55 protein-coding genes, 1 tRNA gene and 2 pseudogenes (1 of these 58 running past the window's edge) are annotated in these 57,671 nt (G+C 36.7%); 12 read left to right on the forward strand and 46 right to left on the reverse strand.

The annotated features are described in order from the left end of the window. From FD16_RS13110 to recX, 19 genes and pseudogenes are all read right to left on the reverse strand, one after another. The coding region (locus FD16_RS13110; RefSeq protein WP_235804809.1) for a DUF6056 family protein at window positions 1-325 on the reverse strand (325 nt) is incomplete at its 3' end. A gap of 999 nt (window positions 326-1,324) precedes the next feature. Continuing rightward, a complete protein-coding gene (locus FD16_RS13115; RefSeq protein ID WP_010621732.1) occupies window positions 1,325-1,576 on the reverse strand; it encodes a helix-turn-helix domain-containing protein in 252 nt (83 codons plus the stop codon). An 86-nt stretch (window positions 1,577-1,662) separates the two neighbouring features. Further along, window positions 1,663-2,580: a glycosyltransferase family 2 protein gene (locus FD16_RS00950; protein WP_010621731.1), complete on the reverse strand. Its 918-nt coding sequence runs from the start codon at window positions 2,578-2,580 to the stop codon at window positions 1,663-1,665. A 15-nt stretch (window positions 2,581-2,595) separates the two neighbouring features. Further along, window positions 2,596-2,982: a glycerol-3-phosphate cytidylyltransferase gene (tagD, locus tag FD16_RS00955; protein WP_010621730.1), complete on the reverse strand. Its 387-nt coding sequence runs from the start codon at window positions 2,980-2,982 to the stop codon at window positions 2,596-2,598. Continuing rightward, window positions 2,975-4,021, reverse strand: coding sequence for a glycosyltransferase (locus tag FD16_RS00960; RefSeq protein WP_056938514.1), 1,047 nt, complete (start codon window positions 4,019-4,021; stop codon window positions 2,975-2,977). Before FD16_RS00960 ends, tagD begins: the two co-directional genes overlap by 8 nt. Then, complete coding sequence (locus tag FD16_RS00965) at window positions 4,018-5,196, reverse strand: CDP-glycerol--glycerophosphate glycerophosphotransferase (protein WP_010621727.1); 1,179 nt, start codon at window positions 5,194-5,196, stop codon at window positions 4,018-4,020. The genes FD16_RS00960 and FD16_RS00965 overlap by 4 nt, the downstream gene beginning before the upstream one ends. Window positions 5,197-5,208: 12 nt before the next feature. Then, window positions 5,209-6,633, reverse strand: coding sequence for a flippase (locus FD16_RS00970; RefSeq protein ID WP_010621726.1), 1,425 nt, complete (start codon window positions 6,631-6,633; stop codon window positions 5,209-5,211). A gap of 2 nt (window positions 6,634-6,635) precedes the next feature. Continuing rightward, on the reverse strand, window positions 6,636-7,757 hold the full coding sequence (gene glf, locus FD16_RS00975; protein WP_010621725.1) for a UDP-galactopyranose mutase: 1,122 nt from the start codon (window positions 7,755-7,757) through the stop codon (window positions 6,636-6,638). A gap of 5 nt (window positions 7,758-7,762) precedes the next feature. Then, a complete protein-coding gene (locus FD16_RS00980) occupies window positions 7,763-8,770 on the reverse strand; it encodes a glycosyltransferase family 2 protein (protein ID WP_010621724.1) in 1,008 nt (335 codons plus the stop codon). 22 nt (window positions 8,771-8,792) lie between these two features. Continuing rightward, window positions 8,793-9,560 (reverse strand): DUF4422 domain-containing protein, encoded by a 768-nt coding sequence (locus tag FD16_RS00985; protein WP_010621723.1) that lies wholly within the window; start codon window positions 9,558-9,560, stop codon window positions 8,793-8,795. A 23-nt stretch (window positions 9,561-9,583) separates the two neighbouring features. Next, entirely contained in the window at window positions 9,584-10,240 is a 657-nt protein-coding gene (locus FD16_RS00990) for a YveK family protein (protein WP_010621722.1), read from the reverse strand. Then, window positions 10,233-11,444: a hypothetical protein gene (locus FD16_RS00995; protein WP_056938515.1), complete on the reverse strand. Its 1,212-nt coding sequence runs from the start codon at window positions 11,442-11,444 to the stop codon at window positions 10,233-10,235. Before FD16_RS00995 ends, FD16_RS00990 begins: the two co-directional genes overlap by 8 nt. Window positions 11,445-11,447: 3 nt before the next feature. Then, window positions 11,448-12,095 carry a sugar transferase gene (locus tag FD16_RS01000; RefSeq protein ID WP_420835640.1) on the reverse strand — a complete coding sequence of 216 codons (648 nt, stop codon included), beginning with the start codon at window positions 12,093-12,095 and terminating at the stop codon, window positions 11,448-11,450. 144 nt (window positions 12,096-12,239) lie between these two features. Further along, window positions 12,240-13,202 (reverse strand): glycosyltransferase family 2 protein, encoded by a 963-nt coding sequence (locus FD16_RS01005; RefSeq protein ID WP_010621718.1) that lies wholly within the window; start codon window positions 13,200-13,202, stop codon window positions 12,240-12,242. Then, window positions 13,195-15,138: a DUF6020 family protein gene (locus FD16_RS01010; RefSeq protein WP_056938516.1), complete on the reverse strand. Its 1,944-nt coding sequence runs from the start codon at window positions 15,136-15,138 to the stop codon at window positions 13,195-13,197. Before FD16_RS01010 ends, FD16_RS01005 begins: the two co-directional genes overlap by 8 nt. 554 nt (window positions 15,139-15,692) lie before the next feature. Further along, window positions 15,693-15,984 (reverse strand): annotated as a pseudogene (locus FD16_RS13315) (sugar transferase); the annotation flags it as partial. Between the two features lie 249 nt (window positions 15,985-16,233). Then, on the reverse strand, window positions 16,234-17,166 hold the full coding sequence (locus FD16_RS01015) for a glycosyltransferase family 2 protein (RefSeq protein ID WP_010621715.1): 933 nt from the start codon (window positions 17,164-17,166) through the stop codon (window positions 16,234-16,236). Between the two features lie 88 nt (window positions 17,167-17,254). Beyond that, a complete protein-coding gene (locus tag FD16_RS01020) occupies window positions 17,255-18,595 on the reverse strand; it encodes a glycosyltransferase family protein (protein WP_155804335.1) in 1,341 nt (446 codons plus the stop codon). Window positions 18,596-18,997: 402 nt separating this feature from the next. Beyond that, window positions 18,998-19,786, reverse strand: a complete 789-nt coding sequence (gene recX / locus FD16_RS01025) for a recombination regulator RecX (protein WP_010621713.1) — start codon at window positions 19,784-19,786, stop codon at window positions 18,998-19,000. 195 nt (window positions 19,787-19,981) lie between these two features. Here recX and FD16_RS01030 point away from each other — a divergent pair, with 195 nt between their 5' ends. After that, the gene (locus FD16_RS01030) at window positions 19,982-20,188 is read left to right on the forward strand and encodes a DUF1659 domain-containing protein (RefSeq protein WP_010621712.1); all 207 of its coding nucleotides are present in this window, start codon (window positions 19,982-19,984) and stop codon (window positions 20,186-20,188) included. Window positions 20,189-20,217: 29 nt separating this feature from the next. Further along, window positions 20,218-20,451 (forward strand): DUF2922 domain-containing protein, encoded by a 234-nt coding sequence (locus FD16_RS01035; protein WP_010621711.1) that lies wholly within the window; start codon window positions 20,218-20,220, stop codon window positions 20,449-20,451. A 45-nt stretch (window positions 20,452-20,496) separates the two neighbouring features. On the opposite strand, the gene FD16_RS01040 is transcribed toward FD16_RS01035, so the two are convergent. Both FD16_RS01040 and map read right to left on the reverse strand, forming a co-directional pair. Beyond that, window positions 20,497-21,381: a YihY/virulence factor BrkB family protein gene (locus FD16_RS01040; RefSeq protein ID WP_010621710.1), complete on the reverse strand. Its 885-nt coding sequence runs from the start codon at window positions 21,379-21,381 to the stop codon at window positions 20,497-20,499. 18 nt (window positions 21,382-21,399) lie between these two features. Beyond that, a complete protein-coding gene (gene map, locus FD16_RS01045; RefSeq protein ID WP_010621709.1) occupies window positions 21,400-22,182 on the reverse strand; it encodes a type I methionyl aminopeptidase in 783 nt (260 codons plus the stop codon). Between the two features lie 153 nt (window positions 22,183-22,335). Between map and FD16_RS01050 the strand changes: the two genes are divergently transcribed. The 4 genes from FD16_RS01050 to FD16_RS01065 all read left to right on the forward strand — a co-directional run bounded on the left by FD16_RS01050 (window position 22,336) and on the right by FD16_RS01065 (window position 25,028). After that, window positions 22,336-22,785 (forward strand): flavodoxin, encoded by a 450-nt coding sequence (locus tag FD16_RS01050; RefSeq protein ID WP_010621708.1) that lies wholly within the window; start codon window positions 22,336-22,338, stop codon window positions 22,783-22,785. Between the two features lie 11 nt (window positions 22,786-22,796). Beyond that, on the forward strand, window positions 22,797-23,204 hold the full coding sequence (locus FD16_RS01055; protein WP_029508330.1) for a GtrA family protein: 408 nt from the start codon (window positions 22,797-22,799) through the stop codon (window positions 23,202-23,204). 302 nt (window positions 23,205-23,506) lie between these two features. Continuing rightward, window positions 23,507-23,881, forward strand: coding sequence for a helix-turn-helix transcriptional regulator (locus FD16_RS01060; protein ID WP_010621706.1), 375 nt, complete (start codon window positions 23,507-23,509; stop codon window positions 23,879-23,881). A 145-nt stretch (window positions 23,882-24,026) separates the two neighbouring features. Further along, complete coding sequence (locus FD16_RS01065) at window positions 24,027-25,028, forward strand: DNA/RNA non-specific endonuclease (protein WP_010621705.1); 1,002 nt, start codon at window positions 24,027-24,029, stop codon at window positions 25,026-25,028. A gap of 47 nt (window positions 25,029-25,075) precedes the next feature. On the opposite strand, the gene FD16_RS12700 is transcribed toward FD16_RS01065, so the two are convergent. Further along, window positions 25,076-25,237 carry a hypothetical protein gene (locus tag FD16_RS12700; protein WP_155804334.1) on the reverse strand — a complete coding sequence of 54 codons (162 nt, stop codon included), beginning with the start codon at window positions 25,235-25,237 and terminating at the stop codon, window positions 25,076-25,078. A 152-nt stretch (window positions 25,238-25,389) separates the two neighbouring features. Between FD16_RS12700 and FD16_RS01070 the strand changes: the two genes are divergently transcribed. After that, window positions 25,390-26,139, forward strand: coding sequence for a potassium channel family protein (locus tag FD16_RS01070; RefSeq protein ID WP_010621704.1), 750 nt, complete (start codon window positions 25,390-25,392; stop codon window positions 26,137-26,139). 173 nt (window positions 26,140-26,312) lie between these two features. Here the strand turns inward: FD16_RS01070 and FD16_RS13120 are convergent, their stop codons facing one another. Continuing rightward, the gene (locus FD16_RS13120) at window positions 26,313-26,480 is read right to left on the reverse strand and encodes a hypothetical protein (protein ID WP_010621703.1); all 168 of its coding nucleotides are present in this window, start codon (window positions 26,478-26,480) and stop codon (window positions 26,313-26,315) included. Further along, entirely contained in the window at window positions 26,477-28,315 is a 1,839-nt protein-coding gene (locus FD16_RS01075; protein WP_010621702.1) for a cation:proton antiporter, read from the reverse strand. The genes FD16_RS13120 and FD16_RS01075 overlap by 4 nt, the downstream gene beginning before the upstream one ends. Window positions 28,316-28,612: 297 nt before the next feature. On the opposite strand from FD16_RS01075, the gene FD16_RS01080 reads away from it, so the two are divergent. Further along, on the forward strand, window positions 28,613-29,194 hold the full coding sequence (locus FD16_RS01080) for a DUF4352 domain-containing protein (protein WP_010621701.1): 582 nt from the start codon (window positions 28,613-28,615) through the stop codon (window positions 29,192-29,194). 97 nt (window positions 29,195-29,291) lie between these two features. On the opposite strand, the gene FD16_RS01085 is transcribed toward FD16_RS01080, so the two are convergent. The 3 genes from FD16_RS01085 to FD16_RS01095 all read right to left on the reverse strand — a co-directional run bounded on the left by FD16_RS01085 (window position 29,292) and on the right by FD16_RS01095 (window position 31,787). After that, window positions 29,292-29,364 (reverse strand) — tRNA-Arg (locus FD16_RS01085). A gap of 56 nt (window positions 29,365-29,420) precedes the next feature. Continuing rightward, window positions 29,421-30,773, reverse strand: coding sequence for a DEAD/DEAH box helicase (locus FD16_RS01090; protein ID WP_010621700.1), 1,353 nt, complete (start codon window positions 30,771-30,773; stop codon window positions 29,421-29,423). Between the two features lie 15 nt (window positions 30,774-30,788). Beyond that, complete coding sequence (locus FD16_RS01095; RefSeq protein WP_010621699.1) at window positions 30,789-31,787, reverse strand: Gfo/Idh/MocA family protein; 999 nt, start codon at window positions 31,785-31,787, stop codon at window positions 30,789-30,791. A 174-nt stretch (window positions 31,788-31,961) separates the two neighbouring features. Between FD16_RS01095 and FD16_RS01100 the strand changes: the two genes are divergently transcribed. Continuing rightward, entirely contained in the window at window positions 31,962-32,339 is a 378-nt protein-coding gene (locus FD16_RS01100) for a DUF4828 domain-containing protein (RefSeq protein WP_010621698.1), read from the forward strand. Between the two features lie 91 nt (window positions 32,340-32,430). On the opposite strand, the gene FD16_RS01105 is transcribed toward FD16_RS01100, so the two are convergent. Further along, complete coding sequence (locus FD16_RS01105; protein ID WP_010621697.1) at window positions 32,431-33,207, reverse strand: GH25 family lysozyme; 777 nt, start codon at window positions 33,205-33,207, stop codon at window positions 32,431-32,433. A gap of 88 nt (window positions 33,208-33,295) precedes the next feature. Beyond that, a complete protein-coding gene (locus FD16_RS01110) occupies window positions 33,296-34,138 on the reverse strand; it encodes a MurR/RpiR family transcriptional regulator (protein ID WP_010621696.1) in 843 nt (280 codons plus the stop codon). A 183-nt stretch (window positions 34,139-34,321) separates the two neighbouring features. Here FD16_RS01110 and gntK point away from each other — a divergent pair, with 183 nt between their 5' ends. From gntK to FD16_RS01125, 3 genes are all read left to right on the forward strand, one after another. Continuing rightward, complete coding sequence (gene gntK / locus FD16_RS01115; protein WP_010621695.1) at window positions 34,322-35,869, forward strand: gluconokinase; 1,548 nt, start codon at window positions 34,322-34,324, stop codon at window positions 35,867-35,869. 210 nt (window positions 35,870-36,079) lie between these two features. Continuing rightward, the gene (locus tag FD16_RS01120; RefSeq protein ID WP_010621694.1) at window positions 36,080-36,649 is read left to right on the forward strand and encodes an LOG family protein; all 570 of its coding nucleotides are present in this window, start codon (window positions 36,080-36,082) and stop codon (window positions 36,647-36,649) included. 20 nt (window positions 36,650-36,669) lie between these two features. Then, window positions 36,670-37,125 (forward strand): hypothetical protein, encoded by a 456-nt coding sequence (locus FD16_RS01125; protein WP_010621693.1) that lies wholly within the window; start codon window positions 36,670-36,672, stop codon window positions 37,123-37,125. 52 nt (window positions 37,126-37,177) lie between these two features. Here FD16_RS01125 and FD16_RS01130 read toward each other — a convergent pair whose 3' ends face one another. From FD16_RS01130 to nagE, 17 genes and pseudogenes are all read right to left on the reverse strand, one after another. Continuing rightward, a complete protein-coding gene (locus tag FD16_RS01130; protein WP_010621692.1) occupies window positions 37,178-38,683 on the reverse strand; it encodes a glutamate--cysteine ligase in 1,506 nt (501 codons plus the stop codon). Between the two features lie 148 nt (window positions 38,684-38,831). Beyond that, window positions 38,832-39,452: a hydrolase gene (locus FD16_RS01135; protein WP_010621691.1), complete on the reverse strand. Its 621-nt coding sequence runs from the start codon at window positions 39,450-39,452 to the stop codon at window positions 38,832-38,834. A gap of 20 nt (window positions 39,453-39,472) precedes the next feature. Beyond that, entirely contained in the window at window positions 39,473-40,255 is a 783-nt protein-coding gene (locus FD16_RS01140; protein WP_010621690.1) for an alpha/beta hydrolase, read from the reverse strand. Window positions 40,256-40,339: 84 nt separating this feature from the next. After that, on the reverse strand, window positions 40,340-41,530 hold the full coding sequence (locus FD16_RS01145; RefSeq protein ID WP_010621689.1) for an acyltransferase: 1,191 nt from the start codon (window positions 41,528-41,530) through the stop codon (window positions 40,340-40,342). 228 nt (window positions 41,531-41,758) lie between these two features. Further along, window positions 41,759-42,004 (reverse strand): YdeI/OmpD-associated family protein, encoded by a 246-nt coding sequence (locus FD16_RS01150; protein WP_010621688.1) that lies wholly within the window; start codon window positions 42,002-42,004, stop codon window positions 41,759-41,761. Window positions 42,005-42,018: 14 nt separating this feature from the next. Beyond that, window positions 42,019-43,383, reverse strand: coding sequence for a 23S rRNA (uracil(1939)-C(5))-methyltransferase RlmD (rlmD, locus tag FD16_RS01155; RefSeq protein WP_010621687.1), 1,365 nt, complete (start codon window positions 43,381-43,383; stop codon window positions 42,019-42,021). Between the two features lie 126 nt (window positions 43,384-43,509). Beyond that, complete coding sequence (locus FD16_RS01160) at window positions 43,510-44,535, reverse strand: diacylglycerol kinase (RefSeq protein ID WP_010621686.1); 1,026 nt, start codon at window positions 44,533-44,535, stop codon at window positions 43,510-43,512. Window positions 44,536-44,556: 21 nt separating this feature from the next. Then, entirely contained in the window at window positions 44,557-45,984 is a 1,428-nt protein-coding gene (gatB, locus tag FD16_RS01165) for an Asp-tRNA(Asn)/Glu-tRNA(Gln) amidotransferase subunit GatB (protein WP_010621685.1), read from the reverse strand. Further along, window positions 45,984-47,453 (reverse strand): Asp-tRNA(Asn)/Glu-tRNA(Gln) amidotransferase subunit GatA, encoded by a 1,470-nt coding sequence (gene gatA, locus FD16_RS01170; RefSeq protein ID WP_010621684.1) that lies wholly within the window; start codon window positions 47,451-47,453, stop codon window positions 45,984-45,986. The genes gatB and gatA overlap by 1 nt, the downstream gene beginning before the upstream one ends. Beyond that, complete coding sequence (gatC, locus tag FD16_RS01175; protein ID WP_010621683.1) at window positions 47,453-47,764, reverse strand: Asp-tRNA(Asn)/Glu-tRNA(Gln) amidotransferase subunit GatC; 312 nt, start codon at window positions 47,762-47,764, stop codon at window positions 47,453-47,455. Before gatC ends, gatA begins: the two co-directional genes overlap by 1 nt. Window positions 47,765-48,095: 331 nt before the next feature. Continuing rightward, window positions 48,096-49,190 carry a CamS family sex pheromone protein gene (locus FD16_RS01180; protein WP_050899265.1) on the reverse strand — a complete coding sequence of 365 codons (1,095 nt, stop codon included), beginning with the start codon at window positions 49,188-49,190 and terminating at the stop codon, window positions 48,096-48,098. 32 nt (window positions 49,191-49,222) lie between these two features. Beyond that, a complete protein-coding gene (gene ligA / locus FD16_RS01185) occupies window positions 49,223-51,259 on the reverse strand; it encodes an NAD-dependent DNA ligase LigA (protein ID WP_010621681.1) in 2,037 nt (678 codons plus the stop codon). Between the two features lie 314 nt (window positions 51,260-51,573). Next, complete coding sequence (gene pcrA / locus FD16_RS01190) at window positions 51,574-53,832, reverse strand: DNA helicase PcrA (protein WP_010621680.1); 2,259 nt, start codon at window positions 53,830-53,832, stop codon at window positions 51,574-51,576. A 292-nt stretch (window positions 53,833-54,124) separates the two neighbouring features. Then, window positions 54,125-55,285, reverse strand: a complete 1,161-nt coding sequence (locus FD16_RS01195; protein WP_010621679.1) for an ATP-grasp domain-containing protein — start codon at window positions 55,283-55,285, stop codon at window positions 54,125-54,127. Window positions 55,286-55,305: 20 nt separating this feature from the next. Next, the gene (locus FD16_RS01200; RefSeq protein ID WP_010621678.1) at window positions 55,306-55,881 is read right to left on the reverse strand and encodes a xanthine phosphoribosyltransferase; all 576 of its coding nucleotides are present in this window, start codon (window positions 55,879-55,881) and stop codon (window positions 55,306-55,308) included. Between the two features lie 20 nt (window positions 55,882-55,901). Further along, the gene (locus tag FD16_RS01205) at window positions 55,902-56,522 is read right to left on the reverse strand and encodes a glycoside hydrolase family 73 protein (protein WP_010621677.1); all 621 of its coding nucleotides are present in this window, start codon (window positions 56,520-56,522) and stop codon (window positions 55,902-55,904) included. A 165-nt stretch (window positions 56,523-56,687) separates the two neighbouring features. Next, window positions 56,688-57,671 (reverse strand): annotated as a pseudogene (nagE, locus tag FD16_RS01210) (N-acetylglucosamine-specific PTS transporter subunit IIBC) (it continues 1,016 nt past the right edge of the window).

Genomic DNA, 57,671 nt, shown 5'->3' on the forward strand with positions numbered 1-57,671 from the left:
TGTTGCACTTAACTTGACAATTGAGGAAAATTAAATATGTTAATAATACAAAAACAAACGAATTTAATATGGCCTCTAAAGGTAACGGAATATTAACCAATATTCGAAAAATAGTTTGTCCTAAAAATCTACCATTATAATTAAAATAATCATTTACACCACTTTTAATAATTTTTACAAATGACATACCTGTCATTGATTCATCATCATTCCAAAGTGGCGTAAAATAATTCCATATGGTCATAAATATAAAAACAAATGACATTATTATAAAAATCAACTTGTTCTTTAGAACTAGTATAACTCTATCTTTTTTTCTAACCATTGTATTCCTTTAACCTGCCTTGTTTTTCTTTAATAATTTCACTATTAAAATAAAAAATAATACCTATCAATCGTACGATTTAAACCTATATGATACTTCCAACACTATTTCAAACTAATTAACTACACTAACTTTTTATAACTTTTATTGTACTAATTTTTATAATTACAATAATAGGGAAATAAAAAATAATTCCCGAATTGTCAAACCAAGTGTAACAACCATGAAGAAACTGACTAAGAGCCTATAGAAATTTTAATAAGCTCAGCAACAGAAGCATAGTTCAGCACCTTTCAGTGCTTTTGGTTTAGTGCAGCTCGAAAATTATTGATGGTATTTCCAGAAAATTCACGGAGTTATTTTTCCTTAGGAATGATTCTCTAATCAAATCATTTAAGCTCCCGTTACTACCTTTTTTCAAGGAGAATATGGATATGCAAAGAAGACTTTGGGCCCTTATTTAGAAGCTTAAACTCCGAATCGTTGTCAAAGGTAATCGTCCTGAAGATGGAATTATCCTTAACGATTATGTTTTGTAGGTACTTTAAACAAGTATCCGCATGATAATTGGGTATCTTAGCAATGATTTCATAGTGACTTTGTAGCTCCATCAGGGGTTATTAGCGCTGGTTCATTATAAATTCTCTTACTCTTAACTAAATCACCTTCCCAACCTCTAAAATGAGGGGTGATCTTCAATTGAAAATACCGTAATTGGTTTGTTTTTAAGTGAGTGACAGTGTCTATTACTCTTTACATAACGTCACAATTTGACTGATAATTAATATTATAATATTCATCTTTTCTTGATCAATATAGCGATACACCGTTAGTGTAGACGGGTACGGCTCGCTAGGATGTTTCTTTTTGAACACGTGAATGAAACCGACACTTTCAATTCAAGGACGTTTTTTAACTCTTTAGTTAGCGTGGATAAGATAACCAGTAGCGACTAAAAAGGCCTTTAGAATGACGATTTAATCGTAGATGTTCATAGAACTAACTTTTATCAGCATAATAGTAATGTACAAAAAGGTAGTCATGATTGCATTGTTGAACAATTCCACGCTTTGCTTCACGTAAAATTGTACTAATTCTTCGATGTAGTCGACTCAAAATATCATCTTTAGACATGCTATCGATTAGATAGATCTCAATTTCACCACGTTTTTCGGGAGTTAGTTGTTGGTAATGATTTACAGTGCTCGATTTAGTTTGGGTAATGAAGACATTCTTTTTTGGTTTCGTCACTTAAAGTTTAGACCTTCATAGCTTATCTTTTTAAGTTTTAATTTGTTGTACTTAGATTTTAAATCGGGGAATTCAAAATAACTCTTTTAGAACACGTTATTCGATTTTCTTCCATTTTGTTCTAAGTCATATTCTTCAATAACTGGATGAAACACTATAGCCGCACTAAAACCCATAACTAAATACTTAAGTCGTAATATTTTATGATCTGACTTAAGTAATATTCTTATAATGCCTTTGAAAACAGTGTTGAAATATTTAATTAATCCTCTCCAACCCCAAAACTGTCTGTAATTATATAATCTATTACGATACTCATAATAATACCTTGGAATTCTGTTCACATCATCTCTTACAATATCAGTAAATTTATTAGAATTACATTTGTGTAAAACTCTGCTACTTGGAACGAAATAACAATTAAATGCCTCAGAAACCCTTCTGGCAAAGTTTACATCATCACCCCAAATAAAAAAATCTTTTATGGGATAACCAAATTCTTTTACCGCATCAGCACTAACTAACATGGAAACAAAAGTCCCATCAACAATCTTAAATAAGTTTGAATCAATATTATTCAACCAATTTTCCGAATCTAACGTTGGCCTATTCATATTTGCCGGAGTTCCATCTTTCCAGTATACATAACTTGAAAGAAATCCATAATCACCATCAAGTGTACTCGTTGCCTTAACTAATTCTTTAAGCGCATCTTCATCAGGGATTGTGTCATCGTCCATTATCCATAAATGGTCGGCATTTAGCTTCATAGCTTCTTTAAATCCTCTATTAAATCCACCTGCTCCACCCAAATTTTCGCTCAAAAAGACTGGTTTTATTACTGAGTCGCTTAACGCAGACAAATATTCCTTGGTGCCATCGCTACTATTGTTATCAACAACTACAATAGCATCAAGTTTGTAACTTTGATTTTTTATTGCTTTGAGACACTCCTTCAGCAAAGCTAACCTATTATTTGTCACGACAACTGCTACTGTGTTCATCAAAATGGTCCTCCATTAGTTATGTAAATCATTTTTTATTTTTGTAGTTGAAATTCCAGTGGTACGTGGAAGATAAACAACTTTACAATATTCTTTTAAAAAGTCAAACTTTCCTGTCCAGTCATCACCCATGACGAACACATCAATATTAAACTTTTTAACATCTTCAATTTTTTGATCCCAATTTGTTTCAGGAATGACCTTATCAACATATTTAATAGATTCCAAGATATATTTTCTGTCATCAAATGAAGTGTACGCTTTTTTACCCTTTACAGCGTTAAACTCATCTGAAGATAGACCAACAATCAAATTATCTCCAAAAGATGCGGCTCTTTCTAAAAGTCTTATATGACCTTTATGTAATAAATCAAATGTACCGTACGTTATAACGTTAGTCATCTTTAATTTCCCCCGTCTCTTCTTGAATAATTGATTCCGCTTTTTCTATGGCCGTTTTAGTAAAATATCCTTTTTTCAACTTCTGAGACATACTTAAACAACTTTGAACCATCTTTAAATAATCTGAATCGGAAACTTGAGAAACTGTCTCGTCAAGATTGTCTAACGTATCAACCAAAATACCTAGATTATTGTCTCTGATTAAAGGAGCTAATGCTGCGTCTTTCCACAGAATTACAGGTAATCCAGAGCTTAAATACAATGATACTTTATGAGGATTATTATATAACTGATATAAACCCATTGGTCCTGCCATTTTTGTTGCAGAATCACCGTCCCATACTAATCCATATCCTTCAATAAACATTCTTGGCAGCACATCTGGATCAAAAGAACCATTGTATTTAAAATTATTCGGTAATATTTTATTTTTATCTATATTTCCAAAAAGATTTATTTTACTATTTTCATTTACTTTTATTTCGTACAAAAATTTTGACTTAGTTAAATTACCAGCAAAATTAAAAACAGCGGTATTTTTTTTATTTTTTGAAATATTCTGTTCATGAAAATAATCAAATATTCCTAAATTTACAACGGGTTTTCTTAATCCATTTTTCTCAAGTAAATCGGTCATACTTTGGTTTGAAGAAATCACAACATCATACGAATTTAACTGTTCAACAACCTCAGCAAGTGATGGAAATTTATCATCATTAAAACGTAAATAGTCAATGTCATGAATGAGAGTTATCAATCTTGCACCCTTTTTATGAAGATACTCAATCATTTTTCTTTCAAATCTTCGACCCATGTAAGTGGGGTATTGAATAAAAATATAATCATTTTTATCTACATTCTTAAACTTTTTTCTCAAAATATAATTAGTTGACAAAAGTCTCTTAAATTTATTATCAATTTGGAATAGCTCTACATCTTGATACATTAGCTCTTTTGCAAACCTTAGAACATCCGATTTTGCTTTGCTTAACGCATTTCTATGTTTTTCCATTGAAACTTCAATAATATATTTTTTCATTTGTTAACCCGTTCCAAAATAAATTTTTTTAAGTATGCTGAATTTTCATCAAAGTGTTCATTAATTTTTTTGTTTAACAAACTCGTTTTTTTAATTTCATTTTTAACGTCAGAATCAAATAATATATTTAAAAATTTAGTTTCATTGACGGCATATGAAATATCTAAATCTCGTGGGTCAAGATAAAACCCTCTCTGCTTCATATATTCATCAATGTCATACATGAATAAAATGATTCTTTTATTAGGTAATAATGCGTAGTCAAAAATCAAACTAGAATAATCGCTGACTAGTACATCTGTAACCATAAAAAGATCATTTAGATCCGGGTAGCTTGATACATCAATTATTTTATCTTGAATTCCGTCATAACTCAAATCCTCAATAAAATAATGTCCGCGAACCATAAAATTAAATTTGCGACACACTTTTTCTACAAGATCACTACTAAAAGGAAAGTCAAACGTATTCGCGTTTTTGCTATTTTGATATTCTCTAAAAGTTGGAGCATACATTAACGTTGGTTTTTCAGGATCTAGTCCAATTTTTTTCATTAAAATATTTTTCTTGTCCTGCATGCCGTGAAGATTAAGCAATTCATCATTTCTCGGTAGACCTAATATTTTTATATTTTTCGAATTTGGAAAAATATTTGAAAAAATCCGCTTATCATACACTCCCGAACAATAAAGTAAGTCAAATTCAACTTTACTAAACCAATTTTTTACTAAAAATTCTAGGTTACCCTCATCTGGCCCAAGATGTTTCAAAGGTATCCCATGCCAAGTGTTTATATACACATGTTTTTTATGATTAAAAGTAACCAATCTTTCTATGGATGTATTTGAGACCCAATATTTTGATTCTAATAAAACAAGCCAAAATTTAAAAGTATCTATTTTTATTTTTTCATTTTCGGGAATATATGCAAATTCACTAACATCATCAACACCCCAAAAAAACGAGAAATCAGAAAACCTAGGATCTGCCTTCAATTGCTTATAAATTGTGTATGGGCTATCGCTGACCTGCCTACCAGAGTAACTTGTAAATATAATCTGCTTAGAATTAACTCTCACAAATAGCTTTAAAACTGAAATTATTATTTTAAAAACTGACAAGTACATATAACCCAATAACTGACTGTGTTTAATAATGTTTTTTATTTTTTGCATGTTAATACCCGACTATATTTTCCTTTTTAATAGATTATTCATTTGATGAAGTATTGGTGCCTTTAACATAATCAGACCAGCTGCATAAATGACAAATCCTAGTGCAATTTGGACACCAAAATTAACGATAGAGGCCTTCATCATACTATTTAGTCTATCAACAACAATGAACATTATAAAGCCAGCCACCACATACTTCCAAATTCCGGTAAATAATTGTCTTCTACGAATCGTATTCCTTATACAATATATTTGAACAGCTGTTACCGTGAACTCAGAAATAACCGTAGAAAGTGCCGCTCCATTTGCACCATATGTTTCAATTAAGAATAAGTTAGTTATAACGTTAACAACCGCCCCAATTGAGACCGAAGCCGTGTACTCGCTTACCCTATTAACTGGCATCAAGTATTGCGTACCCGTTACATTACTCCAGGCAATAAAGACAATTACCGGTGCCTCAATGAACATTATTTTCGCAGATCCTGCAAATTGATCTCCCAAAAACCAAGGCGCAAATTTTGTTGAAATGGCTGCTAAACCAAACATCATTGGTACTGAAAGAGAAGTAACAAAATCAAAAGAATTATACAGACTTTGTCTTATTCCTTTCACATCTCCATCAGCAAATTTATGGGCAATATGAGGTAGCATAACAGAACCAGTAGCTGTAACTATCGCCAAGACAAGTTTTGTAATCTTATCAGCATAATCAAACTCTCCGACCGAAACAGTTGTCGAAAATCGACCAAGCATAATTCTATTAACCACAAGATAGACCTGAGTGGTAATTGTCGGTATAAATAATAGTAGTGAAGGGTAAAAATGTTTAAAAGGCCGCAGTATAGATATTTTAACAAGATTAACACTTTCCTTCAGGTAGGGCCATAACGTTAGATTCCCTAAGACCTGAGAAATACCTAAAAGAAAAATGTATTTTCCTAAATCATCCTGTCCCTTAACAAGAGTGAAAATCAAGGCTATTGATACAAGCTTTATCATCATATTTCTCAATACTGTCTTTTTAAAGTCTTCCATTCCCATAAAATACCAAGAAACATCTAGACCACCAGCTATAATAAACAGCGACTGTATTAAAAAATAATGCCTGTATGCATGGCTCAATTCAAACATAAAAAACAAAAAGATTACATACGCAAACGCAATTGTTATTGCTTGCAAAATTTCTATTTCCCAAAAGATTTTTGACCTTTTTTTCTTATCATCGCGATTATATGCAATCTCTCGATTACCATAAAGAGCTATTCCCATTTGCCCCAACAACAGAAAAAAGGTAACCCATGAGTTGGTATATGAATTTATACCAACACCATGCGCACCCAAAACTCGAGCTACATAGGGAACAGTTATTAAAGGAGCTAATAAAACTAGAACCTGGTAGCCCATATTATAAATATAGTTTTTAACAACTTTCATTTCTACTTCTCACTAAATTCCTGCGAAACAACTGTCAGTGCAGCATGAATAACTTGATGCATATCATAATAGCGATACTGTCCCAAACGTCCACCAAAAATAACATTCGGTACTTCGTCAGCTAATTTTCTATACTCTTTATATAACTTATCATTCTCACTGTTATTCACAGGGTAATATGGCTCGTCCCCACGATGCCATTCCTGTGGATACTCACGAGTTATGATTGTTTTATTTTTATCACCTTTGCCAAACTCAAAATGTTTGTGCTCAATAACTCTTGTGTAAGGTGTCTGTGCGTCAGTATAGTTCACAACCGCATTCCCTTGATAATTATCAATATCCAATTCTTCAGTTTCAAACTTTAAGCTTCTATATTGTAGTTCTCCAAGCTTATATTCAAAAAATTGATCTATCATACCAGTGAACACAATTTTTGGATATGTGGCGACATACTCATCCTTTTTCTCAAAAAAATCTGTATTTGTTTCAACAGAAATTAATTCACTAGATAGCATTTTTTCAACAATTTGTGTGTATCCACCAATTGGAATGCCCTGATAAATATCGTTAAAATAATTATTATCGTATGTCAGTCTTACAGGAAGTCTCCGAATGATGAAGGCTGGGAGGTCGGTGGCTGCTTGCCCCCATTGTTTCTCCGTATATCCCTTAACTAATTTTTCGTAAATATCTCTGCCTATCAATGATATAGCTTGCTCTTCCAAATTTTGTGGTTTTTTCCCATTCATTTCCATACGTTGAGACTCGATCTTTTTTTCAGCTTCAGCAGGAGTCACTACCCCCCACATTTTGTTAAAAGTATTCATATTGAATGGCATATTATAAATTTCACCATGATAATTTGCTACTGGACTATTAGTATATCGATTAAACTCAGCAAACTGATTAACATAATCCCAAATATCCTTATTACTTGTGTGAAAAATATGTGCGCCGTATTGGTGAACTTGTATACCATCGACTTCTTTCGTATATATGTTACCTGCAATATGATCACGTTTTTCGATTACTTTTACTTTTTTGCCCCTCTTGGCTGCTTCATATGCGAAGGTTGCTCCAAATAATCCAGATCCAACAACAAGATAATCATAGTGTTCCATTACAATTACACCTTCACTTTTCTTTTTTTTAGGAAATATAAAATATTCAGTATTCTTATTAAGCCAAGCTTGGCACAAACTAATTTAACTAATTCAATTTTACTCAAAAACCTACATGCCAGTATATCATTTACAGATACTTTATAAAAATTAAATTCTTTACTAATTAAAGATTTTTTTTGCCCAGTCGAGTACGGCGAATTATCTCTAAAATCATTCATAATAACTCCACTCAAGTTATGTATTTTAAAGTAATTCAACGTGTCGTTTGTCACATTACTAGACCATTTATAAACATTCGCAACTTCAACAATTTTATCATACTCTAAACGCAATACTTGGGATCTATCCGAAGAGAACTTCTTATAAAGCGACCCAACGGAATCCAAATTATACATATATAATGATTCCTTCAATGCACAGATTGAGGGATTCTTTAATATTACATCAAGATTGAACAAAAAATCTTCTCCCAAACTAGTATTTTCAAAGGAATTATGTTTGAGCAAAGATTTTCTATATAGTTTATTATAAACAACGGATATTAGTCCATCTCGTAAGAGTCGTGCCATGTCATTACCAGCAACTAGCGTTCCTATGCTACCACCAGGAACGCTACTTTTTATAACGTTACCTTTAACAATACTGTCGTACCCAAAGATAACTGTATCGCAGTTAAATTTTTCAATGGCGCTAACCGCTTCGCTAAGTAAATTCGTTTTACAAATATCATCACTATCCAAGAAAAATATAAACTCACCTTGACTTAAGTTAAGTCCAAAGTTTCTAGTATCTGAAACGCCCGAGTTCTTCTTATAAAAGTAATTTATTCGGTCATCTTTCTTAACAAAATCACTTATGATACCACTGCTATTATCTGTTGAACCATCGTCAATACATAATAGCTGCCAATCTTTAAATTTCTGATGTAGCACACTATTAATCGTATAAATGAGGGTATCTTCGGAATTGTACACCGGCATTATAATGCTTACGAGTGGACTATAACTCATATATATCTCCTATAAAGTTAACTTATTTTTCTGGTTTTTTAAACATTCTTAAAACAAACGAAAGCCCTTTTTTAATCCATTGCTGACTTTCCATGTGTACAAAATATACTTCCTTATAAGAATAGCCGGTATAATCTAGCCAAACGTCCAACAATAATTCACTTATAAATCCATATACTCTCTTTTCGTAGACGGAATAATCACTTATATTGGTTCTCTTTTCTACTAAATTAAGAACGTCAAACATCCATGAACAATATTCGTCGAATTTATCATATCTCATGATAAACATATTAAACATATGTGCAGAAGTTCGTTTCATAATGCGGTCATACGATTTTAAATAATCAGGATACATTTCTTTTATAACATCTCTAGTTTCATCTAAGGGTTCTCTGTGATGGGCATGTATATAATGATCATAATTAGATTGAATATAATATTTTCTTTTTTGGGGAACAATTATATCAGTCTGATCAAACAAATTTTCTACTTGCTCTTTTGTTAAAGCAAGATCAATTTCTTTCTTTCTATTCAAGCTAAGGTAACGCCTATAATGGTCTAACCCAATAGCATCAGCGGATAGATTTTTCCATGCCCAATAAATGGCTGTCAATTCATTATAAGACCCATTTTTTATTGAAATATTTTGACCTGTATCGTCACCGGTATATCCCTCAAATGTAACTCCTGGGTGTAATGCTTTACCGACAAAAACAGGAACGTACAAATTGGTGTCCTTAGGCATTTCATACTCTTTATGTGCCGCAACTAGTATCTTAATGTCCATTATGTTATATACCTCAAAAAAATTTATTTTTCTTTTTCGTTATCGTTATCTAACTTAATAGTTTCACGCCAAAATATCCAGATAAATGCAGCTAGGAATCCTATAGCTATGCCAAGAAGTCCGTATTTCTTTGCAGACGGTCCAGTGGTGGAATGAGTTGTGTCTTTATTGGCTGCGGACATTACATTTATCGTCCCTACATCATTCAACATTTTTGGTAATCTATCTTTGATAGCAATTGCAGTTGAATTTGCAACCGCTACGGCCTTATCACTAGAACCAGACTTGGCAGATACATTTAATACAACGGTCTGCGGATCAGATGTAATATCCAGCATAGATTTTATATCACTGGCCGACATTTTATATCCATAATTCTTTTTGATAATCTTTTTTGCCTGTTTTGCAATACTCGTATCATCAGAAACTTTTGCATATGTCTCCATCATTTGCATATCCGAAGCCAATGATGTACTCCCGTTATCTGTGTTTTCTAGGGCTTTCTTATCAGTATAGTTATGATATATCGTAATTTCTCTTTTTGCTGTATATTCAGTACTCTGCTTATGCTTCGCGTATCCTCCAAAAAGTAGGCCAAATACTAACATTGCTCCAATTATTATCAATAAATTTTTCCAAATTAGTCTAAAAATATCTGAAATTCTGTATGAGTTACTCATTTGTGTTTCCTACTTTCCTGGTTTTTATATATCTATTAAAAATTGAATAAGCTGCAATGTAAAACGGATTGTACGCAATCTCTAACATATGTTGATCAATCAAACAACTTAACGATATTAGAAATAGTATACCAACGAAAACGTAGTCTTTCATAGCCGTTGCCTGATACGCCATAATAGCAACTACTGCTATCACACTGATAAAAACAACAACACCATATATTAACAATAGTCTAACAAACGATGAATCAAGCATAAAATATTGATGTAATCCTCCACCAGCATTAAAATTTTTATATCCCGAGCTTCCTCCCCAACCATGTTCTTTTATTCTTTGTCCAATTAATGGTATTCCATATTTCATATATCCTAAATGGCTTAATGAAATTCTGGAGGAAATTAGTCTGTTAAGAATTGCAAATATGCTTTCGTTTTTAAAGAAAATAGTTGAAAAAATTGCAAAATAGGCAAAAATACCTGTAGCGGGCCATATGGTATCAGCAATAGACAGACCACTACCACCATCTTTAAAAGCATATTTACTGCAGATTAAATTAACTGGGATAACTAGAAATATAAGTACGCTATCCAATCTTGCGTCTGTTAGCACATAAATGAGTATTCCTATCAAAAAAATGAAAATATAGCTACCTGTTCTAATTTGCCCTTTTTTAATGTACAAATAGGAAAGAACTAAGTAAAATACATGCGAAGCAAAATCGGTTGGATATAGAATGCCAAATGATTCTCTAATTTTATCTCCACGAACATATACTAAATTTTTTATGACATGTAGCTCAGCAAGTGCTATCACGACAACAAGCATTACTAGTCCAACAACAAAATAAGTTTTTATTATCTCATCAAAATCTATATCACTCGCCGACACTAAAAATGCGCCAGTATAAAAGGCCAATGGTGAACTTGATTTCATCCAAGACAACCCAAAAAATAGCAGAACAAATCCGGTAAACAATATTTGTTCAAAACTGTAAGATGTAAAGAATGCTAATTTTAAAAATAGTAGTGCAATAGCCAGATACGCACAATAATTTAAAAGATGTATCGAAAAATACGCTGGCGTTATCATAGACGTTTTCAAGAAGGCAGACACTAAATAAATTATGAATGCCGTTATATAAATAGTTTGACCATTGATTTTGACATCGCTCATACTATTTTTAATTCTACTAATAATTACCATTGATCAATAAGCTCCATTTGGTTTTACCATTACCCACACAGTTTCAAACATAATTTTAATGTCCAAAAATGTTGACCGATGAGTTATATAATTCAAATCTAATTTTACCATTTCATCAAAATCAACATCATTTCGTCCTCCAACTTGCCATAGGCCAGTGCATCCTGGCTTAACAAGTAGTCGCTGCTTATCATAGTCACTATATTTTTCGACTTCGTGCACCAATGGAGGTCTTGGTCCAACCAAGCTCATAGAACCAGTCACAACGTTTACCAATTGAGGTAATTCATCCAAACTATATTTTCTAATAATTCGTCCAACTTTAGTAATTCTTGGATCGCTTTTTAGTTTGAACATCGCACCATCTATTTCATTCTTTTCTTCCAGTTCTTTCAAAAGCTGGTCAGCGTTTGTAACCATTGATCTAAATTTGAACATTCTAAACTTTCGTCCACTTTTTCCAACTCTAATCTGTGAGTAAAAAATAGGTCCTCTAGGATCATCAATTTTTATGCACAACGCCACAACCAAAAAAAGGGGGCTTAATATTATTAGGCCTGCGATTGATGCAATAACATCAATTAAACGTTTTAAAAATATATAAATGTATTGTTTTTTTAATTTAGCCACATCAATATTCAACACTGACATCCTCATGATACATATTATTGTTAAGTGAATTTTTGCGTAAATGATGCTTACATGCACCATAATATTGTACATTTTTCATAATAATTTTCACATAGAAACTTAAAAAACTTAACTTTTAAATAATCACTTCAGAAAATTAATTAACTACTTTTTGAATAATTTATCATATGAGTTTGAAACCACTTGTAATCTGAATTCAAATTCACGCTCTTCTTTTTTTAAAATCGCATCTAAAATTAAGCCACTAAAATATGATATAACTGATATCAACAGCAAAAAGCCACAAGAAATTAACGTTGGAATTTTTTCAACTAATCCTGTTTTCATGAACGGAAGCCATACATTTGGTATAAACAACGCAATAGAAATTACAATTCCGATAATTGACAAAAGTGAAAAAAATTGTAATGGTCTGTAATTCCTAAAAAGTGAAATAATTTTCTTTAAAACTTTTATACCATCACTATAGGTGTTCAACTTAGACGTACTACCCTCAGGTCTATCCTGATAGTCGATAACTTGATTTTCAATTAACATATTATTTTCAATTGCAACTATGCTCATTTCTGTTTCTATTTCAAAACCTTTTGAAAGTACAGCAAACGTTTTAACAAATCTATAACTAAATGCTCGATATCCCGTCATAACATCCTTAATATTGCTATGAAAAATACTATTAATGCAGAATCGTACAAGTGAATTACCAAAATTATGAAACAACCGCTTATTTTCAGAAAAATAGCTTGAGGATAGTCTATCACCAACAACCATATCTGTTCGTCTATATAAAACACTACGAATCATATTAGGTATTGATTTAGTTGAATAGGTATCATCTCCATCAATTAGCACATAACACTTTGCATTAATATCCTGAAACATTTGCCTTACGACATTCCCTTTTCCTTGTTGATAAACGTGGCCTACAATAGCACCAGCATTTAACGATTCTTCAACCGTATTGTCGGTAGAATTATTATCATATACAAAAACGGTCACTTGTTGATCTATATCACTTGTCGCATTTTTACAGTCCTTCACGACTTTTCCAATTGTCAGTCCTTCGTTGTAACACGGTATTAAAATTGCAACATCTGTATTACTCAATTATATGTTCTCCATTCTTTTTCTTAAAATCATTCAGTATAAACGTCACATAAACAGGTAGTACTGCTAATCCCATAATTGCATACCTTGAATATCCGTTTACAGAAGATAATGTTGGTACCGCAGCCAACAACAATAATGGAAAGATAGCAACCAAATTAGAATATCTGCGTTTTACAAGTACCAGTAAGACTAAAATCAGCGCCACCCAAACGGGAACTCCAGTATTAATCAAAATAAGTAAAGGTGGAAAGCTCAACACTGCTGCTACAAAATTCGTGACAGTATTTCTATATTTAAAACTAAATATATAGTGATACTGATGATACCATTTTGGCTGAATTAGTTTAGAAGAATTCACATAATTAAAACTTGTGAATAAGGAATCAGTCTTGCTTCTTGATACCAAGAATGGGTTTAAATATCCACTGTTGGCTTGTATATATAACGACAAATACTGAACAGGATGTTTTATACCTAGTTTTAGCCATAATTTTATAAACATTGACGTGTGTTCCCTAACGGTGCTATTACTTCTTAATAAAAGTCTGCCACTTTTAACATCTCTAATCTCACTATTTTTTCTCAAAAAAGTGTCAACTGGATACAGAGATTTTAAATTATCTCCAACATTTACACTGTAATTTCTTTTTATTTTTTTTACTGCCATAATATTATTTAGAGCATCAACATCTTGCTTATCAAAATATGATTTGTGCGTTATATACAAGTAAGCAACTTGTCGCATCGGAATGGTAAGTGCCTCTCCAGAGGACCCAGGTATCACATTACTAGCTGGCAAAATTATTTTTTGCCACGAAACGTACGAACAAAAGATCATCAAAAAAACTGCACTAACTGCCACAACCTTTTTTCTAAATCTAAATGCTGTATACACCAACAAAACTAATAAACTTACAAGCACAACATAGCCACCATCATTTCTGAACATCATCATAAAAAAGGCCGAGCAAAGCAAATTTATAATTGATAAAATATCAAGCTTGTTTTTTTGTGGTAATGAAACAAAAATTTTGACATAACTTAGACTGTACCAAGCACAGAATGCAAAGAAAAGTGAACTTTTATCAATTGTTTGAGAATACAAAGCAAAAATTGGACTAGAAAATAGTACCAACGTTACTATGCCAACAATTTTTCCAGCGAAAGAAAAAGCATACTTTACTACTTTACTATATATTAATGCTGTCACAATCACCTGGATGAATACGATACTAAAAACTCCAAAATTCGTACCACCTATTTTTTTACCTGCACTGAAAATGTAGCCAAATATTAGTGTTACAAACCATGGGTGATGATTTGTTTTAGGATACGTAAAATTCAATTCTGCAACGTGAAGTTTAAAAAACTCTGAAAATTGTCTAAAAGCGTCAAAAGAAATCGTTCCAGGCATAAACCATACTATTTGCAAGCACCAAACAACAATTATGAATATAAATATCTTCAAAGTAGATATTTTTATATCCTGTATATTAAAATAAATTCTAAGATAATTGTAAAGAATTTTTAACACATTACTGAAAACTATGCCAAAACCAATAAAATAAATTAAAGACAACATAATATTTATTTTACCATCTGTTAAATACTTGGTTCCTTGAATAAATACAGAACTTTCAATTGAAGTAAATGCATTCACAGTTGTAAGTATCAAAGATAGAATATATCCAAAAAGAATGAATAACCACGAATTTATTTGGTTCGTTAATTTGTTATTGCAGTAAATGATAATTCCAACTAATAATATAGAAACTAATACCATTCCTTCATTTGGATTAATTCTACCTTCAATCGCATTTACGCCACTAACATACTTTGGTGGAAAGGTTATCATAAATGCCATCAGAACAAATATCCACCCAATACACCTCATCATTAATCTAAAATGCATATTATTAAGCGATTTAGTCATAAATCAAACTCCTAACGATTCACAAATTTTTATAAAAATAACGACATAATATAAAACTGTGCAATTAAAATTCCGTAAGTTAAGCTTAAACAAAATTATGTATTCAATATAGCAAAAACGTTGTCCCAAAAATATCACACTAGTTCTTTATACTCAATAAAACGCAGCTACTATTGTATCAGACATAACTGATATTATTAATTGTCTTAATTTAAAAATATGTAAATAGATAAAAAATAAGATCAAGTAGCTCAAAAATTACATATTTTTTTCACAGCTTTTGTGACGATACAAATACCCACTGATAATACCAAAATAGACTGATAAAAATACAAATATAAAGTTATATAGTACGCCACCAAAAAGACATCCATAATGTTGCCAAAAACCTCAAACAAAATAGCCCTACACTTAATCACATAAACACATCATATTAGTTTAACAACCAAATTCAAAAACTTCCTACAAATGTGCATAGCAATTCTATTTCTTTAATAATATAAATCGGTCTATTTTTCCAATATATTTTCCGATACTAACGGTGTCCTAGGCTAAACAAGACCCATTGATCCAGCTACTACATTTACCAGTTGCGGCAATTCATCTAAGCTATACTTACGAATAATTCTACCAATTTTAGTTATTCTGTGATCACTTTTAATTTTAAACATAGCGCCAGTAATTTCTTTCTATTCTCTAAGTCTTTAAGTAGCTCATCAGCATTAGAAACTATTGATCTGAATTTGAACATTCCAAACTTTCTGACACCTTTTCCAACTCTTGTTTGAGAGTAGAATACGAGCCCTGGGGATCCTCAACTTTTATCAGTATAGCTAGCACCAAAAAAAAGAGGACTTATATAGTATTAAGACAAAACTACAACAATAATATCAATTAACTGCTTAACGAATATATGCATGTTGTTTTTTTAATTTTAGTTCATCAATTTCTAACGTTACGGTCCCATTACAAAAATCGGTTTTAATCCACTTACAAATAAAGCACCAACACATTATACATTTTTATACTAACCTTAGAAACAAATACAACAAATCTTTAAAATTAACACTAAAAATCCTGATTTTTTCAAAACAACTATTTCTTTTCGCGAACTACATATATAGGACGGTCCTTACTCTGTAAATATATTTTGCCAATGTATTTACCGACAATTCCTAAGCACAAAAGCTCCAGTCCACCGATCATTAAAATAATGCAAACCAGTGACGCCCAACCTGAGACACTACTATTTGGAACTACAATAGCTCTGACAACAATAAAAACTAGAAAACAAATGGAAAATAGAAATGATAAAAAGCCCGTCCAAGAAGCTATAGAAAGCGGAAATTCAGAAAAATCTGTTATGCCATCTATTGAATACTTCAATAATTTCCAGAAAGACCAGCTAGTATTTCCTGCAACTCTTTCAACATTTTTATACTCAATATACTTTGTCTTAAAACCAACCCAGCTGAATATTCCCTTAGAAAACCGATTATATTCTTTAAGCGAAATTATTGAGTCAACCATTTGCCTGGTCATCATTCTGTAGTCCCTAGCACCATTCACAATATTCGTGCTAGAAATTCGGTTAATTAATTTATAAAACATATTGGCAAAAAATGAACGAATAACTGGCTCACCATTTCTACTAGTTCTTCTTGTACCAACACAATCATAATCTTCGTTCTTAATTGTATTTAACATAGTGGGCAACAATTCTGGTGGATCTTGTAAGTCAACATCCATTACCACTACAAAGTCACCAGTGGATGAATTCAACCCAGCTAAAAGTGCAGCTTCTTTACCGAAATTTCTAGAAAACGAAATATAGTGCACTTTATTTTCATTTTCGCTGTGTAATTTTTTTAATTCGTCTAATGTTCCATCACTTGACCCATCATCAATAAACCAGTAGTCTCGGTCAATCTTATTCATTTGATTAAATACTTTTTCAACTGTGGGATAAAAGATCGGAACAGTCTCTTGTTCGTTGAAGCAGGGTACTATGACTGATATTTTTTCCACTATTTATCAATCCTTTCGTTATACATTTTCTCTACATAACCTTTTTTTTAATTATATGAGAAATTTAAAAAAAATAAAAAAAGCACTGTCAATTACGATGCATGACTTTTATTGACAAAACTACTTTAGTAAAGATTAATATCCACAAAAGTATAGGAATCGCAATTAAAACATAAAAAAATCTACTAGGAATATATTTCACGACAATAGAATTTACCCCTCTTTTGCCATTAATTATCGGTGTGTCTCGATAACTTGTGCGAGATGAAACGGCTTTTCCATTGTCAAAAACAATAGTATTACTGTACTTCAAAACAGGAATATCGATTTTTGAATCATGTTTTAGCCTAACTGCGTACATAATTCCATTAGACATAGGAGAAGGAGTGATTTTCTTACGCCGGTTTCCATCAATAATTACAATGTGTTTTTGTATGCTTTTAGCATATTTGAACGCCTTGTTAGGATAATAGTCAGTTTCTCCATTTTTAACACTGTAACCAAATTGATAATTATAATTACTATTATTTAACTGCACACTTATAGGAATTTGTTTAAGGCCAACTGTATTCTTTTTTAAATAGCTTTTCTGTACAACACTATTTTCCTTCACTTGATTCTGTACAGCCCCAAAATAACTAATAAAGCATACAATCATCACTAATAAAGCCAAGCACTTTGTAAAATAAGATGTCAACCAATATTCAGCAGTCATTATCTTAGATCCTATAATCGCCAAAAATAGACAAGCATATGACAAATATCTCCACGGAAGTTGAATAACCCCAAAAACTGAATTACTAATTAACATCCATGGAAAAATGGATGTCGAAAAAATGCATGCAAAAATTGCCGATATATACATAATTTTATCAACAAAATTAAATTTATTAAATAAAATCCAACCTGTTAATAAAATAATTAGCAATACTATTCCAATACTCATACCTGAGGAACTATTTGCTAAAGATTGCTGCACAAAGTCTGATGCACTTTCAAGAATTAGGACCCCAGAACGAGGGCCCTCTATGTTATGTCCAATATAATCTGTCAAAAAAGGAAATATTATTCCTAAGCTTAAACCAAACGTTAAAAAAATAGCTTTTAACAGGTTTTTAAAAATTTTAAAGGTAATCTTTTTTCTAAATAACTGTATTAAAACGAAAATCGTCAAGAACTGTACTGTAATAAATACGCTTAAAATATGACTGTATACAATTAATGACATGCCAATTGAAAGCATAATCCAATCATGGTTTTTAGTATAAAAAATTTTATAAATTCCAAAAAATGCCAATGGCAAAAAAGTTGACGCAATAAATTCACCTAAAACATACCCTGTAACACCTAAATATATTCTTCGTGCTGACAGGGTATACAAAAGTGCAAATATAATCGCACGCCTATCACTTTTTGAAGTATCTTTCATACACAAATAAGCTATAATTAAAGTCAAAAAATTGAAACACGTGTACCAAACATAATATGATGAAATTGGACTAAACACGAATCTTAAAAATGCCCAAGGATACAAAAATATTGTTGGATAAAATAGAAATGACGCAACTCCAGTCGAATTGAATGTTGAACTTGCAATAAACGTGAATATATTATGTCTTTTTAAATTCAAAAATATTTCTTGTACTCTTGAAGCATGAAATGACCAATCACTAAAAGCAGTCATTCTATGTACATGCCACAATGGGTATGTTAATGCAATCGATAACAATAAAAAAAATACCAAAATGAGTATTTTCCTTAATACATTATTTTTTAGATATTTTTTTTGAAAATACTCCATATAAATTATTTCTCCCACATAAAATATGCCTTATCTACCATCCATCCACTTCTGAATCTCATCAAAAGAAAATCCCTTACCAACCAAACTCCTCTTAGTCCGCATAACCCGTTCACGATCATCATACCGCCGATTACGCTCCCAAATCTTACGAGCTTGTTCATTTAGGTTATTCCACTGTTCTTCAGGATCTTCTTCAACTTCAAGTGAATCTAAAACCTGAGTAATCATATCACTATCAAAGCCCTTAGTCATCATTGACTGACGAACTTTCTGCTTACGTAACCGTGATGGTGTTTTGTGATAATGCTTCAATTGCTTTTCTGCTAGCTTCGTTGCATTTTCCAACATTCTATCTGACTCATAGTTCACTAGGGCGTTATCAATTATATTTTCGCCAATTTTTTTCAAACGTAACTGTTGGCGGATAACACTTGGACCTTTGTCAGAAGTCAACATGACCGTCCTTACATAACTATCAGCATAGTTTTGATCATCAATAAAATGATTCTCACGCAACATCCCCATCACCACCGGAATCTTATCCGTCGGAATTTCCAGATCTTTGAGTTTCTGCACAACTTCGCTTTCAGCTCGTAACTGGTGAGATATGTAATCAAGTGCGCGACTATAAGCTTTCGCCACATCGTCAGCATCTATTAATTGACGTTCCAGCTGATCATCAACTTCCATCCCCCTAACCAGACGGAATCGAATCAACACGTTCTCAGCCACACCAAACGCATACTGATTATCTAAGTAAATATTGTAACGACCTTGACGTTTCTGAGCTTCAATTTTAGTGATTTTTTTGGTCATAACCACCGTTTCCTTTACAAATACTGATTTTAATTATATCTTATCTACCTTGTAAAAGCACTGCGACATCAAGTCTTAGTCAAATTAATTTAAAAGATTTCAAATTTGTGCTTAACTTTTGCAATCTCATTTCGTTTATATATGTGTAAGCAGCGGCCGCGACTTACCAAAAATAAACTAAGGGAGTTATTACTAATGATTAAAACTTTTTCAGACGCTAAGTTGCAATTGATGATGGTCGGTGAAGGTCACCAGAAAGGCATAGCACGAACATTCAGTCATTTGGCACAAGATGCTAAGGAAGAAAACATTCAACAACTCGGTGAATTACTGCAAAGCATTTCCGCAGATACTTTCGACTGCACAATTGTCACAACATCATACCAACTCGATACTAAGTAATCGGTCAACAATAGAAAGGGAGTATATTTATGAAGGCATTATCACTATCATTTAAAGGAAGTTTAGGTAAAACTCATTCTCTCAAGCTTAATTACGCTAACAATAACCTGGACGCGGATACCGTTAAGGCGGCCATGAATCAGATGGCAACACTTAACTTATTTAGCAAGGATGGCGAGAACTTGTACGCTAAGCCCGTATCGGCTAAATATGTTGAAACTACTGAAACGCCATTATTCACTGCACCAAAAGAAACAGTCTAACTAAATTTGCCCGTCCGCCTCAAATTTGGGGTAGACGGGCATTTTTTAATGATGCATTCGCTTAAGCATCTCAGTAATTGGATGACGTTTTTCTTCAATCGTTCCAAACAGTGTCTGCAACGTTGCATTAAGTGTTGCCCCGATCATAATAATCATGCCTGATAAATCCAACCACAACATCATAACAATGAAAATCCCAATCGTTTTGTATGACATGACTGTCCGAGCAAACAAATGCGTATACAACGAAAAGACTTGCGAAAGCAACATCCATAAGATGGTCGAAAGCAGTGACCCCCAAATTACATAACGAAGTCTAACCTTGGCGTTAGGTACAAAGTAATATAGCAAACATAGCAGAATGAAAATACCACCGAACGTTACCGGCCATTTTACTGATGACACAAGATGAATCAGGCTCATATCAATAGAATAATAATGGCGAAGCTCACGTAAAATCATTTCACCAATACTAAAGAAAATGATCAAGACAGCCATAATCATGATAACGACAACCATCCAGACAAATGAAACCATCCTATTCACAATTGCATTTTGATCTTCGCCAACACCATATGCATGATTAACACTTCGTTGAAATGCTGCCACGGCTTGACTAGTAGACCATAATGTCACCAACGCACCAATTGACAATAATCCGCCGCTCCCATTTTTTAAGAAATCTAAGATCAAGGGCCGAATAAATGAGTAAATCGATGCTGGCATCGCCGTTTGTAAGTAGCTCAGCACGGTACTGGCGTTTAATCCCACCAAAGGCAAAATATTCCCCACCACGATAACCGCTGGAAAAATTGACAGCAGTGAGTAGTAAGCAAGCACGGTCGCGGAAGTAGATACTTGAGCCATGCCATAATGTCTAAAAAAGGTCTTAAAAAATAATGTGACCTTATTAAAGGCTGCTTGACGCATAGTTATTTCCTCACTTGTCTATAGGTACTTAGCATCAAATTCAGGATCCTGTGAAGTCAAAATTTTTGGTCCATCTTTGGTGATCGCTAATGTATGTTCATACTGACAGCTAAGTCCACCATCTGCAGTTCTTGCCAACCATCCACTTGGATCACTAGTATCAGCTTTCCAAGTACCTGTATTGATCATTGGTTCAACAGTAATCGTCATACCTTCTTTTAATCTCAAGCCATGGCCCGCTTCACCATAATGTGGTACTTGGGGATCTTCGTGCATTGTAGGCCCAATGCCATGACCAATGAACTCACGGACATCTCCGTAACCATTCTGATTTTCAGTATAGTCTTGGATTGCAGCTCCAATATCACCAATTCGATTACCGATCACACATTGATCGATTCCTAAGTACAGCGATTTTTTCGTAACATCCATCAACTTTTTGACTTCATCACTAGGTGTGCCAACGGCATAACTCCAGCATGAATCACTAAAACCACCATCAAGATCGACAACCGTGTCGACTTTGACCAAGTCTCCATCACGTAACATTACATTTTTGCGTGGAAATCCATGACAAATTTCATCATTAATGCTGACACACGTTGCATATTTATAACCCTCAAACCCGATTTGTGCGGCCACTGCACCGTGACTTTCAATGTAGTGTCTGCCAAATTCTTCGATCTCCCAGCTTGAAATACCTGGCTTAATAATATCGCGCAGACCAATATGCATACCGGCTAAGATTGCACCGGACTTGCGCATTGCTTCAATTTCGCGTGGTGACTTGAGACTAATCATATAGTTAAACTTCCTTTTTGTGTTATATGTGACATTATACACTTATCCGAATAATTGTTTAACCGATTAAGTAGCACCATTTCTTTTTTCAAAAGTGAATATCTGCTATACTATATTGCATTGAAGTATTACATAAGAAAGAAGGAATTAATTATGGCTAGTGCACTCGTCGTATACGCAACCATTACTGGTAATAACGAAGACGTTGCAGATATTATAACTGAAGCGTTCGAAGACCTCGGCGTTGATGTTGATGAAACTGAAATTACCCAAGCCGACGCTGAAGAATTTGAAGACGCAGATATTTGTGTTGTTTGCCCATATACCTACGATGAAGGTGAATTACCAGAAGAAGGAATGGACTTTTACGATGACCTTCAGGAACTCGACTTATCTGGCAAAGTCTATGGTGTTGCTGGATCAGGTGATACATTCTACCTCGATGATTACTGTGTTGCGGTTGATAAGTTTGCTGAAGCATTTGATAAAGCTAAAGCGACTCGTGGAACAGAACCTGTAAAAATCAATCTTGAACCAGAAGATGAAGATATCAAGACTCTGAACGCATTTGCAAAAGACCTTCTTGATAAAGCAAATGGTTAAATCGGAGGAAGATCTTGTTCGCATTATTTAAAAAGTATCAATCAATGATCGCCTACATCTTTTTTGGCGGTGTCACAACCGTCGTTAATATTGGTGTATTTGCTGGCTTGGACGCAATTCACTGGAACTACCAGTTAGCTAATGTCGTTGCTTGGTTTTTATCAGTACTGGTCGCATACTTGACTAATAAAGTATGGGTTTTCTCATCACACTATACGACCTTCAAAGCTTTCATTGTTGAATTCACTAAGTTTTACATTTTCCGTGCGCTGACTTTAATTATCGATGTCATTATTATGTATGTCGGTGTTTCGCTACTTCACTGGAATGCAATTTTGGTGAAAGTCATTGATAATGTGATAGTCATTATCGTAAATTACGTATTTTCAAAGTGGTATATTTTTAAAAAAGTTAAGTAACCATGACACGATCATTGTGATCGTGTTTTTTTATTGAAATCATAAAAATATGCTCAGAATAATTATTAATAATAAATTATAGAAATAATAAACAGCTTTACGATTATGCTTATTTATTGTAACCGGCAACAATGCCTAACATATAGGCACAAGTGGTGCACGTACTAACGTAAAAGTTGCCGATTTACCTTTGAAAACTTATGAAAAATTACTAAATAATTAAATTATCCAAGCAATAATTAAAACTTGATTAGCATTTGGCATATTTCTTGATTTTTAAGATCCAAAATTGGATGATTAGTATGTTATCAAAAGTTAAGAAAGAGGTTGAAACAGTGACACAACACGAAAAGAAACCAGTGCTTTCTTTAAAGATTGCCGCTCTCAGGAACGAACGTAACCTAACACAAAAGGAACTTGCAGAAGCCTTACACTTCTCTAAACAAGAAATTAGCAACTGGGAGACTGGTCTTAAAAAGCCTCGTATCGGTGCTATGTACCGACTAGCTGACTACTTCAATGTAACAATTTCAGAGCTCCTTGATGAACGACTTGACGCTGACCAAATTGAACGGACAGCTCGAATTCTGGCATCACATTTGCCAAGTGATTTATCTGATGAAGAGTTAGCTCAGATTACTGATTATATTGACTCATTCAAACACGAAAAAGCTTAATTTAAACGGCGTTGCAACTTAGTTGTGGCGCTTTTTTTGTATCACAAAAAATTTACGCTATCATCATTTATTTATATCTCTTCCTAATATACGGTGTTAATATTAAATTACATGATTTAAATTAATCTATTGGGAGAGATCGTTAATGAAGACAAATCACCACCATCAGGTTTTGCAATCAATTTTGGTGTCATTTATTACCATGATTATGGCCGTTGTAATAGGTGCACCAACCACGCAACCTGAGCAGCCAACTAGTTCAATACCTCAGGTTCAGGCCAGCACCAAGCATCATAAGAAAGTCAATACTACCACTGCTAAGACAAACAAGAAGTTAGCAAAGAAAAAATATCAAGGTTTACAAACCATTGACGTAAACAATGGTAACCCCACGTTCACCAAATCAGAACTATCAACGGCCAAAGGAGCGTGGCAGAGTTATGGTAATTTAGATTCATATAACCGCCCAACTGTAGCAAATGCAATGTTGAGTAAATCACTAATGCCCACTGCGAAACGCGAACCTCTTGATGTTGATCCAACTGGGTGGCACAATAAAAAATTAGCAAGTGGGTATTTATATAACCGTTCACACTTAATTGGTTACCAACTGACGGGACAAAATAATAATCCCAAAAATCTCATCACTGGTACTAGGTCACTTAACTCGCCTGAAATGCTGCACTACGAGGATGACTTAGCCTACTATTTAAAAACTAATCCCAATGGTTACATTCGCTACCAAGTAACGCCGATTTTTCGTGGCGACGAATTACTAGCTCGGGGTGTCCATATGCAGGCCCAGTCAATTGGTAGTAATGCTATCCATTTCAACGTCTATATCTTTAACGTTGAGGATGGTGTCAAACTTGACTATGACGATGGCACCAGCGTTGTCAGCACAAGTGAACAGTCAACAAATTCTAGTAGTACTTCGTATTCCTCACACACAACAACCGGCACAGATGCTACCAACAATGGGGACATGAATACTGGCGATGTGCAAGGCAAAATTGTGGGAAATGTTAATAGTAAAATTTATCACGTGCCTGGCCAAGCTGGATACAGAATGAATTCGTCCAATGCCGTCTACTTCAACACAGAAGCTCAAGCGCAAGCAGCAGGCTACCGTAAAGCACTAAGATAAAAAAATTCCAGCCACACATCATGACTGGATTGGTTGTTGTTATTAAATTAAGCTTTTGGTGTCGCAAAGCCGTTAACCAGCTCAGCATAGTTGTTCGCGTCATCGAATGTTTGAAATTCATAGGCTTCATCACTACCATCGACTAAACAGTAGTTACCCTTCTTATTTGGTTTGCCAATCCATTTATGACCAACCTTTACGATATACATTCCATTAGCACCTCTTTATAGTTATAAATTATCTTACGATACGCCCATTATAATGCGTAAACACGTCTTGTAAAGTGCTTTGATTAAATCTTAATTATTAATTGATAAATATCAAATTATTAAAAATTGCTAACTAAAAGTAGGAAATTATTATGAAAAATGCCAAGCAGTACCTATTAATCTATGATATTGTCATGATTCTTCTCGCCGTGATATCAGTAGCACTCGTTGTTGCCGACCTTGCCAACGATATTGATATCAGTGCTCCTCCATATTTTTTCATAGACAACACCATTTTAGTTATTTTTATTATTGATTACGTTGTGCGGTTTGTACACGCTAAACATAAAAAGGACTTCTTCTGGCATAATATCTTTGATCTCCTATCAATCATCCCCGTCACTCCTGCCATGTATCTGTTTCGTTCCACCAGATTACTACGTATTCTCAGAATCTTACGCATTTTACGACTGACGAGAATGGTCGGATTGCTTGGGAGAATTAGTAGTAACATTCAGCGCTTAATTAAAACAAATGGTCTGATCTACCTCATCTACGTTTGTGGGGCAATCTTATTTATTTCGGCGGGTATTTATTCTTGGGCAGAGAAAGTTGATTACTGGCGTGCCCTATGGTGGGCAGTCGTTACAACTACCACCGTTGGGTATGGTGACATTTCACCAACAACTGCACTAGGTAAAATTGCGGCAGTCTTGCTGATGTTTGTCGGTATCGGTTTTATTGGTGCTCTGACAAGTGCGCTCACCTCATTTTTTGAAAATAAGGAAGATAGAAGTAAACATGTTATTAAAGCAATGCGAAAGGAAAACCGTGAATTAAAAAAGGAACTTGATGAGATTAAACGAACTGTGGACGAGATTAATCGTCATTTGAATGGATGACTGAAAGGCTGAGGATTTTTTCCTTGGCCCTTTTTCAATTTAGATAGCTGAAATGAGTTCCACAAGCACTGAGACTTAACGTGAAAGAGGCTAGCACGGATTAATCGCAAAAAACGCGATCACTCCGTGCTAGCCTCTTTCACACCAGTCTCAACCCGTGCTTGTTACACTCTCTATTTTTTTACAAATCCATCCCCATTATTCAAATAGGCCATCTCATCATAAATAATCTGTTGTTGCATCTGTCCAGCATCTTCTAAACCGATCTTGTCCTCAGCAATCGCTTGTTGTAGAAATTCAAATTCAGCGTGAAAGGCTTGTAGAAATAACTGGTAAATCATTTTGGGCCGTGGTTCCGTAAACTCATGCGACGATGCCGTTCTTGATAAAATCTGAAGACCCGATGAATACCAGTAATATCATCATTAGAATGTTGAAATTCTCTTAGTTTAGCCATCACCGTTTTAAAGCCAACGGTTTCAATGTCTTTTATATTCCAACCTTTCTTTGCAAACTGATCCTTCCAATAAAGCTGTTCACTTATCAGTGGCGAGTACAGTAAAGCATCTTGTAGAATCTGCAAATCCTTATACATTCTACCCGTATGAGTCATAAATTTAATTCTTAACCATAGTCGCTTAAGAAAATTACTATGCATCGTATCATGGGATAGCTCAATAAACGTCGTGTAATAATGATACTGTGTCTCATTGATTTTCTGATCTTCATACATTTGCTTTACTAATTGTCTTTCAGTCTTATATGCCAATTCAAAAATTCGTTTAACTTGTCTTGTATTGCGTTGTTCATTTTGATGTAGCTGCTGCGACAAAGCATTAGTAACTATATCGGCCTCAGCCGCATACTCTTTATTTTTTTGTACAGTTCGTAATGCCGTTCCAATCATTTCTTTGTTGAAATGAGCAATGGCATCGCTTGTATCTTCTTGGCCGCCATTACTGGTCATCTTAGGAACTACTATTGAAGCAACCGCTAAACTAATAACAATGACAACTGACGCAACATAAATAAGCGCGTTCCGATCAATGCCACCTGGTAGAGCATGAAAATTAGGTATTAAGAATGCTAATGATAGTGAAATTGTCCCACTAGCGCCACTAACTGCCATTAACCAACTATCTTGCCAGCGGTGATCACTTGCAACGTGCATCCAAACAAAATACCTGGTCCAGATTAACCTAAGCACAAATTTAAATACATATAACGTAATACCAATTAACGTCAGCGTCAGTAATAAACTTACATTAGTCTCTAAAATTCTTGATAAAATCGTTGGCAACGAAATCCCCAGCAGAATAAAAATAAATCCATCCAAAGTTTCTGTTACCACGTTCCAGATATTATTACGCACTAGCTGAACTTCACTTGAAATCAACTTGAGATTATCGGTTTCCATCCCCTGCACCAGACCAGCTGCAACAACCGCTAAAATACCAGACACATGTAGCACTTCAGACAGTAGGTAAACAACAAACGGTACAATGAGTTCCAGCGCAATCATTACAAACGGAATATCATCTTTGAGCGAAATCATAAATAAGCGAATACGGTGAAAGAACAGACCAACGATCGTTCCTAATAGCAGTCCACCGAAAAACTCTGTGACAAATATACCAGATGCGTGAGCTAGAGAAATCGAACCAGTTGCAAATGCAGCTAGTGACAGATCGAAAGCAACGAAACCAGAAGCATCGTTGAACAATGACTCATTCTTTAAAATAACATTGGGAATTCTGAACTTCTCATTTGGTTGAGAAAAAGCACTAACAGCCGAGGCATCAGTTGGTGTCACGATCGCACATAATGCAAAGGCAAGTGCCAACGGCAATATTGAAAACAGCATATGCAACGATGTCCCAATTACAACTACCGTCACAATCACTAACACAATTGCTAATGAAGCAATGTTAATTGCACCCCGACCAATCCAGTACCTTGAAGCATTTTGAGCCTCAACATACAAAAGCGGCGTCACAACAAAAAACAGGAATAGATCCGAATCAAAAATGTAGTGATAATACAATGGCAAAAATGAGAGTACAATTCCCGTTGCAATGAACCAGAATGGTAAAGGCAGCCACGATAAATGCCGATAAATAATTACATCAACGACCAATGCAATTAGGATAATTAAAAGAAAAAAAGTTGCCTCCAAAATTACTCCCCCATCTCTATATTAGATATCTTAATGATCATTATACTAGAGGTTTGATAATAAGAAACGTGATCGTTCTTGAATTCGTGATTTGAATCATATTTGAAAAATCATTGAATGATTAACATAAATTAACTATAACTCGGGTTAATTAGTTACATCTAACTTAATCATTTGAAATAATAATTATTTATTGCTAATGCCATTAGCATACGATAAAATTATACATGTATAAACGTGTTGTGAACCGCAACGTGAATACTAGCACGAAAAATTTTATTAGGAGGAGTTATTTTTATGTCAAAAAGAATTAAGGGTGAGGACGGAAATACTTACGTTCAGAAAAAACCATTTTATAAAAGAGTATGGTTTTGGATACTAATTGTTTTAGTACTAATTTTTGCAATTAGCGGAATCAATGGAGGAGATACCACATCATCAAGTAGTTCAAAGAGTTCTTCTTCTAGCTCTTCAAAGAAGACTAATCCTTTAAGCAAAGTATATAATGTCGGTCAAACAGCTTCATACAAGGGATACGAAGTTAAGGTAAATAGTGTTAATTTCTCCCAAGGTGATGATATTGATACCCCTGACTCTGGAAAACAATATGTCATTGCAAATGTGACCATAACGAACAAGACAGATGATTCTCAGGACTACAATCAATACGATTTTCAGTTAAACGCCGATGGTAATAATACAGATTTTGATGAAATTACCTCAAGCACAGATAATCTGCTAAGTTCCGGTTCTCTAGACAAGAATGCATCTGTAACAGGTAACTTAGTTGGTCAGGCAAGTAAAAATTCAACAAAGCTACAATTACAATATAAAACTTCTTTCTGGAACGATAAAACTGTCAAGTTTAACTTAAAATAAACAAATCATCCACATTGAATTTATCCATTACATTTGAATGCATGTTTAAAAGGCTGTTTTCCACAAAGAAAACAGCCTTTTGCATACAATATTATTATGGTCCCATCCGGAATCGAACCGGAATTGTCCGCTTAGGAGGCGGGAGTACTATCCAGTTATACTATAGGACCAAGACAACCAATATTTTCTCATTATTTAGAGTTCATGTAAAGGTTATCCAATAAATTTAGGCATTTGATTGATCAGTAGTATTTTGCTGTTCAGCCTGTTTTTGTCGCTTATGTCTCATGCCTTTGTCTTTTTGACGTCGGTTCTTCTTTTTATGGTGTTTAGCACCCTGGTTATTGAATTGATCGTTTTCATCAAACATGCGATTGACATGTTTGTCAACATTGATCTTATCGCTATTATGCTGAACCTTACGCATTTTGCGATTAACCTTAGTTTGAACCGATTCTGTTCGTTCGCCCTCTGTTGGCCGATGATCTAACAATTTATTACGATAGAAATAAATTGGTTCAAGTTTGTAATCCGTGCCTGCTAATATCTTCTTTAAATCACGTAAATCGTGGTCATCCCCAAAGTTAATGACCATCCCTGGCTCACCTTGACGACCAGTTCTGCCAACGCGATGCACGTAAGTCAATTCATTATTGGGCAGGTCATAATTAATCACGGTTGGAAGCTTATCAATGTCCAATCCTCTGGCAACAACGTCGGTAGTCAACAACAATTTAATTTGTCGATTACGGAACATTCTCAGCGATTTTTCACGTTCAGTTTGGCGCTCATTACTTCCTAAAACGGCCACTGAAACATGTTCATGACGTAAATTAGACGCCACATAATTTAACGTTTTAATTTGATTGAAAAATACCAAAGCACGAAAATCCTTCATGTGACTTAACTTTCGTAACATATCAGGTTGATGCTTTCGTGAAACTTCCAAATTAGTATGGCGAACAATTCCTTGAGAATGATCCTCTCCACGAACATCAAATTCAACGATCTCACGGCCAAACATATAGCTAAGATCGTCAAGGACTGGGGTCCTAGTAGCAGAAAAGAATCCCAATTGTGCTGTCATTGGTGTTGCTCGTTCAATATCTTCAATCACGGCTAATGTTTCGTCTTGAAGCATATCATCTGCCTCATCAACAATCATCGTCTGTAACTCGCCGATCTTTAAATGGTTGGTTTCAAGGAGGTGCAACACTCGTCCCGGCGTTCCAATCACAACCTCGGGATGTTTTTTTAATTTATCAATTTGGCGGTGAATGTTTGCGCCACCCGTAAGAGCAAGTACTTTAACATTCAGTAGTTTAGCCCAATCACGCATTACATTAGCTGTTTGGACTGCTAGTTCCTGTGAGGGTGACAATACGAGAACTTGAACGCCCTGCTCAGGCATAATTTTTGGCAATACCGGTAGCGTAAATGCAATGGTTTTACCAGAACCTGTTGGGGCAATCCCCAAAACAGATTTTCCCTGAGTCATCGCATCATGAACCGCTGATTGGATCACAGTAGGCTGTTTAAAGCCGAGTTCGTCAAAATGTTTCTGAAATACATCGATCACATTGCGGCCCTCTTTCTATTGTTCGTTAGGAAACTTAATTCCTGCAGATTCACGTAATGAATACGTCAGTGAATTTACCAGGCGACTAAGTTTAAACCATGTTTCATAGCTTTTTAAGTTATTTAAATCGTTGGGTTGTTCCAATACTTTTGTAAATTCGTCTACTTCAGGACTCATTGAATTGTCAGGAACAACTGCGTCCAACTTATGAGCCTTCTGATTTTCATCAAAGTAAGTTGCTTCGGTCATGTCAGCTATGTTATCCATTACCAAAGTATCTTTCAATCCATATATTTCAGATGGCATATGTGAGTTAGCAATCTTACCAAAGTTAAGTGTTACCTCAAAATCGGGATACTTTAAAACTGCACCCCCTTTACCATCAGCACCTGTGTCAATCATGGTTGGAAAGTAAACAACCGTATCCGGTTCACCAAACAATGCGGCTGCGGCATAAATTGGATAAACACCAAGGTCTTGAAGTGCACCACCAGCAAATTCTGGTGAGAATACATTAGGAGTTTCACCAGCAAGCACTTGATCATAACGGGATGAATACTTCATAAAGGTAAAGGTAGCCCCTTGCACAGTATTCATTTCATTGAGCTGATCTTTAACCGCCGCAAATAATGGTGTGTGAACATGTCTTGCTGCTTCAATTAATCTAACTGTTGGGTGGGCTTGCAAAAGCGCTTCGATTTGTGAGAATTCATCTGGATTCGTAAATGCTGGTTTTTCAATGATCACATGCTTATCGTTTTCAATCGCTAATCGTACTTGTTGGTAATGTAATACGTTCGGGGAAGCAATATAAACAACATCAAAACTTCCATCATTGAAGAAATTATCTAAATCATCGAAAAATTCAGTTGCATGCTTTGGCTCTCCGTAATCGCGAGCTCGTTGTAAATTTCGCGAATACACACTTGTGAGTTGCCAATGACCGTTTTTAACGGTCGCATCTATAAATTGGTCCGTGATCCAATGAGTTCCTATAATTCCAAGTTTTAACATAGCAAATCCTCCCGTTTTTAAATGTATCGATTTAATGACAAAAAATGATCAATTAATTGGTATGTTTTACACAACTGTAAAACATATTACACAATAAATATTGTATAATGAGCTTGTTCGAAAGTCGAAGATTGTGTATAGCAATCAAATTATGACGCAAAGGAGTTTGGTAAGATGAAAAAGCGTGGCATGTTTTTATTCGGTGCAGGATTGGCGGCTGGACTTACCAGTACGCTCGGTTTAGGCCGAACTAAGAAAAAACATGCTACCTCTTTACCAATCTTCTATGCGGGCACATGGCAGTATTATGATGTAGAAAGATCACGCACACATCAGCTTGAAATATCGTCAGAACTGAAATTATCAATTGATAAGCATGAGATTTCAGCAAATGTGGAATTGATCGATGAACATCAGCTAACATATATTGATAAGTTTGGATATCACATTACAATTCAGGCCAATGAACAGAGACCAGTCAAATTAATTGATGAAGCCGATGATCAGACCTATGTGATTACGTCTCCAACAGATAATATGGATACACAATGACCAGTTTTTCTCGTATTGAGAAAACTGGTTTTTTTGTTTGAAAGACTTTATGACTTCACAAAGTCGTGTGAGCCAATATGTGTGCCACAATCTAATTGACTTCTTCTTTCCATTCTTTCTTACTTCCGTTAAACACAGAGACCGTCAAATCTGTTTTTTTACCACCAATTTTGACCTTTTCATCCCCTGTATATTGGATAAATTTGACCATCGAATTTTGATGTTTCAATTTGTTCAAACTTGTCCACAACTTTGTGTAATGAACATACGGACTAACCATCTGTTTTTGAATGGTAGGTGATGTCCAAACGATACAACCCTGACCGTATCTTGCATCCAACAAGTTAATCAGCTTAGCTAACTTTTTACCTTGTTTCTCCGCATTAGGCGGATTATCAGCATAATTACCATAGTACGTGATTTGTATCGCAATGGGTAAACTTCCCGACTGCTGACCAATCTGACCAACCATGTACTTATACTGCTGCTCGGCACTGCTAGTAAAACTAAATTCCTCGTATACACCCACTTGCATGGTTGTTCCAGCTGCTCGCTCGTAATTCTGGATAAAATCATCGTCCAAATAACTAGCGCCGGACGTTGACTTTAGATATACAAATTTTATTCCAGAACTTTGCAGTTGATGAAAATCAACATACCCGTCATCTTGATCAACACTGACCCCACGAACAGGAAAATCCTTCAACGGTGACGGTCTAGTCTCATGCCACCAAACCCCACCACCAACCAGTAGTATCACCACCAAAATTGGTAGCCATTTTTTCCAATTAAAACGATGTTTGTGCTTGGCATGCTTATTCAGGCGACTAGGTAGAACATCTTCGGTTGATGGATCATTGTTACTCATTCAGCTTCACATCTCCCGCCAAAATTCCTACTTATATTTTACCAAAGAATACCTATAAGTTACATTCCAACCAACAACAAAATTATAATCATTTGCGTGTGGAATCAATCACTTGGCGTACATCTTTAATCACCTTGGTTGTTTTTTCAGAATTATCCGTTGCTGTGGCCAAAAATAAACTGTCCACAATCGTTAACTGAGCCATCAATGACGACAAACTTTCAGCATGTTTGTTGACCTGTTCGCCGACAGAAATCAGCGTCACATCCGCAGTTTGAGCCAAATCACTATCGGGAGCACTAGTAATAGCGATCACAGGCACATGTCTGGCTCTCAGCTGAGTCGCAATTTCTACAGTTTGGCGATTTTCGCCGGAGTGTGACACAACAATTGCACATTGGTCACTTGTCATCTTAACGGCCTGCATTAACTGGATATCAAAATCTGGATAGTATTCACAATCAATGCTGGTTCTCAAAAATTTGTGATAACCGTTTAGCGCCACAATAGAAGAGCCACCTAATCCAAAGAAGGCAATTTTTTTAGTATGCTTTAAAATGTTCACCGCTTGGACAAGCCGTTTTTCGCTCAACATTTGTTTCGTTGATTTCAGTGCGTTAATTGCACCATTAAAAGTTTTTTCGACAATTTCAACGGTTGAATCTTTTTGGCCGATCTCTGCCATTAAATCATTTTCTTTTTCGTCGGTCGTTGCCAAATTAAAAAGAAAATCTCGATAGTTTGAGTACCCAATGCGTTTGACAAAACGTGATATTGAAGCTGTTGATGTGTGACAGTTGTTCGATAACTCCGATATCGTACAACGTTGAATCGTGGATAAATTATCTAGCATGTAGTCCGCAATCCTTTGTTCACCATGACTAAAGCTTGGGTAATATGCGCGAATTCTGACAACTCCATTATTTTTCACTATTCCATCTCCTGTTTTTTGCTGTAAAATATTTGGTGTAAACATTTTACAACAAATTGCTTGATTTGTGAAAACGGTTTTCATATAATGTAGTCTGATACTTTACTCTCAAGTAGTATAACAATGATTCTGAAAGTATTTTTATTTCTTAAGCAAACTTAATAAAGGACGGGATATATCACAATGGATTACATGATTGGGGTCGACTTAGGAACGACCAGTACAAAAGCTGTACTTTACGACACTGACTGCAACGTACTTGGATACGCTAATAAGCTCTACCCACTCTACCAAGATCAACCCGATATGGCTGAAGAAGATCCAGATGAAATCTTCGATGCTGTTGTTGACGCTTTAACAGAAGTCGTCCGCAAGGCTGATTTAAATACTGGCAAGTTGCGTGGTGTTTCATTTTCTGCTGCAATGCACAGTTTGATTGGTTTGGATAAGAATCACAAACCAATTACCCGTGTTATCACATGGGCCGATAATCGTGCAGAAAAATATGCGAACGCATACAAAGAAAGTGGCGTTGGATTCGAACTGTACAAGAAGACAGGAACCCCAACCCACCCAATGTCACCACTTTATAAGTTAATCTGGCTCAAGAACGAACATAAAGACATTTATGATAATGCAGCATACTGGGTCGGCATTAAGGAATATATCTTCTGGCGTTTATTCGACGTCTTAAAAGAAGAATATTCAATTGCTTCAGCAACTGGTATGTTCAATATCTTTAACCTTGATTGGGACGAACAAGCGTTAAAGGAAACTGGTGTTACTCGCGATCAATTACCTGAACTAGTTGATCCAATGGAACAAGTATCCGGTATGCGCGAACAATATGCCAAGGTGATTGGGATTCCTCAAGACACACCATTTATCATGGGTGCTTCAGATGGAACCTTGTCAAACTTAGGTGTTAACGCCATCGACCCTGGAGTTGTCGCTGTCACAATCGGTACTTCTGGCGCTGTCCGTGTCGTTACTGACAAACCAACAATCGATCCTAAGGGACGTGTTTTCTGTTATGCATTGACAAAGGACAAATGGGTAATCGGCGGACCGGTTAACAACGGAGGTATCGTCTTCCGCTGGGTTCGTGACCAACTATTTGCCCCAGAAAAAATCACTGCTGACATGATGAACATGGATTCATATGATCTGTTAACTCAAATCGCAAAGGAAATTCCTGCTGGATCTGATGGACTACTGTTCCACCCATTCTTAGGTGGCGAGCGTGCCCCAATTTGGGACGCTAACGCCCGTGGTTCATTCTTCGGTTTGACTCGTAATCATACTCGTGCACACATGGTTCGTGCAGCACTTGAAGGAATCGTCTACAACCTTTACACAGTGATGTTGGCCCTTGAAGAAGTTGTCGGTAAGCCTAAGGAAATTATGGCAACCGGTGGCTTTGCTCGTTCAGAGCTCTGGCGTCAAATGTTAGCTGATATTTTTGAAAGCCCAGTTACAATTCCGGATTCTTTCGAAAGTGGCTGTTTAGCTGCCGTAGTTATGGCAATGAAGAGTTTGGGAATGATCGATGATTTATCAGAAATCAAGCGTTTCATTGGTAAGACAAACACTTACCAACCAAACCCAGACAACTTTGAAGTGTACCGTGAATTGGTACCAATCTACATCCGTTTGAGCCGTCAACTTCAAACAGAATATGCAAATATCGCAGATTTCCAGAGAAAGTTTGGATCGAATAACGATAATTAGAGTGTAAAATGAGGCGCCCAGACGCTGTTATATAAGAAGCCCCAGAACATTAACCGATGATCTTACGGTTGATGCTCTGGGGCTTCTTATATAATGAGCGTCTGCATCATTTTACACGTTTCAAAAAATAAAACCTCAAACCCACTCACAAACCACCGATTTTTGTTGTAAAATAGCCATATTACATTTCGAAAAGTGAGTTGATTAGTAGTGGATAAAATGGCTGTATATTGTGGTGCATCAATTGGTAATGATCCCGTTTACCAACAGGCAGGACAGCAACTTGGTCAGTGGCTAGCAGAGAACAACATCGATCTGGTCTACGGTGGTGGTCGGTATGGCTTGATGGGCACCATTGCTAAATCCGTGTTGGATAATCATGGTGTTGTCTGGGGAGTGATCACTAAAGAATTAGAAGATCGTGGTACCATGCTGGAATCAATCACACATATCAAAGTGGTTGAAAACATGGCAGAGCGAAAATTAACAATGATGAATGATGCGCAAGCATTTTTAGCCTTCCCAGGTGGACCCGGAACACTTGAAGAGATCACCGAGGCATTTTCATGGGCTTTGATTGGTGATAATCAGTATCCATGTGCATTTTACAATGTAAATGACTATTATCAGCCACTAGCCGATATGTACGATCGCATGGTTGAACAAGGTTTCTTAGAAGCCGAAGGAAGACAAAAACTGCTATTTTCAGATTCAATCGATGAAATCATGGATTTTATGAGTAAATATGAGCCGCCAATGGTCCGCACATATCATAAATAAATCCAGCGAAAGGGCATAGAATGGGAAAATTTGATAATTTAGCCGCTGCCAGTAACGAGCATCGCAATCAAAATATTATGTTGCTCCGGCAAGGTTTTAACGATGAAAAATACAATACCCTTGAAGATGCTGTCAATGCCACCGGTTTTACTCTAAAAACTGTCACCAGTTGGGCAAAAGATGGCAATATTCCTTTACTTGATAATAATGGTGCCACGGTCGTCACTGTTACTTCCGAAAATTCACGACAAATTAATGCTAAAAATCGCACCAAACATATTAATGATTTATGTGCAATCTACTACGACCAACAGGCAACCACCGTTAGTGCATACGCTGCAAAGATGGGCTATCCAGAAAGCACAGTAACTAACTGGGCAAGGCTTGGTGATGTCCCATTAATCTCAAGCAATGGTAATCCTATTGTACCACTGAATGATACTAATACACCAAGCTGGTATGACACAGAATTTTAATAACTAAAAAATGACCACCAACCTCAATGATGAGATTGGTGGTCATTTCAGATTAATCCTTTTGATGATCCATTGTAAATTCAGGAAATTTTCCTTCTATAAAGTCACGAACACCCCTTGGAAATTCCAGCATGGCTTCGGGTTCAAACGATTCGTGATGCTCATTAACAATCAGCTCAACGTGGTCACTAAGCATTCTGACACGGATTCCCATCACAATCGCTTCTTTTATCAACTGTTGCACGGAATCGCTATATTTATCGGACAGAACTTGAATTGGATGAGCCAGCGTTCTTTGCTTTAAGTAACGGTCATTGGCAACCTTTAGACCATATGTTACCAATGAATCGTCCTCAATGCGTGCTGCTAATTGAGACCCAAGCGTTAATTTAACGTTTTTAAGCCTTTTAGCAGTAATAATAATCGCCGTGGTGTACTTCTTTGGTGCATTCATTGCTTCAGCAAATGCCGCCATATTATTAATGAGTGGTCCCACTGACTTTCTCAACCATTCCGGTCGCTCATTTGGATTACCTAGTGCCATTTCTTGATTTTTCTTGTCAGCATCTGCTAAAGCCGCTGGTAAATCATCTGGAAGTGGTGCACAAATGCTATAGGCAAGAAAGATCTCCAAAAAATCAAGTGTATCATCGCTCACACCAGCTCTTGAAAGAGGATCAAGATCAAATGCTCTGAATTCAAGGTAGCTAACACCTTCATTGAGGATTCGTTTAAAGTCATCCCCCTTACCTTTCATTCTCACAGGTCCGTAGAATTCATGAATCGAATAGAAAGTGCCATCGGCTACATATTTTTCTAATTGGGCAGCCTGACTTTCAAGTGACTCATACGTTATCTTCTCACCAGGATGATTACTATAACCTAAATTACTATTTCTCAAGCTACGTACGGGGTAGTCCAGTTCATCCGGAGCATATTTATTTTCGGACAATGGCGAGGCACCATACAAATAGGTGAACAACCATCGATATAAGACGAAATTCTGTGCTAATTTAAAATACGTTACATTTTTAAAAGCGGCATAGGTTTCGTACTTGTCGTACATAATTTTCTCATACAGGGTTTTAAGTAACTTTTCATTCAAACTATAGTTAATGTGGGTGCCAGCAATAATTTCATGTTCGATCCCATACTTTTTTTCCAAATAATCTCGATAATCTTGGAACCAAGGTCGTGTAAAATCATCATGTGCAAACTTTAGGTCATCTTCATCAAGATGAGGTGGCATACTAAACGGCCATATCCTTTCATCCTCATGCAAATAGCTTTGGACAATTTGTTGAAGCATTCTCAAGTTTTTGACTGTTTCACGACCGCCCTTTGTCGGTTCGGTCACTAATTCTAGCATACTGTCCGTAAAGTCTGATTGTAGATACGGATGAGTCCTCCGGGAACCAAACTCAGTCGGATATGGGTATCGACTAATTTTTCCATCGGTCGTGATTCGATGTTCCTCAACCTCTAGACCAAAAAATCCCTGAAAGAGTTTTTCGGTTAAGTCTAAATCTTTAACTGCTTGAAGAAATTTTTCTACCATTACAACCACCTGAATCATTTTTTATGATACTTTGCTGACATAATTATAACCAAGTTCAGCGCAATTGGGTACAATTTGAGACACTAAACTTACGTAACAACACAAAAAAACCGTCACAAAAAATATTATTTCTTGCGACGGTACTTTTTTAGTAGAACTTAATGAAGATATTTCCCTGAACCATTGTTTTGACGAAATCAGGGACAGTATCATGTCTCTGCCAATCTCGCTGTAGTTCACAGCCAATTTGTGCGACAGTGGTTAATTGTGCGCCGGCCTGTTCAACTCGTCTCAATGCCGTCTCGTGAGCTGCCACCGATGTGCCACCCACTGCATCGACCACTGGATACACTTCAAATCCCTCATTCAATGCATCTAACGTTGGAAAAGCTAAACAGGCTTCCGTCCACAGCGCACCCATGATAAGTTTACGGCGACCAGTTGCCTTAACGGCCTCCTTAAATTCTACATCTTCCCAAGCATTAATCGATGTGCGGTCATAACTGGTTACATTAGGCATCAATTTTTTTAATTTGGGAATTGTGTCTTCGTTTTCACTAGTTTTAACATTCACAGTGGATAAAATGATTGGAACGTTGAAAACATTCATTAACTTAATCAAACTAACTGTATTATCCATCAATGTCGTGCGCCGCATTGAATTAATAGAATTAATTTGCATCGGCTGGTAGTCAATCAATAGAAGCGCTGAATTTTCAGGTGTCAGTAATTGGTCAGTTGCAGGATCTCGACGTGCTTCACTAGTCATAATGTCATCCTCCTTGGATGTTAAGCCAGATAGCGATCTAAAAAGTTTATTGTGTCATCAAAGACTTCCTCAAGATATCCCTTTGCGTGTTGTTGGCCGGTGATCATCCGAACTGTAAACGGCACATTATGATCAGTTAACGCCTGTGCCATTTGTAAAACTCCACTAGTTGGCACAAATTCATCTAATGAGTTCGCCAAATACATTGGCCCGGTTTGATCAGATACCCGAAATACAGGACTCGCTTCATGATACTGATCCGTCTTACCATTAAAATAATTAACAACGAACCACTTGTAGAACCCATCATCCGCACCATTTTGATTAATTTGTGCACTAGCTTGCTGATTAAAATGACTGGTGTCGCCTTCTTTAGCAACCACATTCTGATGTTGTGACAGCCAGTTTTCAATATCGATAATTCCAGACAGTGAAATTGCGGGCATTCCATATTTAATTGCTAGTTCTACGGCCATATTGCCGCCTGCAGAGCCACCAACCGCGGCAAACTTGTCTACAGCAAAATCTTGTTCTTTAATCCACTGGATCAGATTATCCATATCTTGAAGCGGTGCTGGGTAATAGCCGGCCGGTGTGATGCGATAATTTGGAACGATTACCGCATACCCGTGTTCCGCAATTCTCTGTGCCCAGTCGGCATCCTTTTGTTTATCACCACGAAACCAACCACCACCATGAATATCAATCACCATTGACTTAAATTCTTCATCTGGTAAATAAATATCTGCCTTCAGGTCATGATTTGGATCATACGTTACATCAATTTGTTTAATAATTTTCATCTGCACCACCTCCGTTGATGGCATAATTTCATATTTTCAGATAAAAATCAAGTATTTTGCGTAAGCGGTTACAGTGACGTTTGATTATTCAATTTTTTTTAATGGCCATACTAACTTCAATGAATGAAAATGCCACTGTGGTCGTCCAATCAAGAATCCAAATGGCGCAACTTTATAGCAGAACCAAGCTAGCCCAAACGAAATTAAAATTACTAGACCATACTCGATTGGAATTAACATAAAGTATCCCCAATTTGAAAGCTGTAAATGGCTGAGAAGAATTCTCAGTATTAGTAAACCAATTGACTGATTAAGATAAATTCCAAAGCTGACCTTGGCACCATTTTTGACGAACCATTCAATTGGAAGCGGGATACCATTATTACGCCATGCGGCATACTGTTTACCAACCCAAAAAATCGTAATAATCATTAGTACATCGAAAATTTGCATGTATGGTTGATGGGGAGATGTTGCCAGATCATAGTTTAAGCCCAACACATTCATATTGAACTCGCGTAAGTAAAGAATTGTTCCAAATGCTAAAACAATTGCTGTTGGTGCAATGATTTTAATATATTTACTGATAAAGGCATATACGTCTTTGTAATGTAAAGAAACATACGCGCCAAAAATGAAATAAAATTGATATGAAAAAATATTAATGCTAAACGCTCTAAACCAGTATGGTAATGAACTTAAATCAATGTATTGCAACTTGTATTTGATCAGCGCATCAAGACCAACCTGAATCAACAAACTGATCGCCGTAATTCTCAGATGATGGTTGGGCCATTTCTTAAAAATCCAAACAATTCCTGGAAAAATAAGGTACAACTGCATTACCAACAGCATGTAGTACATGTAGAAACGACTACCATGAATGATAACATTTAGATATTGAACAAAAAAATCGGTTGAACTAATTTGTACTTGATCAATTACGGAGAATAATAAAAGAAATATCAAATTCCATGTTAGATACGGCCAGAGACTGCCACTAAACCTTTTACGGTAAAATGTTTTCCAATCGTGACGGTTGAAATAATTAAGTGTCAAAACTAACCCACTCATAAATAAAAAACCGTTGCGACTGTAATGAAACATCAACCTAATATTTTGTAGAGTCGTGCTAGCACTATCCGTTCCGTTCATCGCACTCAAAATAGTGTTAATGGTATGATTCAAAATCACACCAAATATGAAAAATAAGCGCATAAAATCAACTTCATGAAGATATTCTTTCACTGGCTTCTTTAACGTAGTAGTTACCACAATATCCACCTTCCTTTTTTCAAAAATGCATGAATTAATCATGACCGAAAAATTTGAATAATTAAAAGACCGATAATGGTGGAATTTGTGAATCATTATGAACATTTAGGTATTTTTTGTTAAGAATACTAAAAATTTATCATTAACAAAATTCAATTTCATAACCAAACAAGGCCACTACCAACCATCTTAATGATGATTAGCGGTGACCTTGTTTTGTTAAATACTCTATTTTTTTCGTTGATCATAAGCCCGTTTAGACTTATATCCAGCACCTAACACAATTTTCATTTGGTCTAAGTGACATTTCTTGGTTTCATCTGCCTTCGCACCGAACACAAATCGTGCCCATTCACGCTGATAGCCAGGTGTTAAACTATTCAAAAACTGTTGCAATTCTGGATCTCCATCCAACAACTTAATTAATGTTGGAATGTCTTTCTCAAAATCGGCTAGTGTCTTCTTATCTGACATGAATAGTCCTCCAATTATTTACTAAGAACGGTAATGCTTTCAATGTGTGTGGTTTGTGGAAACTGATCAACAGGCTGGATTGGCTTCGTAACGTGATAACCTAACTCAGCAAATCTTTGAATATCCCTTACCAACGTCGATGGATTACAACTCACATAAACAACCTTTTTAGGCTGCATTTCACCAGCAGCAGTGATAAATTCTGGCGCTAGTCCCTTACGTGGTGGATCCACAATAATGACGTCCGGTTTAAGTCCCTTTTCCTGCCATTTGGCCATTTGTGTTTCTGCCTTACCAATAACAAAGTGGGCATTTTCAATATGGTTATTCATGGCATTCAACTTGGCATCCTGAATTGCTTCAGGTACAACTTCGACACCGTAAACATCCTTAGCATGACCGGCAACCGCCAGTGAAATCGTCCCGATACCACAGTATGCATCAATGACTGTCTCACTACCGGTAAGTTCAGCCTGCTCAATGGCTCTCTCGTAAAGTCTTTCAGTCTGTTGTGGATTAACTTGATAAAATGACAGCGGAGAAATAGTAAAAGTCAGACCCAATAATTGGTCCTTAATTGTATCGCTGCCCCACAAAGTCTTATTTTCTTTACCCATTAAAACGTTGGTTTTGTCCGGATTAATATTCTGAACAATACTCTTTACCTCAGGTAACTGCTTAACAATTTCAGCCACAATTTGATCGTGCATTAATAGCTTCTTTGCACGAGTCACAAACACGATCATTAATTCATGGCTGTAGTATCCTCGTCGCACCATGATTGTTTTAACATTACCATGATTCGTTTTTTCATCATATGGTTCAATGTGGTAACGACGTAGCAAGTCACGAACTACAATAATTGCCTTATCGAGTTCTGGATCTTGAATGTAGAAATCTTCAATTGGCACAAGCTCATGACTACCACGCTTGTAAAAACCAGTTTCTAACTGACCTCGAACCATTCTAACAGGTACTTGAGCCTTATTGCGATAATGGTATGGTGTTTCCATCCCCATCGTCTCGTCAACATCGATATCCAAATGTGCTTTTTCCAGCAATTCAACAATCTGATGCTGTTTAAACTTCAGTTGAGCAGAATAAGCTAAATGTTGTAATGGAGCTATGCCAGTCTGTGTATACTGACGATCTTTTTCTTCAACACGATCTGGACTTTTCGTAATTAGCTTAGTCATGCGCCCATATGCAAAATTACGAGCCACCTTTGTTACCGTATATTCAATTTCTTCGCCTGGAAGAGTATTTGTAATGAAGATTGGGAAACTATCAACTTTGACAACTCCCATCCCCTGATATGTCAAATCAATAACTTTGCCACTTAGGGATTCATTCTTATGCACTGGTACGTTAATTTTCAAGTGCTTTCTCCTTTGTTTCTGTTTGAAGTGATAAACGCCAAAGCATATTCTAGCATGTTTTGGCGAAAAATACATAAAAAAGAATGATGACAAACTCTAGCTCATCATCATCCTCAACGCAAATTATCAATTTGTTTCGTTACTGTGATCCTCTTGTTCATCCTCAGGCAAATTCTCAACTTCACGAATGAAGTCTTGCTCAGCCTGTTCAACTTCTGGAGGTAATCCTTGCACCGCATCATCTGGAATTTCATCTAAATTAGCAACCATTCTGATGTGACGGGCCAAATTTTTAAAGGTCATTGGCGCGTCGCCACCATATTCACCATCTAGATTAATCATCATTCGATCATTTGGCGCCTTAGCGACCACTTTGGCAGTCTTACGGTAAATTACCTTAGGATCATTAATATGCTTGCCTCCATTTAAAACAAGCGTCATTAGACGCATCATTTCAAACATGTTGGCAGATTTAACAATAATCATTGTAAATTTACCGTCATCCAGTGAAGCATCTGGCACAATCTGTTCAAATCCACCTACGGAGTTAGTCAGTGCTAACAGTAGCATTGACGCTTCATCATGGAATTCACCGCCATCGTATTTAATGTCCATTTTAACTGGTTTAATCTGAGGCAATAATTCTGCCCCCTTAACCAGGTAAGCTAAGTAGCCAAACAGTGACTTCATCTGCGATGGTACATCGTAAGTGAGCTCTGTGAGCAACCCACCAGCGGCGATATTAATGAAATACTGGTCATTTGCCTTACCAATATCCATCTTGATCGTTTGATTCTTCAAGACAATCTTAGCAGCGCCAACTGGATCTTCACGTGGAATCCGCAATGCTCTGGCGTAGTCATTCGTCGTCCCCGCAGGAATAATTGCCATCATTGGCCGTCGACGCAATCCGGCAATACCATTGACCACTTGATTAATTGTACCGTCGCCACCGGCGGCCACAATTAGATCAAATCCTTCTTTAGCGGCACGGTAGGCTTCATCGCGCGCTGAATTAGGTTCTGGAGTAGTCGCATACGCACTAGACTCATAACCAGCCTGTTCGTATACTGCCAGAATATCAATCATGTCATCCTTAAGGGCTTCACGACCGGATGTCGGATTATAAATTATCCGTGCTCGTTTATGCATTGCTTCTTCCTCCGTTTACCCCTATAGCGCCTTTAATGATGCAATTAATAATTTGTTGACTACTTGCGGGTTAGCTTGACCATGCGTCTGCTTCATAATTTGACCAACTAAATAGCCAATCGCACGATCTTTACCGTTTTTAAAGTCTTCGACAGACTGTTCATTTGCAGCTAATACTTCATCAATCATTGGTTGTAATTTGGCAGGATCAGATAACTGAATCAGGCCCTTATCATTAACAAACTTAACTGGATCCTCACCCTTAGTAATTGCCTTGAAAACTTTCTTAGCAATTTTTGTCGAGATTGTGCCGTCAGAAATTAACTTAACCATCCCAGCTAGGTTTGCAGGTGTTAAATCAGTGTTTTGCAAATCAACTTGATTATCGTTCAGATAAGCGTTGACGTCACCTTGGAGATAGTTAGAAGCCATCTTAGGATCAGCACCTTGGGCAATAGTCTCTTCAAAGAAGTCTGACATTTCCTTTGTCTGTGTCAAAACCATAGCATCGTAATCAGTCAAGCCAAGATCGTTGATATAACGTTCACGACGCGCACCAGGCATTTCTGGCATTGAATTACCGATCTCATCAATCCAGTCCTGACTGATATTTAAAACGGGTAAATCTGGCTCAGGGAAGTAACGATAATCGTCTGAACCTTCCTTAACACGCATTAAAATGGTTGTGCCGCTGGCTTCATCATAACGACGAGTCTCTTGACCAATGGTACCGCCAGACATCAACACTTGTTGCTGTCTTTGTTCTTCGAAAGCTAAGCCTTTACGAACATAGTTAAATGAGTTTAAGTTTTTCAATTCTGTTTTAGTACCAAACTTATCAGAACCAACGGGACGAATGGAAATGTTGACATCAACACGCATTGATCCTTCTTCCATCTTCACATCAGAAATACCGGTAAACTGGATTCTTTGACGTAAAGCCTCTAAATAGGCATAGGCTTCATCTGGTGAAGCAATTTCTGGCTTTGAAACGATTTCAATCAATGGTGTTCCTTGACGGTTTAAATCCACGTACGAAAAACCGTTAGGGCTGTGAGAGTTTTTACCGGCATCTTCTTCAATATGCATTTCAGCGATACCAATTTTTTTCTTTTTACCATCAACTTCAATTTCAATCCAACCATCATGAGCCATTGGCTTTTCAGATTGTGAAATTTGATAAGCCTTTGGATTATCCGGATAGAAATAGTTTTTCCGGTCAAAATGCTGATGCTGTTCAACTTCGGCATGCAAAGCTAATGCGGCACGGATACCGTCTTCAACAACACCCTTGTTAGTACTTGGCAAAACACCGGGGTAGCCCCAGTCAATAACGTTAGTATTAGCGTTAGGTTCCGAGCCAAATTGGACTGGTGAAGGGCTAAAAATTTTAGAATTAGTCTTCAATTCCACGTGAACTTCTAGTCCGATTGTTGTTTCAAAATTCATTAGTTCTGGCCCCCTAAGTTCGGTGTTTGTTTGTGGAAATCTGTTGTTTGTTCAAATGCATAAGCTGCATTGTACATTGTTTGTTCATCAAATGGCTTACCAATAATTTGTAATCCAACTGGCATATTATCTGAGAAGCCGGCAGGAATTGACATACCTGGTAATCCAGCCATGTTGACTGGTACAGTCAAAACATCGTTCATATACATTGCCTTTGGATCAGTAATGTTTGAACCAATCTTGTAGGCAACTGTTGGGCCGGCAGGACCCATCACTAAATCATGGTCTTCAAAGACCTTTTCAAAATCTTGGCGAATCAATGTTCTAATTTGGCTGGCCTTCTTGAAGTATGCATCATAAAAGCCGGCTGATAATGAGAACGTCCCTAACATAATTCGACGCTTGACTTCGTCGCCAAATCCTTCAGAACGTGACTTAACGTAAACATCTTCAAGGTTTTCAACATCTTGGGCACGAACACCATAACGAATTCCATCGAAACGCTGAAGGTTAGATGATGCCTCTGATGATGAAATAATGTAGTAAGCGGCAACACCATACTGTGTGTTTGGTAAAGATACTTCGTCAACGATGGCACCAAGTGATTCATAATGGTTCAGTGCTTTTTGAATTGCATCCTTAACTCCCTCATCAACACCTTCACCAAGGTATTCCTTAGGGACGGCAATCCGCAAACCCTTAACACTAGTATCGTCATTCAATTGACTAGCAAAGTTAGGAACGGCTTCAGTCGATGAAGTCAGATCATGATCATCATGACCACTGATAATTGAAGTTAACAATGCGTTGTCCTTAACGCTTTGTGTCAACCAACCCACCTGGTCCAAACTAGAACCAAAGGCAATAATACCCCATCGTGAAACACGGCCGTAAGTTGGTTTCATCCCAACAACTCCGTTATATGAAGCTGGGAGTCGAATTGATCCACCAGTATCAGTACCCAGCGCAGCTAAAACTTGTCCAGCCGCAACCGAGGCAGCAGACCCACCCGAAGAGCCACCAGGTACGCGTGTGAGATCCCACGCATTATGGGTTGTTTGATAAGCTGAGTTTTCAGTTGATCCACCCATCGCAAACTCGTCAAGGTTCAACTTACCTGCGGTAATCAAACCTTGAGCTTTTAATTTTTCTATGACAGTGGCGTCATAAATTGGATTGAAATTATCCAATATTTTTGATGCAGCAGTCGTCCGTAGTCCCTTTGTAACAATGTTATCTTTAACACCCAAAGGAATTCCTGCAACTAGTTGATCAGCACTAATGCCTTTTTCGTCAGCTTCTGCTGCCTGCTTTAAGGCCGTTTCTTCATTTAACGTCAAGAAGGCCTCAATCTTATCATCAGTTGACTTAATGTTTTCAAATGTTGACTTGGTTAACTCAGTTGCACTAATTTTTTTGTTAACTAAATCATCATGCAACTGTGTTAAATCGGTGTCGTAATAATTCATTACTCGCCATCCCCACTTTCGTCAATAATTGCTGGTACTTTGATAAATCCATCTTCCGTATCTGGTGCGTTTTTCAATAATTCATCACGTTGATGACTGTTGACTGCTTTATCTTCTCGCATTGCATTGACCTGATCACTTGCTGAAGTCATGGGTTCAACACCGGTTGTATCAACCTTATCGATTGTTTCAAACATATCAATAATGCTTTCCAATTGAGGGGTAAATTTGCTAAGTTGATCGTCACTAAATTCTAGTTTAGCTAATGATGCAACGTGCTTTACTTGTTGTTCGTCGATATGACTCGCCATTATGCTTATAACCTCTTTTCAGATTGTTCATACTTACATCATGTTATTGTATCACATATGCCCTACAAATTATTAGTGATCAATTTAAATTTACGTAATAAACGTTGATGTGATAGCGGATACATGTTTATTGCATTAGATATGCGTGATACAAGTTTTAAATTTTAAGTTCGTCCTCACAATTTTGCTACTCATTTAACTACTTTTCTATTTTGCCACCAATAAATTTCCAGATTACGTAGCTAAATAACCACCGTACTCCAAAATATAGGATTACGGTGGTTATTTAGTTGACGATCATGATTAACAGGTCTGCCTAGTTTTTTTATCTTTAATAGCTATCAAAAACATGACTAGAGAACTTCTTTTGACCTGAATCTCTATATACAAATGCCTGCATATCCGTCGAAGTTTGAATCTTAATGTCTATTGGAATACCGCTCGGCAAGTACTTTTGTGCTGCCGTTGAAATATATTGTGTAAAACTAGAAATTTCAGTTTCACTGTAGAACTGAGTAGTCACAGTGATATGCATTCCTGACAATGTGCCATTTTCGTACTGTGCCTGAGCAGTTACACCGCTCAAGTTAGGGAAGAATGACTGAATTTGGCTCTTAAAGTTAGTGAAATCAGTATTATCCGTCTCGTTCCCACTATTTGTTGATGTGGCATCCGATGCCTTTGGCAATACCTTATTGGTGATGTTAAGTTTCTTCCAAGTGCCAACACTGCTACCATTATTGACACTATATTCAAAGAATGTACCACCAACTAAGCTATCGTCTGATGCTTGCTTATACAAAGCAATCACAATCGGCACATTTTTCAAGGCCTTCTTTTGACGAAGACGTTTAATGACTTTTTGAGCTGCCTGTTGACCATATGACTTCATGGCAGCATCACTAATATTTTGGCTGTATGTTGGACCATTGGTTGTCTTTTTGTAATAATCAACAGAATTCAAACCAATACCAACTGTAATACCGTGAAGCTTAAGATCATTACCATTTTGTTTCATATAATCTTGTTCTTCAATGCTCTGAATGTAAACAGGGTTACGAGTGCCGTTAGTTTTACCCTTTTTAGGATTCAAACCAGTTTTATTACTCTTTGAAACACGTCCCAACCAATTTTCTACAGTGCTCTTTGAAAGATACTGGCCTTCTTGAAAAATATAACTCTTAGTAGAGAATACTTTCTTCGAAATGTTAGTTAAGCCACTTTCAAAACTTTTAACATTAAAAGTATTGTCATTATTTGAAGCTGTGACACCACGAGCTTTACTGGTCTTGTAACGACCATTTTCAATGACTCCCTGATATGTTCCACTTGCTGCACTACCAGTAGTTGTATAGTTGTCTGACTTACTTGATGATTTTGATTTACCACCAAAACTACATGACGATAAAATCATTGCACATGCCATCAGTACAACAGTTATCCGAAACTTTTTTGACTTCACTTTTGGAGATCCTCCTTCATTGCGGTCACAAACTCCTGCTCGTTAATCACATTGACACCTAACGACTGTGCCTTAGTGAGTTTACTGCCTGCATCTGTACCAGCAATGACTAAATTAGTTTTCTTTGACACACTGCCGACTACATCAGCTCCATGCTTTTCCAACCATTCCTGAGCTTCTTTGCGAGTCATTTGCGTTAACTTACCAGTCAATACAATCTTCTGCCCGCTCCACTGACTATCAGTAACAATTTCATCATCTGACAGATAGTCGGTATTTACCCCAGCTGTCTGCAGTTTTTCAATTAATTCGCGTACTTGCTGATTATCAAAATAAGTAGCGACACTGTCACCAATAATAGGTCCAATTGAATCAACTCCTGCAATCTCTTCATTGCTAGCAGTCATAATTGCTTCAATAGTCTTAAAATGTTGAGCGATTAGCCTTCCAGCTTTTGCACCCACATGACGGATGCCTAAACCAAAAAGTAACCTTTCCAATGAATTATGACGGCTATTGTCGATGGCTGTCAATAGATTTTCAGCTGATTTATCACCAAATTTATCTAAAGTTAATAATTCATCTCGAGTTAAGTGGTATAAATCAGAAACATCCTTCACTAATTTCAGAGTAAATAGTTGCTCCACAATCTTTGGACCTAGACCATCGATATTCATCGCATTGCGTGAAGCAAAATGAGCCAGGCCTTCCTTTATTTGCGCCGGACACATTGGGTTGATGCATCTCAGTGCAACTTCTTCATCAAGATGAACTAGTTCCGAACCACATTCTGGACAATGAGTTGGAATAACATATGGTTCACTATTTGGATCTCTCTTCTTTAATTCAACCTGTGAAATTTCAGGAATAATATCACCAGCCTTATGCAGGTAGACAGTATCACCAATTCGTACGTCTTTTTCAATTAAGTAATCCGGATTATGCAGCGAGGCTCTTGCAACCGTTGTGCCAGCAAGCTGCACTGGATCCATGACAGCTGTTGGCGTTACGGTACCAGTTCTACCGACTGTCCACTCTATATCACGTACAATTGTTGCTTCTTCCTCAGGAGGAAATTTATAGGCAATTTCCCATCTAGGAACTTTAACTGTATTGCCAAGTTCTTCTTGCAATGCTAAATCGTTAACCTTTTCAACTATTCCATCAATTCCATATTCCAAATTATTGCGTTGACCAGTATAGCGATCAATGTAGCGCTGAATATCTTGGCGATTCTTTACCACTTGATAATTTGAATTAACTTGAAACCCCAGTTGCTTAAATCTTTCAAGTGCATCGCTCTGGGTCGTCACACCAAGCGTCTGGTATTCTGGAACGTAATAAATAAATGTACTTAACTCCCGTTTTGCCGTTATTTGGGGATCCAACTGTCTTAAGCTACCGGCAGCAGCATTCCTCGGATTTGCAAAAACCGGCAGTCCGTCTGCCTCTCGTTGTGCATTCAACTTGGCAAACGCCTCTTTGGGCATATAGCACTCACCGCGCACCTCAACACTAATCGGTTCCGGTAAACTAGTCGGAATTGATTTGATCATTTTGACATTTTTTGTAATGTCTTCACCAATTTGACCATTACCACGCGTTGACCCTTGAACTAATTTACCATTCTCATAGACCAACGAGATTGCCAAACCATCAATCTTTAATTCTAAGTTATATTCTGGTTGATCAACACCGTTCTTTTCCAGCCGATCATTGAATTCAAATAATTCATCCGTGGAGAATACATCACCCATTGACAGCATTGGTAAATCATGTGGGACTTTTGTCAACTCTGTTTCTCCTAAGCCACCGACCTGCTGCGTCGGTGAATCTGGAGTTTGCAAAGATGGAAATTGCTGTTCAATAGATACTAGGCGAGCATACTGTTGGTCATAAACATAATCCTCAACCGAAGGCTCGTCATTCTGGTAGTATTCCTGCCCCCACTGAACAACTTTAGTTTTAATCTCTTCTGCTTCTTGTCTTGCTTCTTCAATTGTTAGTTGATTAACTGGTCGTTTTTCGTCCATTTTTTCACCTAATTATTGTTTGTTGTATTTTTCCTAATTTGCGCTAACCACGTAATTATCCCTCGTATTGAAAACTAATATCATAAATTCAGCGGTTTTTTGTGCTAACTTGCCGAAACGTGTAAAACAACCCAGATGCTCATCATATAACGTACACATATCATGATCAGTAGTTCGCTGATCACTTTTTACGCTAACTTGCTGAAACGTGTAAAACAACCCAGATGCTCATCATATAACGTACACATATCATGATCAGTAGTTCGCTGATCACGATATGTGTACGTTATATGACAGCATCTACCCGGGTTGTTTTACACTCTCTTTGTAATCGGAGCAAAACTAGCTAATAGTCTCTTCACACCTTGAGATGGGAAAGCTACATCTAGTTCCATGTCATCACCCGTGCCATTTACCTTGACTACAGTCCCCGTACCCCACTTTTTGTGAGATACCTTATCACCAGTACTCCATGATACTTTATCCGCACCAGTACCGGCATTGACTGCCTGTGGCTTAGCTGGTTGATGATTATGTTGTGGCTGCCTATATGTCTGTGCCGTTGCATTACGGTGCGCAAAGGGCACTGATCTGCCGTTAGGCATGCCACCTGCAGTCTCATTTTCTACGTGAATCAAGTCCGGATTAATTTCCTCAACGAATCTTGAAGCCTGGTTATTCTGACGACGGCCGTACAGCATTCGTGCAAATGCATTGGTCATATACAATTTTTGCTTTGCTCTAGTAATACCAACATAAGCCAAACGACGTTCTTCTTCAAGCTCATCGTCTTCCAAAATGGCACGAGACAGCGGGAAAATTCCCTCTTCAAGTCCCATTAAGAACACCACTGGAAATTCCAGACCCTTAGCTGCATGCAATGTCATCAAAGTCACTGCTGGTGCCTGTCCATCAACATCGTCCTGGTCAGAAACAAGCGCTAAATCAGCTAGAAAGTTAACAATCTTATTTGCAGTTGATTCGACTTCGTCATCTTTATGAGCCTCATCATATTCCTTTGTAACCGACTTAAATTCTTCCAAGTTTTCAAGACGTGATTGTGCTTCCAAGCTCTTATCCGCCTTCAGCATTGCTTCATACCCTGACTTTTCAAGGATCTGTTCAGTCAGTTCTGTGATGGATAAATAATCCACCATCGCTGTTAGGTCGGTGATTAGCTGACCAAATGATTCCATTGCGTTACGAGCACGCGAAGTTAAATCATTATTAATGCTAGCATTTTGAGCTGCTTCCAGCATTGACCATCCATGTTCCTGTGCAAACAATGACAACTTGTCTACACTACTTGAACCGATGCCCCGTTTGGGTTCGTTAACAACTCGTTCAAATCCCAGGGAATCATCTGGATTAACCAATAAAGTCAGATAAGCCAGCACGTCCTGAATTTCCTTACGATCGTAGAACTTGTGTCCACCAACCATCGTGTATGGAATATTTGATTTTAGGAACGTTTCTTCAATAACACGAGATTGTGCGTTAGTGCGGTAAAGCACTGCAAAATCATTGTAGTTACGATGATTTTCGCGCATTTCTTTTTGGATTTTTGATACCACAAATCTTGATTCATCGTTTTCACTCTGGGCACGGTAGTACGAGATCTTATCTCCCTCACCATTTTGAGTCCACAATTCCTTTTTCCGGCGATACATATTATTCTCGATAACTTGATTAGCAGCATCCAAAATGGTTTGTGTCGAACGATAATTTTGCTCCAACATAACTGTCTTTGCATCTGGATAATCGTGCTCAAAATCCAAAATATTATTCATGTTAGCGCCACGCCAACCATAAATACTTTGGTCGGCATCCCCTACCACACAAAGATTACGGAAACGTTTAGCCAATAAACTCACTAATTTATACTGTGCATCATTTGTATCTTGATACTCATCGACATGGATATAGTGAAATTTGTTTTGGTAAAAGGCAAGAGTATCCGGATTTTCTTCAAATAATTGAATAGTCATCATAATTAGGTCGTCAAAATCAACAGCCTGATTTTCACGCAACCTTCTTTGATACAACTTGTAGGTATTGGCAACAACCTCTTCAAATGGGCTGTTTGCAGCCTTCGAATAGTCCTCCGGAGTTTGAAGTGCATTTTTAGCGTTTGAAATTGCTGAAAAAAGCGCACGTGGATCAAACTTCTTTGTGTCAATATTTAATTCGGCACACACACGTTTCATTAACGTCCGTTGCTCACTGGTTGCAGCGATTGTGAACGCTCTGTTGTACCCAATTTGTTCAATATCACGTCTCAAAATTCGTACACACAACGCGTGGAAGGTTGAAACCCAAACATCACGAGCACCTTCATCAAGTAGTTTTCCTACTCGTTCACGCATTTCCTTTGCAGCTTTGTTCGTAAACGTAATTGCAAGGATGTTCCAAGGATTGACATCTTTTTCTTCTATCAGATAAGCAATTCGATGAGTCAGAACTCTTGTTTTGCCAGACCCAGCTCCAGCCATCACCAATAGTGGTCCCTCAGTTGAGATCACTGCTTCTTGTTGACGATCGTTCATTCCAGTTAATAATGATTGGCTTGTCACGCTTAATTCAATCCCCTCTAAAATTCAGTCACAGAATATTATAACAAAGACGGTGGTTAATTGGGATTAATTCGCAAACTCGTAAACTAATTTTATCAATCAAAATAGTCAACTTAACTGTCTTCATTGATCTTAAAAAAATTATTACATTTTAATGATGAGCTTCACTGCAGATAATTCTACTTTTATCAAAACGGCGAAAACACAAAAATAGCGTTTTTTAATCAACACTAAAAAAAGCTTCCTCGCTCACCAACTAAAACTGGCTATGCAGGAAGCTTATCTACTATTTTCACGCCTGATCATCCTCATTAGGTTCAGGTTTCTTATTAGTCCATACATCAGTATTATCAATTTGCATCTGCAATTTTTCGATAGTGTCACCAGTTGCAAGAACATATCCAAAACTGTCAGTCTTTTTACGAAGGGTCTCAGAATAAAAATTAAATTGCCAGTTGTCCTTTAACAGCCACTGAGTCTTAATTTCATTCAACTGCTCCTTCTTGATATCCATCAAAATAGCATTCTGTAGCACATTGACCGTTGGAATTGGTAATCCGGCAACAGTTCTCAGTAGCATCGAATACTGATCAATGTTGCTAACAGACCCCAGCACATCCCCCTGGCGTGTCAGCGCAGGGGTAATGGCCTTAACGTATAAGGTGTGTGTGTCAGTAGTGTAAAAACTAATTTCAAATACACCAGTATAGTCTACATTGCCAGCAACTTCCTGCCCAATTCGCTGGATTTCAGTCTCAACATCGGTATTTAAATCAGCTGGAGCCTTAGCTTCAACTAATTTTTCATTTTCATAGTAAGTTTCCACCAACGGGAACATCTCAACTTTGTCAGCATTTTTGGCAATAATCAGAGAGAATTCGCGTGCGCGAGGGATCCACGATTCTAAGACATATGTTCCAGCCGATAAGTAATCAGCAGCTTTAACAATATCAGATTGTCGTTCAATAATCAGTGAGTCTTCACCGAGACCTCTCTGGATAGGATTTAGCATTGCGGGATACCCAATCGAATCAATTGATTGATAAACATCGTCAAGCTGAATGACAGTTACATAAGGTGGAATGTTAACATTAATTTGATCAAGAAATGCGCGTTCCAATAATCGATCTTGCGTAACTTCCAAAATATTTTTACCTTGTGGAATTGCAGTAAACTGCGACAAGTACTCGATTACGTTTTCATGAACACTTGCTGATTCATAAATAACTGCATCGCAACTCTGACCAAATTCCTGCAGTTTATCCTTATCATTCCATGCACCAATAACAGTGTAATCAGCAATCTTAGATAAATCGCGTTCAGCCTCACTATTAATATAAACGCATACCTTGAACCCAGCGTTTTGGGCCGCTTCAGTCAATTTTTTTGTACCGCTACCTAATCCAATAATTCCAATGGTATTACCTGGATACAGAATTTTTTTATTTTCCATTAGTACTTCACCCCGCTAAATTAATCTGTCATAAACTCAACTTTGCCGCCTTCAAGCGACTTAATTCTGGCCAAAGACTCAAGATGAATTCCCTTTTCTTTAATCTTCGCCGCACCAGGTTGGAAACTCTTTTCAATCACAATGCCGACTCCAGCAACCTCAATATTGGCCTGCTCAGCAATATCTAATAATCCAAACACGGCTTGTCCATTCGCTAAAAAGTCATCAATGATAAGCACTCGATCCTCTGAGTCGATATACTTTCTTGAGACCGTAATCTGGTTCTTAGTTTGCTTTGTAAAAGAATAGACGGATGCCTCATACAAGTCGTCAGTCAACGTCAAACTTTGATGCTTTCTTGCAAATATAACTGGCACATGTAGTTGCAGGCCAGTCATCACTGCTGGTGCAATTCCTGATGATTCTACCGTTAAAATTTTGGTGATCTTTTCATCCTGAAAAAGTTGAGCAAATTCCTGCCCTAAACTAAACAAAAAGTCCGTATCGATTTGATGATTCAAAAATTGGTCAACCTTGAGAACATCCCCAGATAAAACTTGTCCTTCTTGTCTAATCTTTTCTTCGAGTGCCTTCATTGCTTCTCTCCCCTAAAAAATTATTGATCATACTTGTCTAGATGATATGTTTCGATAATATCGATCAATTTGCTGGCATAACTTGGATCAGTTGCATATCCTTCTGATTGTAACGCTTTAGCCGCTTCTGTGTAGTTGGTAGACTGAATGACACCCTGGTATGTCGTACCACTATCAAGTAACGCTGCATGAGCATCAATGGAATCGGCCCAACTAGAATACACCTGGAATCGACCTGTAATCACGACCCACTTTCCGTCAACATATTCTCTCGTACTCATTAACTTACTGTTAGTCGTCGACGTGCTTTTGACTCCAAATAAATTATGATACTTCGACGCTAAAGTGGAACCGCCCCAGTCCGATTCAAGAATTGCTTGAGCAATCGTTACCGATGCCAAAACATGATGTTCTTGATCCATTTTTTGCGCTTCAGGTGCAATTTGTTTGATAAACATTGATTTATAATTATTTTGCTTTTCAACAATTATTCGTTGCTTGTAAATCATATCAATTTCATGGGCCCCATAGCCCACTAAAACGAGCACAACTGCGACCATTAGCCATTTGGTGAGGCGTTGTCTGCCACTCCGTGAAAAGATTTTATTCCATTTAAATTTCCGTCTTCTCCGTCGTGCCAAACAATCCACACCCTTCCGTATGGATATTCTACACTGAACTTTACCAAAACAAATCAATTTTAACTAAATTTTACATCAATTTAAGGTTTTCAACTACGTTTGACAGCGCAAAAAAACAGAATTAATCGATATTATTCACAATAAATCAATTAACTCTGTTAAGGATTACTTAATTTTAACTCTTAGTGACAACTGATCATGATTAATTTTGCCAGTTGGTTGGTTAAATTTCAGATAATCAACGTGATCCATGTTTGTGACGATGGTGATCATCGTTGTATCTTTTCCGGCTGTTTTAATGGCATCGAGATCAGCTATTGCCAACAGTTCACCATGATGCACCTTTTGACCATTTTCAACAGCAATTTCAAACGGCGCACCTTTGAGGTCAACAGTATTGATCCCCATGTGTACCAGCACTTGCAATCCGTTATTAGTTTTAATGCCTACAGCGTGTTTAGTTGGAAAAATAGTCATAATTTTACCATCAACCGGTGAAGTGATCTTCCCGTTAGCAGGTTCAATCGCAAATCCATCACCAATTAGTTTCTGTGCAAACGTTGCATCGTTCACATCCTCTAAATCAATCATTTTTCCATCTGCAATACTGTAGAATTCGTCAGTTTCGCCAATGTTAACTTCAGGATCCTGATTAACAGTCGGTTTAACTTCTTTCTTGACAGATTCATTGCTTGTTTGATGATCAGACAGTTTTACATCAATCTTGCCGTCATACACATCTGCCAATGCGTCCGCCACAAATTCAACTTCAGTGCCAACAACTATGTGCACATTGGTATCATCAATAACATTCACACCTGCTGCACCGGCAGAGCGAACGGCCGCCTGATTAACTATCTGCGGATCCTTTAACTGAAGCCTCAGTCTCGTTGTACAATGATCAATCACATTAATATTATCTTTACCGCCGATAGCTACAAAAATCTTTTTGGCCATCGTTGTGTACTTATCGTCTGTATCACTGGTTTCAACTATACCTGTAGCTTCATCTTTCACTGAATCTTCTTCACGGCCTGGTGTCATTAAATTAAATTTACGAATTGCAAAATCAAAACCAAAATAATAAATGAACGCCATGACCACGCCTTGAACCAGTAACATATACGGTTTGTTTGCGATTGGTAAATG

The organism is Paucilactobacillus suebicus DSM 5007 = KCTC 3549, from assembly GCF_001434475.1.
Classification (GTDB): domain Bacteria; phylum Bacillota; class Bacilli; order Lactobacillales; family Lactobacillaceae; genus Paucilactobacillus; species Paucilactobacillus suebicus.

Coding starts and splice junctions, on each gene's coding strand:
- FD16_RS01135 (WP_010621691.1), bottom strand. CDS start 39,452: ATGACTAGTGAAGCACGTCGAGATCCTGCAACTGACCAATTACTGACA.
- FD16_RS01095 (WP_010621699.1), bottom strand. CDS start 31,787: ATGTTAAAACTTGGAATTATAGGAACTCATTGGATCACGGACCAATTT.
- FD16_RS01080 (WP_010621701.1), top strand. CDS start 28,613: ATGTCAAAAAGAATTAAGGGTGAGGACGGAAATACTTACGTTCAGAAA.
- FD16_RS00965 (WP_010621727.1), bottom strand. CDS start 5,196: ATGCAAAAAATAAAAAACATTATTAAACACAGTCAGTTATTGGGTTAT.
- FD16_RS00995 (WP_056938515.1), bottom strand. CDS start 11,444: ATGGTAATTATTAGTAGAATTAAAAATAGTATGAGCGATGTCAAAATC.
- FD16_RS01180 (WP_050899265.1), bottom strand. CDS start 49,190: ATGGCATGTGCAATGATTTTATCGTCATGTAGTTTTGGTGGTAAATCA.
- FD16_RS12700 (WP_155804334.1), bottom strand. CDS start 25,237: ATGTATATCGTAAAGGTTGGTCATAAATGGATTGGCAAACCAAATAAG.
- FD16_RS01070 (WP_010621704.1), top strand. CDS start 25,390: ATGAAAAATGCCAAGCAGTACCTATTAATCTATGATATTGTCATGATT.
- FD16_RS01125 (WP_010621693.1), top strand. CDS start 36,670: ATGGGAAAATTTGATAATTTAGCCGCTGCCAGTAACGAGCATCGCAAT.
- glf (WP_010621725.1), bottom strand. CDS start 7,757: ATGGAACACTATGATTATCTTGTTGTTGGATCTGGATTATTTGGAGCA.
- tagD (WP_010621730.1), bottom strand. CDS start 2,982: ATGACTAACGTTATAACGTACGGTACATTTGATTTATTACATAAAGGT.
- map (WP_010621709.1), bottom strand. CDS start 22,182: ATGATTAGTCTCAAGTCACCACGCGAAATTGAAGCAATGCGCAAGTCC.
- gatC (WP_010621683.1), bottom strand. CDS start 47,764: ATGGCGAGTCATATCGACGAACAACAAGTAAAGCACGTTGCATCATTA.
- FD16_RS01030 (WP_010621712.1), top strand. CDS start 19,982: ATGATTAAAACTTTTTCAGACGCTAAGTTGCAATTGATGATGGTCGGT.
- gntK (WP_010621695.1), top strand. CDS start 34,322: ATGGATTACATGATTGGGGTCGACTTAGGAACGACCAGTACAAAAGCT.
- FD16_RS01105 (WP_010621697.1), bottom strand. CDS start 33,207: ATGAGTAACAATGATCCATCAACCGAAGATGTTCTACCTAGTCGCCTG.
- FD16_RS01040 (WP_010621710.1), bottom strand. CDS start 21,381: ATGCGTCAAGCAGCCTTTAATAAGGTCACATTATTTTTTAAGACCTTT.
- FD16_RS01195 (WP_010621679.1), bottom strand. CDS start 55,285: ATGGAAAATAAAAAAATTCTGTATCCAGGTAATACCATTGGAATTATT.
- FD16_RS01020 (WP_155804335.1), bottom strand. CDS start 18,595: ATGAAAGATACTTCAAAAAGTGATAGGCGTGCGATTATATTTGCACTT.
- FD16_RS01100 (WP_010621698.1), top strand. CDS start 31,962: ATGAAAAAGCGTGGCATGTTTTTATTCGGTGCAGGATTGGCGGCTGGA.
- FD16_RS01150 (WP_010621688.1), bottom strand. CDS start 42,004: ATGTCAGATAAGAAGACACTAGCCGATTTTGAGAAAGACATTCCAACA.
- FD16_RS00985 (WP_010621723.1), bottom strand. CDS start 9,560: ATGGACATTAAGATACTAGTTGCGGCACATAAAGAGTATGAAATGCCT.
- gatA (WP_010621684.1), bottom strand. CDS start 47,453: ATGAATTATTACGACACCGATTTAACACAGTTGCATGATGATTTAGTT.
- FD16_RS13120 (WP_010621703.1), bottom strand. CDS start 26,480: ATGATTTACCAGTTATTTCTACAAGCCTTTCACGCTGAATTTGAATTT.
- FD16_RS01060 (WP_010621706.1), top strand. CDS start 23,507: ATGTTATCAAAAGTTAAGAAAGAGGTTGAAACAGTGACACAACACGAA.
- FD16_RS01200 (WP_010621678.1), bottom strand. CDS start 55,881: ATGAAGGCACTCGAAGAAAAGATTAGACAAGAAGGACAAGTTTTATCT.
- FD16_RS01160 (WP_010621686.1), bottom strand. CDS start 44,535: ATGCATAAACGAGCACGGATAATTTATAATCCGACATCCGGTCGTGAA.
- FD16_RS01035 (WP_010621711.1), top strand. CDS start 20,218: ATGAAGGCATTATCACTATCATTTAAAGGAAGTTTAGGTAAAACTCAT.
- gatB (WP_010621685.1), bottom strand. CDS start 45,984: ATGAATTTTGAAACAACAATCGGACTAGAAGTTCACGTGGAATTGAAG.
- FD16_RS00950 (WP_010621731.1), bottom strand. CDS start 2,580: ATGAACACAGTAGCAGTTGTCGTGACAAATAATAGGTTAGCTTTGCTG.
- FD16_RS01050 (WP_010621708.1), top strand. CDS start 22,336: ATGGCTAGTGCACTCGTCGTATACGCAACCATTACTGGTAATAACGAA.
- FD16_RS01000 (WP_420835640.1), bottom strand. CDS start 12,095: ATGTCAGTGTTGAATATTGATGTGGCTAAATTAAAAAAACAATACATT.
- FD16_RS00970 (WP_010621726.1), bottom strand. CDS start 6,633: ATGAAAGTTGTTAAAAACTATATTTATAATATGGGCTACCAGGTTCTA.
- FD16_RS01140 (WP_010621690.1), bottom strand. CDS start 40,255: ATGAAAATTATTAAACAAATTGATGTAACGTATGATCCAAATCATGAC.
- FD16_RS00980 (WP_010621724.1), bottom strand. CDS start 8,770: ATGAGTTATAGTCCACTCGTAAGCATTATAATGCCGGTGTACAATTCC.
- ligA (WP_010621681.1), bottom strand. CDS start 51,259: ATGGACGAAAAACGACCAGTTAATCAACTAACAATTGAAGAAGCAAGA.
- FD16_RS01010 (WP_056938516.1), bottom strand. CDS start 15,138: ATGACTAAATCGCTTAATAATATGCATTTTAGATTAATGATGAGGTGT.
- FD16_RS00990 (WP_010621722.1), bottom strand. CDS start 10,240: ATGAGTAACTCATACAGAATTTCAGATATTTTTAGACTAATTTGGAAA.
- FD16_RS00960 (WP_056938514.1), bottom strand. CDS start 4,021: ATGAAAAAATATATTATTGAAGTTTCAATGGAAAAACATAGAAATGCG.
- FD16_RS01130 (WP_010621692.1), bottom strand. CDS start 38,683: ATGGTAGAAAAATTTCTTCAAGCAGTTAAAGATTTAGACTTAACCGAA.
- recX (WP_010621713.1), bottom strand. CDS start 19,786: ATGACCAAAAAAATCACTAAAATTGAAGCTCAGAAACGTCAAGGTCGT.
- FD16_RS01065 (WP_010621705.1), top strand. CDS start 24,027: ATGAAGACAAATCACCACCATCAGGTTTTGCAATCAATTTTGGTGTCA.